General features: G+C 38.8%; 42 protein-coding genes, 1 pseudogene and 1 riboswitch. Of the genes and pseudogenes, 22 read left to right on the top strand and 21 right to left on the bottom strand.

Features of this window, described 5'->3' with window-relative positions:
• The 5 genes and pseudogenes from HJC33_RS15000 to HJC33_RS14980 form a co-directional block, all read right to left on the bottom strand.
• A pseudogene (locus HJC33_RS15000) lies at positions 1–428 on the bottom strand (hypothetical protein); the annotation flags it as partial.
• A gap of 24 nt (positions 429–452) precedes the next feature.
• Complete coding sequence (locus tag HJC33_RS14995; protein WP_171659627.1) at positions 453–1,058, bottom strand: DUF7151 family protein; 606 nt, start codon at positions 1,056–1,058, stop codon at positions 453–455.
• Between the two features lie 153 nt (positions 1,059–1,211).
• Complete coding sequence (locus HJC33_RS14990; RefSeq protein WP_171659626.1) at positions 1,212–1,808, bottom strand: hypothetical protein; 597 nt, start codon at positions 1,806–1,808, stop codon at positions 1,212–1,214.
• Between the two features lie 132 nt (positions 1,809–1,940).
• Positions 1,941–2,405, bottom strand: coding sequence for an SRPBCC family protein (locus HJC33_RS14985; protein ID WP_171659625.1), 465 nt, complete (start codon positions 2,403–2,405; stop codon positions 1,941–1,943).
• Entirely contained in the window at positions 2,402–2,764 is a 363-nt protein-coding gene (locus HJC33_RS14980; RefSeq protein WP_246245568.1) for an ArsR/SmtB family transcription factor, read from the bottom strand. Before HJC33_RS14980 ends, HJC33_RS14985 begins: the two co-directional genes overlap by 4 nt.
• A gap of 378 nt (positions 2,765–3,142) precedes the next feature.
• Between HJC33_RS14980 and HJC33_RS14975 the strand changes: the two genes are divergently transcribed.
• The 4 genes from HJC33_RS14975 to HJC33_RS14960 all read left to right on the top strand — a co-directional run bounded on the left by HJC33_RS14975 (position 3,143) and on the right by HJC33_RS14960 (position 9,482).
• The gene (locus HJC33_RS14975) at positions 3,143–3,547 is read left to right on the top strand and encodes a hypothetical protein (RefSeq protein WP_171659624.1); all 405 of its coding nucleotides are present in this window, start codon (positions 3,143–3,145) and stop codon (positions 3,545–3,547) included.
• A 141-nt stretch (positions 3,548–3,688) separates the two neighbouring features.
• Positions 3,689–4,771 (top strand): efflux RND transporter periplasmic adaptor subunit, encoded by a 1,083-nt coding sequence (locus HJC33_RS14970; RefSeq protein WP_171659623.1) that lies wholly within the window; start codon positions 3,689–3,691, stop codon positions 4,769–4,771.
• A 24-nt stretch (positions 4,772–4,795) separates the two neighbouring features.
• Complete coding sequence (locus tag HJC33_RS14965; RefSeq protein ID WP_171659622.1) at positions 4,796–8,065, top strand: efflux RND transporter permease subunit; 3,270 nt, start codon at positions 4,796–4,798, stop codon at positions 8,063–8,065.
• Entirely contained in the window at positions 8,055–9,482 is a 1,428-nt protein-coding gene (locus HJC33_RS14960; RefSeq protein WP_246245567.1) for a TolC family protein, read from the top strand. Before HJC33_RS14965 ends, HJC33_RS14960 begins: the two co-directional genes overlap by 11 nt.
• Positions 9,483–9,591: 109 nt before the next feature.
• Here HJC33_RS14960 and gndA read toward each other — a convergent pair whose 3' ends face one another.
• The gene (gene gndA / locus HJC33_RS14955) at positions 9,592–11,001 is read right to left on the bottom strand and encodes an NADP-dependent phosphogluconate dehydrogenase (protein ID WP_171659620.1); all 1,410 of its coding nucleotides are present in this window, start codon (positions 10,999–11,001) and stop codon (positions 9,592–9,594) included.
• A gap of 161 nt (positions 11,002–11,162) precedes the next feature.
• On the opposite strand from gndA, the gene zwf reads away from it, so the two are divergent.
• The 4 genes from zwf (at position 11,163) to HJC33_RS14935 (ending at position 16,435) form a co-directional block, all read left to right on the top strand.
• Positions 11,163–12,695, top strand: a complete 1,533-nt coding sequence (gene zwf / locus HJC33_RS14950; RefSeq protein WP_171659619.1) for a glucose-6-phosphate dehydrogenase — start codon at positions 11,163–11,165, stop codon at positions 12,693–12,695.
• Positions 12,696–12,751: 56 nt separating this feature from the next.
• Complete coding sequence (pgl, locus tag HJC33_RS14945) at positions 12,752–13,468, top strand: 6-phosphogluconolactonase (RefSeq protein WP_171659618.1); 717 nt, start codon at positions 12,752–12,754, stop codon at positions 13,466–13,468.
• Between the two features lie 100 nt (positions 13,469–13,568).
• Positions 13,569–15,134, top strand: a complete 1,566-nt coding sequence (locus HJC33_RS14940) for a hypothetical protein (protein WP_171659617.1) — start codon at positions 13,569–13,571, stop codon at positions 15,132–15,134.
• 2 nt (positions 15,135–15,136) lie between these two features.
• Positions 15,137–16,435: a M48 family metallopeptidase gene (locus tag HJC33_RS14935; protein ID WP_171659616.1), complete on the top strand. Its 1,299-nt coding sequence runs from the start codon at positions 15,137–15,139 to the stop codon at positions 16,433–16,435.
• Here HJC33_RS14935 and HJC33_RS14930 read toward each other — a convergent pair.
• Genes HJC33_RS14930 through HJC33_RS14905 form a run of 6 tightly spaced genes read right to left on the bottom strand, consistent with a single transcriptional unit; the run spans position 16,432 to position 21,720 of the window.
• On the bottom strand, positions 16,432–16,977 hold the full coding sequence (locus tag HJC33_RS14930) for an acyl-CoA thioesterase (protein ID WP_171659615.1): 546 nt from the start codon (positions 16,975–16,977) through the stop codon (positions 16,432–16,434). The two genes, HJC33_RS14935 and HJC33_RS14930, sit on opposite strands and share 4 nt — an antisense overlap.
• 1 nt (position 16,978) lies before the next feature.
• A complete protein-coding gene (locus HJC33_RS14925) occupies positions 16,979–17,344 on the bottom strand; it encodes a 6-phosphogluconate dehydrogenase (protein WP_171659614.1) in 366 nt (121 codons plus the stop codon).
• 3 nt (positions 17,345–17,347) lie between these two features.
• Complete coding sequence (locus HJC33_RS14920; RefSeq protein WP_171659613.1) at positions 17,348–18,691, bottom strand: DNA recombination protein RmuC; 1,344 nt, start codon at positions 18,689–18,691, stop codon at positions 17,348–17,350.
• Positions 18,692–18,751: 60 nt separating this feature from the next.
• Positions 18,752–19,531, bottom strand: coding sequence for an ABC transporter ATP-binding protein (locus HJC33_RS14915; protein WP_171659612.1), 780 nt, complete (start codon positions 19,529–19,531; stop codon positions 18,752–18,754).
• Positions 19,531–20,562, bottom strand: coding sequence for a FecCD family ABC transporter permease (locus HJC33_RS14910; RefSeq protein ID WP_171659611.1), 1,032 nt, complete (start codon positions 20,560–20,562; stop codon positions 19,531–19,533). Before HJC33_RS14910 ends, HJC33_RS14915 begins: the two co-directional genes overlap by 1 nt.
• Positions 20,563–21,720 carry an ABC transporter substrate-binding protein gene (locus HJC33_RS14905; RefSeq protein ID WP_171659610.1) on the bottom strand — a complete coding sequence of 386 codons (1,158 nt, stop codon included), beginning with the start codon at positions 21,718–21,720 and terminating at the stop codon, positions 20,563–20,565.
• 55 nt (positions 21,721–21,775) lie between these two features.
• A riboswitch (cobalamin riboswitch) is annotated at positions 21,776–21,995 on the top strand.
• Positions 21,996–22,065: 70 nt separating this feature from the next.
• Here HJC33_RS14905 and HJC33_RS14900 point away from each other — a divergent pair.
• Entirely contained in the window at positions 22,066–23,922 is a 1,857-nt protein-coding gene (locus tag HJC33_RS14900; RefSeq protein WP_171659609.1) for a TonB-dependent receptor plug domain-containing protein, read from the top strand.
• A 16-nt stretch (positions 23,923–23,938) separates the two neighbouring features.
• Complete coding sequence (locus tag HJC33_RS14895) at positions 23,939–24,877, top strand: ABC transporter substrate-binding protein (RefSeq protein ID WP_171659608.1); 939 nt, start codon at positions 23,939–23,941, stop codon at positions 24,875–24,877.
• Between the two features lie 46 nt (positions 24,878–24,923).
• Here HJC33_RS14895 and HJC33_RS14890 read toward each other — a convergent pair whose 3' ends face one another.
• Positions 24,924–26,396, bottom strand: a complete 1,473-nt coding sequence (locus HJC33_RS14890) for a S41 family peptidase (RefSeq protein WP_171659607.1) — start codon at positions 26,394–26,396, stop codon at positions 24,924–24,926.
• A gap of 205 nt (positions 26,397–26,601) precedes the next feature.
• Here HJC33_RS14890 and HJC33_RS14885 point away from each other — a divergent pair, with 205 nt between their 5' ends.
• From HJC33_RS14885 to HJC33_RS14855, 7 genes are all read left to right on the top strand, one after another.
• Entirely contained in the window at positions 26,602–27,111 is a 510-nt protein-coding gene (locus HJC33_RS14885) for an RNA polymerase sigma factor (RefSeq protein ID WP_171659606.1), read from the top strand.
• Entirely contained in the window at positions 27,098–27,517 is a 420-nt protein-coding gene (locus HJC33_RS14880) for a hypothetical protein (RefSeq protein ID WP_171659605.1), read from the top strand. Before HJC33_RS14885 ends, HJC33_RS14880 begins: the two co-directional genes overlap by 14 nt.
• Positions 27,518–27,527: 10 nt before the next feature.
• The gene (locus HJC33_RS14875) at positions 27,528–28,070 is read left to right on the top strand and encodes a DUF4252 domain-containing protein (protein WP_171659604.1); all 543 of its coding nucleotides are present in this window, start codon (positions 27,528–27,530) and stop codon (positions 28,068–28,070) included.
• 5 nt (positions 28,071–28,075) lie between these two features.
• Positions 28,076–28,618 (top strand): DUF4252 domain-containing protein, encoded by a 543-nt coding sequence (locus tag HJC33_RS14870; RefSeq protein WP_171659603.1) that lies wholly within the window; start codon positions 28,076–28,078, stop codon positions 28,616–28,618.
• Positions 28,619–28,699: 81 nt separating this feature from the next.
• On the top strand, positions 28,700–29,239 hold the full coding sequence (locus HJC33_RS14865) for a DUF4252 domain-containing protein (protein WP_171659602.1): 540 nt from the start codon (positions 28,700–28,702) through the stop codon (positions 29,237–29,239).
• A 142-nt stretch (positions 29,240–29,381) separates the two neighbouring features.
• Complete coding sequence (locus tag HJC33_RS14860; protein ID WP_171659601.1) at positions 29,382–30,197, top strand: mechanosensitive ion channel family protein; 816 nt, start codon at positions 29,382–29,384, stop codon at positions 30,195–30,197.
• 454 nt (positions 30,198–30,651) lie between these two features.
• Positions 30,652–31,920, top strand: coding sequence for a hypothetical protein (locus tag HJC33_RS14855; RefSeq protein ID WP_171659600.1), 1,269 nt, complete (start codon positions 30,652–30,654; stop codon positions 31,918–31,920).
• A gap of 445 nt (positions 31,921–32,365) precedes the next feature.
• Here the strand turns inward: HJC33_RS14855 and purB are convergent, their stop codons facing one another.
• A complete protein-coding gene (gene purB, locus HJC33_RS14850) occupies positions 32,366–33,709 on the bottom strand; it encodes an adenylosuccinate lyase (RefSeq protein WP_171659599.1) in 1,344 nt (447 codons plus the stop codon).
• Positions 33,710–33,757: 48 nt separating this feature from the next.
• Positions 33,758–34,330: a hypothetical protein gene (locus HJC33_RS14845; protein ID WP_171659598.1), complete on the bottom strand. Its 573-nt coding sequence runs from the start codon at positions 34,328–34,330 to the stop codon at positions 33,758–33,760.
• A 32-nt stretch (positions 34,331–34,362) separates the two neighbouring features.
• Between HJC33_RS14845 and HJC33_RS14840 the strand changes: the two genes are divergently transcribed.
• On the top strand, positions 34,363–34,836 hold the full coding sequence (locus HJC33_RS14840; RefSeq protein WP_171659597.1) for a heme-binding domain-containing protein: 474 nt from the start codon (positions 34,363–34,365) through the stop codon (positions 34,834–34,836).
• Here the strand turns inward: HJC33_RS14840 and HJC33_RS14835 are convergent.
• Complete coding sequence (locus tag HJC33_RS14835; protein ID WP_171659596.1) at positions 34,805–35,497, bottom strand: SIR2 family NAD-dependent protein deacylase; 693 nt, start codon at positions 35,495–35,497, stop codon at positions 34,805–34,807. The two genes, HJC33_RS14840 and HJC33_RS14835, sit on opposite strands and share 32 nt — an antisense overlap.
• A gap of 45 nt (positions 35,498–35,542) precedes the next feature.
• On the opposite strand from HJC33_RS14835, the gene HJC33_RS14830 reads away from it, so the two are divergent.
• Both HJC33_RS14830 and HJC33_RS14825 read left to right on the top strand, forming a co-directional pair.
• Positions 35,543–36,196: a TrmH family RNA methyltransferase gene (locus HJC33_RS14830; protein WP_171659661.1), complete on the top strand. Its 654-nt coding sequence runs from the start codon at positions 35,543–35,545 to the stop codon at positions 36,194–36,196.
• 43 nt (positions 36,197–36,239) lie between these two features.
• Entirely contained in the window at positions 36,240–36,764 is a 525-nt protein-coding gene (locus tag HJC33_RS14825; RefSeq protein ID WP_171659660.1) for an SRPBCC family protein, read from the top strand.
• Positions 36,765–36,889: 125 nt separating this feature from the next.
• On the opposite strand, the gene HJC33_RS14820 is transcribed toward HJC33_RS14825, so the two are convergent.
• The 4 genes from HJC33_RS14820 to HJC33_RS14805 form a co-directional block, all read right to left on the bottom strand.
• A complete protein-coding gene (locus tag HJC33_RS14820; protein WP_171659595.1) occupies positions 36,890–38,575 on the bottom strand; it encodes an alpha-amylase family glycosyl hydrolase in 1,686 nt (561 codons plus the stop codon).
• Positions 38,576–38,669: 94 nt separating this feature from the next.
• The gene (locus tag HJC33_RS14815) at positions 38,670–39,446 is read right to left on the bottom strand and encodes a carboxypeptidase-like regulatory domain-containing protein (RefSeq protein ID WP_171659594.1); all 777 of its coding nucleotides are present in this window, start codon (positions 39,444–39,446) and stop codon (positions 38,670–38,672) included.
• A gap of 75 nt (positions 39,447–39,521) precedes the next feature.
• Positions 39,522–41,261, bottom strand: a complete 1,740-nt coding sequence (locus HJC33_RS14810; protein WP_171659593.1) for a DEAD/DEAH box helicase — start codon at positions 41,259–41,261, stop codon at positions 39,522–39,524.
• A gap of 139 nt (positions 41,262–41,400) precedes the next feature.
• Positions 41,401–41,982, bottom strand: coding sequence for a non-canonical purine NTP diphosphatase (locus HJC33_RS14805; RefSeq protein ID WP_171659592.1), 582 nt, complete (start codon positions 41,980–41,982; stop codon positions 41,401–41,403).
• 59 nt (positions 41,983–42,041) lie between these two features.
• On the opposite strand from HJC33_RS14805, the gene HJC33_RS14800 reads away from it, so the two are divergent.
• Entirely contained in the window at positions 42,042–42,494 is a 453-nt protein-coding gene (locus HJC33_RS14800; RefSeq protein ID WP_171659591.1) for a methyltransferase family protein, read from the top strand.
• Positions 42,495–42,648: 154 nt separating this feature from the next.
• Positions 42,649–44,541 carry a phosphoglycerate dehydrogenase gene (gene serA, locus HJC33_RS14795; RefSeq protein WP_171659590.1) on the top strand — a complete coding sequence of 631 codons (1,893 nt, stop codon included), beginning with the start codon at positions 42,649–42,651 and terminating at the stop codon, positions 44,539–44,541.
• Here the strand turns inward: serA and rlmH are convergent, their stop codons facing one another.
• Complete coding sequence (gene rlmH / locus HJC33_RS14790) at positions 44,542–45,015, bottom strand: 23S rRNA (pseudouridine(1915)-N(3))-methyltransferase RlmH (protein WP_171659589.1); 474 nt, start codon at positions 45,013–45,015, stop codon at positions 44,542–44,544. It lies immediately after the preceding gene.
• Between the last annotated feature and the right edge of the window lie 20 nt (positions 45,016–45,035).

Below are 45,035 nucleotides of genomic sequence, written 5' to 3'. Positions count from 1 at the left end.
GTTCCAGCAACATCAAGGGTATAGTCGGGATTATTAGTTCCAATACCAACGTTGCCGGTATTGAAGAAGGCTTCTCCAGCATTTAGACTCCAGACAGGCCCTTCAATGGCAGAACCATTTAAAAATATACTAGTTGCATTGATAGAACCTGCAACGTCTAGATTAAAGGAAGGAGAGTTAGTTCCAATACCTACATTTCCACTGCTAAAGAATGTATTGTTCCCAGATACATTCCATGGTGAACTTTGAATGGCAGTTCCATTAACAAAAAGTTGTGTTGCATTTATTGTCCCAATGACATCTAAACTATATCCTGGTGTAAGTGTACCTATACCTACATTACCTGAAGCAGGAAAGGAATTTTGAGCCTTTGCTACTATAGATAGGAGTAGTGCAAAAACTATAAAGAGTGGGGTAACTTTTTTCATTCTAAATTTTCAATAGTTGATACATTATTCGTACTCTCGAAGTTCAAAAGAGAGGTTGCTAAAATCGTCTGCAAATGCGTTTATTCCATTTTGGAGTTCAAGACGTACCTCATTATCTCCGACGATTTCCCCTCGAACTCCAGTATGAGTAGTGGGTGTGGTGTAAAAAATAACTGTTTTTCCAATATCAATTGAACGATTCATTGCTCCAACATAGATTCCTTGCGATTCCCTTGTCCATACTATCGAAAGTTCCAAGGTGTTTTCTAAAACGGTGGTGGTTGGGTCTTCTGCTCTTGTTTGGTTTATGAGCGAAACATACGATAAATATGGTAATCCAGCTGGGTCACCATTACAAAGGTATTCAGAGGCATCAACTTCACCGGCGTCTAATTGACCATTATTATTAGTGTCTAAACCAACTTCAATTTTAAAACCACCATTGGAACAGTTTTCTCCAGGTTGTTCCACTAAAGTTGTAATTAAACTGTTTGCGCCATTGGTTCCATTAGCACCATCAGCACCATTGATCCCGTTAGTGCCATCTGCTCCATCTTCAGGGCTACAGGCTAAAAAAGAAATGAAAATGAAAACTAGGGTTCCAAAACTTATAGGAAAGTTCTTTGTCATAAAGTATAAGACTGGATTAGGTTCTTAAATGGTAAAGGTAGGAAAGTACACCTAAAAGAATTGAATCTCTGGTTAGAACGTATAAAAAAATGGATGAAATGCATACAAAACTAAAAGCTTCACTATTTAAATTAAACAAGGTTAGCAAATAAATTATTTCACCAAATCAAAAGATTTTGCAATACTTTCAAAAGTAGGGCCATGTGTATCTTTTTTGTTGGTCAATGTCCAAGACATGATCATGTATACCTTTTCGGTTCCTTCAATAAATGTCAAAAAGTAGGAGATATCCTCGTCTATACCATCTACAGTACCATCAATATCAACCATTTCAGCATCCATACCATTAATTTTTAGTGCAACGGGAGTACTTTCTTTTTCGATGTTCATACTCTCACTAAATAACTGTAGTTGCACATCTCTGTAGTTTTTAGCTACAGAAATATCCTCGTTATATTCTCCAAGATCTGTGAATGCCTCAATAAATTCTTCTTTTGATTCGTCTATAACAATGGTGTAGGTTTCCTTAAAAATGTTCTGATATTGCAAAGAAGCTTCTTCATTAAGACTAGTAGCCTTTTTCATGAACTTGGGAAGGCTAAGAAGGTATTCGTTGTTGATTTCAACTTGGTTAAAATCCTCCCCAACAACAACATTGGAAGTGGCTTCCTTCTTTTTTGTTTTAAAATCAATACAGGAAGTCGTAAATAATGATAGGGCAACGAGGATTACGGAAAAATAACTTTTCATAATTGATAAATTGGTGGTTTTTGATAAGTTAAACGGGCTAAAGTATCATATGTTGTCATCTAATTAATAAGAAATTATCCAAAATCTGGAATAATACAGGAAATATTTTTTTTAGTTAAAAAACGAGCAGATTCAACTTTTAGTTTTTTGAAGAAAATGTTGTAATCTGTCAAAAACAGAACCCCAACCATTATAGAATCCCATTTGTTCTTGTTGTCTGCAATATTCTTCGGTTTCGTGCACACAATGGAAGGTGAATTTTGTGGTGTTTCCATCAGCCTTGAATAAGGCATGGATCTCCACATTTTCTGTCATTGGCTTAAAGTTGGCAGTAGACACAATCTTTTGATGCTTCACAATTTCCAAATATTCCCCATCAGCGATAAATTCATTGCCATCGGGCATTTCCATAACATATTTCCATTTTCCTCCAGCAGAAAAGTTATGCTCCAAGACAGTTGTTTTCATGCCTTTGGGTCCCCACCATTTTATAATGTGTTCTGGTTGGGTCCATGCTTCCCAAACTAAATCCAAGGGAGCGTTGAATGTTCTTTCCAAGGTCAAGGTTCTATTTTTCAAATCATCGTCTCTGTTCATTGGTTTCTATTTTTTTGTAATTGGATTAGGTAATTTTCAAAGGAATCTAGCTTTTCTTCCCATAGATTTCGGTATTGATCTATCCATAGAAAGGCTGGAATCAAAGTTTTGGGTTGAATTTGGCAATATCTTTCTCGCCCTTTTTGATCAATGGAAACAATCCCACATTCTTCCAAAATCTTCAAGTGTTTTGAAATCGCTGGTCGACTTACATCAAATTTTTCTGCAACAGCATTGATGGTCAAAGTTTCCGAGGCCAATAGTTGTATAATATCACGACGAACAGGATCCGCTATGGCCTGAAAGACATCTCTACGCATTTTTAGTAACCGTTTGGTTACAAATATAAATGTAATCATTCGGTTACACAATTATTTGTACAAAAAAAAGGGAAGGAGGAAAGAAGTCCCTTCCTTGTCTACAAAAATTTTAATCTAAAGGCTTATTGGTGCTTATGGTAATTCTGTTCCAAGCATTTATGATTACAACTGCCCTATGATTGCTTAATCAAGCAGATTTTTTTTGTGTCACATTGGAAATTATTGAAAAATACAATCGTCTTATGCCCATTTCCCTCATATTTTGACAGATTTAGACAAAGAATTTTGTAATTAAATGATTTTTACGACTCATATGGAGTGATTTTAACAAAAATGTATCGGTTCAAAGCAATTTTAACCATTCTTAACAAAGACTATTTGTTGGAACTGATTCACTGGTCTAATTTTGCTCACTAGATGAAAAAACATTTGGTAAGATATTTCTTTTTCTTGTCCACCCTCATATTGGGAGGATTCATTAATCATCTAAATGCAGATACAGCTTATGGTATTGGCAATGCAAATGATTGTGAAGAAGTAACCCATTATATACTTGACCATGCCAATATAAGTTCCCCATTACATAGGTCTGAAAAGAATTTCTTCACTGAGATCACTGATGTTGAGGAGCAAGAGGAAAAAGATGAAAATGAATCATCTCGTACTACTTATACAAAGTGTCCCCACAATTTAATTTCCCATTTCAGCAACCCATTTTCAGGTGCTGAGTTTAGTGAATTTACAGGAGGTTCTGGTTATTTCAAGCAGTATCCAACAGCTTCTTTAAAGCTGCATATTCAATTTCAAGTATTTAGGATATAAAATTCACTAAAAGGTCCAAAAATCTTTTTTGACCTCTTTTCAACCTGTTGAACATAGTTTTCAACACTCTTTAGGTTGTCCAAATATAAACTGGACTTCCGCAAATTCATTTCAAAAACCAATTTTTAAACCCATAAAATTATGAGGAGTATTCCCATGCTCATAGGATTGTTTCTGTTGTTAAGTTATACCAGTTGCCAATCCAAAAAGCACGAAGAAAAACACGAAACCAAATATTTGGTAAGTAGCCCGATTAAAAAGGACACATCTATAACAAAGGATTATGTATGTCAAATTCATTCCATAAGACATATAGAACTTAGAGCCTTGGAAAAGGGGTATTTGCAACATATTTATGTTGATGAAGGTCAGCACGTACAAAAAGGACAGCGCATGTTCCATATCATGCCAAACGTGTATCAAGCAGAACTGCAAAAAGCTAAGGCTGAAGCAGAAGTAGCTGGCATAGAGTATAAAAACACAAAACTATTACAGGACAGCAATGTAGTTTCCCCGAATGAACTTGCAATGGCCAAGGCCGAGTATGAAAAGGCTAAAGCTGAAGTTGCATTGGCAGAGACCCATTTGGGTTTCACTACTATTAAAGCCCCTTTTGATGGCATAATGGACCATTTTCATGTTAGGGAAGGTAGCCTTTTGGATGAAGGAGAGTTACTTACCACACTTTCGGACAATAGCAAAATGTGGGTTTATTTCAACGTTCCTGAGGCAGAATATCTGGATTACATCACTAGTGCGGATAAGCATAGTAAACAAGAAGTCCAACTTTTAATGGCCAACAATAAGTTGTTCAAGCAGCAAGGTATTGTGGAAACCATTGAGGGTGAATTCAACAATGAAACCGGAAACATTGCCTTTAGGGCCACATTTTCTAACCCAGATGGTATTTTACGCCATGGAGAAACCGGTAGTATTTTGATGAGGGTACCGTTGGAAAAAGCTATGCTAATTCCTCAGAAAGCCACTTTTGAAGTATTGGACAAGAAATATGTTTTTGTAATCGATAAGGATGACAAAGTACAGCAACGCGAAATCATCGTAGGTGCCGAATTGCCCCATCTTTTTGTGGTTGAAAAAGGACTTTCGGAAAACGATAAAGTATTATTGGAAGGCATTCGGATGGTAAGAAGTGGTGAAAAAATCCATTACGAGTTCAAAAAACCTGATGCAGTCTTATCCAATCTTGAGCTATACTCAGAGTAGTGCAAACCCATAATCTTTACTAAGATGTTCAAAAAATTTATTCATAGGCCAGTATTGGCTATTGTCATCTCTGTGATTATCCTGTTTATAGGAGGGCTTGCCATAAAACAATTGCCCATATCACAGTTCCCCCAGATTGCACCAACAACTGTCAATATTTTTATTGCTTACCCAGGTTCCAGTGCGGATGTATTGGTAAAATCAACCTTGATTCCTTTAGAGACATCTATTAATGGGGTTCAAGGCATGCGTTATATCGCTTCTGATGCAACCAGTGCCGGTGAAGGTACACTACGTGTAATTTTCGAACCAGGGACAGACCCCAACCAAGCCGTGGTAAGAGTGAAGACCAGGGTGGACCAAGTTATGCCCTTATTGCCCGAATTGGTGCAACGTGAAGGTGTGATCATTACCCCGGTCCAGCCCAGTATGCTCATGTATGTCAATTTGTACAGTGATGCCAAGAACAATGATGAAAAGTTCCTGTACAATTATGCATATACCAAGATGATTCCAGAAATACAGCGAATCAATGGTATTGCAAGTGCCAAAATATTGGGGAGTAGAAAGTTTGCCATGCGGGTCTGGTTAAAACCTGACCGTATGCGGGCATATAATATTTCTGCTGAAGAGATTTTAGAGGCCATGGAAGACCAAAGTATTCTGGCTAGGCCAGGTCGTTTAGGTCGAAGCTCTGGTAAAAAGGCGCAATCCCTAGAGTACGTTTTGGTGTACCAAGACCGATACAATGAACCCGAGCAATATAAAGACATCATTATTAAGGCCAATGAAGAAGGGGAGATTCTAAAACTAGGGGATTTGGCCGATGTAGAACTGGGTAGTGAGTTCTTCGATATTTATTCCAATCTAGATGGAAAACCTTCCGCGTCCATTGTGTTGAAACAAACCTTTGGAAGTAATGGTAGCGATGTGATCAAGGCAGTTAAGGAAAAATTGACAGAGCTGGAAGCGGAAATGCCACCAGGGATTGACTATAAAATTAGTTATGATGTCTCCAATTTCCTGGATGCCTCTATTGAGCAGGTGATCCATACGCTCAGGGATGCCTTTATTCTTGTAGCCATAGTGGTATTTCTGTTTTTGGGAGACTGGCGTTCTACCTTAATACCAATAATTGCGGTGCCAGTATCACTTATTGGAGCCTTTTTCGTAATGCAAATGTTCGGGTTGTCCATCAACCTGATTACATTGTTTGCATTGGTGCTTGCCATAGGGGTTGTGGTCGATGATGCCATTGTGGTGGTTGAAGCGGTCCATGTGAAAATGGAAGAAGAAAATCTTACGCCCTACAAAGCTTCGTATCAAGTATTGGGAGAAATAGGAGGAGCTATTATTGCCATCACTTTGGTAATGACATCGGTGTTTATTCCTATTTCTTTTATGACAGGACCGGTTGGGGTTTTTTATCGGCAGTTTTCCATAACCATGGCCGGATCTATTGTGATTTCTGCTTTGGTAGCACTTACATTGACACCGGTGCTGTGTGCCATGATTTTAAAGAACACGCATGGAAAACCCAAAAGAAAATCTCCTATCAATCGATTTATGGATTGGTTCAACTCCAAGTTTGATAAACTAACGGGTCGATATGTAGGTGTCTTAACCAAAATAGTGGATCGTAGAATAGTCACTTTTGGAATATTGGGAATTTTCTGCGCCGGAATCTTCTTTACGAATAAAGTGCTTCCAGCTGGATTTATCCCAAATGAAGACCAAGGAATGATTTACGCGATTATTCAAACACCTCCTGGGGCAACTTTGGAGAGAACTAATGAAGTAGCTAGAAAACTTCAAGAAATATGTGAGGAAATGGAAGGAGTGGAATCTGTTTCCTCTTTGGCCGGATACGAGATTATGACGGAAGGTAGGGGTTCCAATGCAGGTACTTGTTTGATTAACCTAAAACCTTGGTCAGAACGGCACCATTCCGTTCATGAAATCATGGAAGAACTGGAAGAAGAATCCAAAGACCTAGGAGCTGTCATAGAATATTTTGAACCCCCTGCCGTACCTGGATTTGGTTCATCTGGTGGTTTTGCAATGCGATTGTTGGACAAGACCAATGGTACCGATTACCACGAGTTCGAACGCATCAACAATGAGTTTATGGATGCTTTGCGGAAGCGGGAAGAATTAACAGGCTTATTTACCTTCTTTGCAGCTAATTATCCGCAGTATGAGCTTAAAATCAATAATAAAGTTGCCATGCAGAAAGGTGTTTCTATAGGAAAGGCCATGGAAAACCTGAATATTTTGATTGGTAGCACCTATGAACAAGGTTTTATTCGTTTTGGACGTTTCTTCAAGGTGTACACCCAAGCAGCCCCAGAATATCGGGGAATGCCTTCAGATTTGGAGAAATTGTTTGTGAAGAATGAAGAAGGTGAAATGGTACCTTACTCAGCCTTCATGACAATGGAGAAAAAACTGGGCCCCAACGAGATTACCCGATATAATTTGTACAATTCCGCAGCCATCAGAGGTCTCCCTGCCAAAGGCTATACCAGTGGAGATGCCATTAAAGCAATTCAAGAGGTGGCTGAACAAACGTTGCCCAGAGGTTATGATATTGCTTGGGAAGGATTGTCATTTGATGAAGCCAGACGTGGTAACGAATCACTCTACATTTTTGTTGTGGTATTGATTTTTGTCTATCTGGTTCTTGCCGCCCAATATGAAAGTTTCTTATTGCCACTAACCGTGATTCTGTCCCTACCGGTGGGTATATTCGGTTCTTTTTTCCTATTGAAATTGATGGGATTGGCCAATGATGTGTATGCGCAAATTGGGATGATCATGTTGGTGGGACTATTAGGAAAGAATGCGGTACTTATCGTAGAGTTTGCAGTACAAAAGCACCGACAGGGCGCAACCATATTTGACGCTGCAATTGAAGGTGCAAAAATGCGTTTCAGGCCTATTTTGATGACCTCTTTTGCTTTTATTGCTGGATTGATTCCTTTGGTGATAGCTACCGGAGCAGGAGCAATTGGAAACAAAACGATTGGAGGTTCTGCCATGGGTGGGATGCTCATCGGAACAACTTTCGGGGTGCTTATCATACCTGGATTGTACTACATCTTTGCTAGGATGGCAGAAGGGAAAACCCTCATCAAAGATGAGCATGACGAGCCTATTTCAGAAGAATTTATGCGAACCAGTGAAAACGAAAGTAGAATACGAACTAGACTTCGTGAAATAAATCAACTTTTGAAAAAAATGACCGCAAGAAATGGAAATAACAAGAAAAATGGGAATCAAGATGAAGCATAGTAAATTATATCTGGTAATTGCCCTTTTGGCAATGGCAGTACAGTCTTGTGTTCCCACTCGAGAGATAAGGGATGAAGACAAGACCCTTCCAGAACAATATCAGAACCAAGCATCAGATACCATAAATACAGGTATCGTGCAATGGAAGGAGTTTTTTAAAGACCCTAATCTTATTGTTTTGATCGATACTGCTTTGGAGCACAACCAAGAGTTGAACATTATGCTGCAACAAGTGGATATTGCCAAAAATGGCATTCAGGCCAAAAAAGGAGAGTATCTGCCCTTTATAAATCTTCAGGCTGGGGCCGAAGTTGAAAAAGTAGGCGAGTACACCCGTAATGGTAGTGTAGAAAAGAACCTCGACATCAAAGAAGGAGAAGAGTTTCCAGAACCTTTGACCGATTATAGTATTGGTGCTTTTGCCACTTGGGAATTAGATGTTTGGAAAAAGCTTCGGAATGAGAAAAAAGCAGCTGTTTTTGAATATTTATCAAGCATTGAGGGCAAAAACTTCATGGTGACCCAACTTGTTTCAGAAATTTCCGATTCGTATTATGAATTATTGGCGTTGGACAACCAACTTTCCATCATAGATCAGAATTTGGAAATCCAACAAAATGCCTTACAAATGGTAAAGCTTCAGAAGCAAGCCGCTAGGGCAACGGAATTGGCTGTGCAACGTTTTCAAGCTGAGGTATTGAAAAACCAAAGTCATAAGTATGAAATTCAACAAGAAATTGTAGAAACTGAAAACAAGATCAATTTTTTGTTGGGTAGGACACCGCAACATATCCAAAGACAATCTGATAGTTTTATAGCAACGCCTATTGACACCATTTATGCGGGGATACCTTCACAATTGTTGCAAAATAGACCAGACATACGGCAAGCCGAATATGAATTGGCTGCTGCCAAATTGGATACCAAAGCGGCCAAAGCCAATTTCTATCCGCAGTTCACCATAAAAGCTGGTGCTGGACTTCAAGCGTTTAAGTCAAAATATTTGACTACCACACCTGAATCCGTATTGTATTCGGCAGTAGGGGATATGGTAGCTCCGTTGATCAATAGGAATGCGATTAAGGCTGAATATAAAAATGCCACGGATAGACAGTTGCAAGCTGTTTTTGAATATGAAAAGGCAATTTTGAACGCTTATGTTGAGGTGGCCAATCAATTGTCCAATATAGACAACCTGAAAATGAGCTATGCGTTGAAGGAGGGGCAGGTTGAGGCTTTGACAGAATCCATAGAACTTTCCACTAAGCTTTTTCGCTCTGCAAGGGTTGAATACATTGAAGTGTTGTTGGCACAGCGTGAGGCCTTGGAATCAAAAATGGAACTGGTGGAGACCAAAAAGGATCAATTACTAGCGCAAGTTACCATGTATAGAGCACTTGGTGGTGGCTGGAATTAAAATCCCCCAATTGATGCCGAAACCTACTTTTTAGGGCTATCGGTTTTCTCAAAAGTGAAGGCCCATTTAACTGTGCAAATGGGCCTTCTAATTTGTAATTGGGGTTAATTTATTCTTCCCACTCTGTATGAAAAATTCCTTCTTGATCTAAACGCTCATACGTGTGTGAGCCAAAATAATCCCGCTGCGCTTGGATAAGGTTTAGAGGCAGTCTACTGCTGGTGTAAGCATCAAAATAGGTCAAGGCATTGGAAAGTCCTGGTAGCGGAATGCCGTTGGTGGCTGCAAAAGCAACTAATTCACGGGCAGCACTTACCGTTTCTTGTACTTTTTCCACAAAAGAAGCGGAAAGTAAGAGATTCTGTAGCCCTTCATCAGCACGATAGGCTTCAGTAATATCTGCCAATAAAGCTGCGCGAATGATACAGCCTGCACGCCAGATTTTTGCAATTTCACCCAATTCCAGTTCGTAGCCGTATTCTTTTGAGGCATCTGCCAATTGATGCATGCCCTGTGCATAGGTGATAATAAAGGCAAAATACAATGCCTGTTCGGCTTTTGTGGCCAAATCATCTTTTTCAATTCCAGCAACATCAGGTCGGTCATAAAGCTCATCAGCCTTAATACGCTCAGCTTTTAAGGCGGAAATTTCTCGCATACTTACGGCAATATCAATGGTAGGCACGGGAATTCCCAAGTCCATGGCATTCTGCGAAGTCCATTTTCCAGTTCCCTTTTGTTTGGCCTTGTCCAAAATCTTATCTACTAAATGACCATCACCCAAATCATCTTTTTGCTCAAAGATTTCTGAGGTAATTTCTACTAAAAAAGACTGTAATCGTCCTTTATTCCATGAAGCAAAGGTCTCATGGAGTTCTTTGTTGGTAAAACCACCAGCTTTTTTGAGTAGGTCATATATCTCCGAAGTAAGCTGCATCAATCCGTATTCTATGCCATTGTGAACCATTTTCACATAGTTTCCAGCTGATTTTGGCCCCAAATACGTTACGCAAGGCTCACCTTTGTACTTTGCGGATACAGCTTCAAAAATGGGTTTTACGTGTTGATAGGCATCTCTAGAACCTCCGGGCATAATGCTAGGTCCTTTTCGGGCACCTTTGGCTCCTCCGGAAACTCCTGCTCCAAAAAAGTTGATGCCTTTTTCTTTTAGATAGGCCTCACGCCTGTCTGTATCCGTAAAAAAGGAATTTCCACCATCAATAATGATATCTCCTTTATCCAAATGGGGTAGTAAGCCATCAATAACAATATCGACCACTTTACCAGCCGGAACCAGCAACATAATTTTGCGTGGAGTACTCAGTGCTTGCACAAAAGTGGCCACATCTTGAGTGGCATTCACTTTTGACGGGTCACCGCCTTCTTCAATTAGGGCATTTACTTTTTCTTCATCCAAATCATTGCCAAAAGCGGTAAATCCGTTATCGGCTACGTTCAAAATAAAATTACGTCCCATTACCCCAAGGCCCACTAGGCCAAAATCATATGTATCTGCCATGTTTTTTTCTTATCTGCTCTTTATGTTAAGACAACACTAAGTAAGCTATTTCTTCGATTTTGAACCTAAAATAAACGTTATATTCGTTATGCTCAAAATTAAATGGAATCATAACTTTATTAGGGCCATTTTTAAATCATACAGCGAACACCAGGAACACTATGAAGAAGACCGACAATCAGATACTTGTCATTTTTGGAGCATCAGGAGATTTAACAGCAAGAAAACTGATACCTGCTCTTTTCAATTTGTATTTAGCAAAACATCTTCCCGAAAATTTTGTGGTTTTGGGGGCAAGTCGAAGTGATCTTACAGATGAGGAATTTCGAAATAGGGTAGTGCACAACAGCCCTTATTTAAAGGAAAAAATTGCAAAACTTGATAAAAAGGAGTTAAAAGCCTTTTCTGATAGGTTGTATTATGAGGATTTGGGTGGAAGCTACGATACTGAATACAAGAATTTGCGCAAACGGGTGGAAGCACTCAAAGATGCCCATGATACTTCGGGAAATATTATATATTACCTCTCAACACCGCCAACGCTTTATGAGACAGTAGCGCAAAGGTTGGCCGAAGCAGAAATGAATACGCAAAACCATGGTTGGAAACGATTGATAGTGGAAAAGCCCTTTGGTTATAGCCTAGAAACTGCAAAGAAACTGAACAAAGGACTACAACAGTACTTTGATGAATCCCAGATTTATAGAATAGACCATTATTTAGGCAAGGAAACCGTTCAAAATTTACTGGTGACCCGTTTTGCCAATAGTATATTTGAGCCGCTATGGAACCGAAACTACATTCAGCATGTGGAAATCACCAATGCGGAAAGTGTAGGTGTGGAAAAGCGAGGTGGTTATTACGATAAATCTGGAGCGCTTCGGGATATGTTCCAAAACCATTTGCTCCAAATAATCTCGCTTGTAGTGATGGAACCTCCCATTGGTAATCAACCCGAAGAGATTCGAAATGAAAAAGTGAAAGCATTGAAATCTCTTCGAATAATGCGGGATGAGCAGACTTTGTTTGATCATACCATAAGAGCCCAATATGTTGGTTCAGAAGTTGGCGGAGAGAAAGTAAAGGGATATCGCGAAGAAGATGGGGTGGATGCTAATTCCACGACCGAAACTTATGCAGCCATCAAGTTTTATGTGGATAACTGGCGTTGGGAAGGTGTTCCTTTCTATGTTAGGACTGCGAAACGGATGCCTACAAAGGTCACAGAAATTGTTATTCACTTTAAAACGCCCCATCATCAGATTTTTAGGGATTCTGGAGTGCACAGCAAAGACAATAAACTAATTGTTCGTATTCAGCCAGATGAAGGAATGTTGATCAAATTTGGAGTAAAGGTACCCGGACAGGGATTCAAAGTAGAGCGTGCCAATCTGGATTTTTATTATTCCAGCCTTTCCGAAACTTATGTAATGGATGCATACGAGCGTTTATTGTTGGATGCTATGCAAGGAGATGCCACACTTTACGCGAGAGCCGATGAGGTAGAGGCAGCTTGGGATTTTGTGGATCCCATTCTAGACTACTGGAAAAATGGAAAGGATGTTAGAATGTATGGTTACGCAGCTGGAGTCTGGGGTCCGGAAAATGCAGATGATTTAATTGAAGGAACAGGTTTTTGGCGTAATCCAGGAGAGAATTTGTCCGATGACCCTGGCTATTGTGTGATTTGTTAGGTTTGGTTAGTTTGAGCGGCAGTGGATAACAGTTTAGGAAAAGCATATAGAATTTTATGGATTTAAAAATATACGAGGATAAGCAAGAAGTAGCTGAACAATTTTCGACTTATTTTGCACAAAAGGTTGGTAAAAGTGAGACTTTTCATGTTGCTCTTTCAGGGGGAAGTACGCCCAAAATAGTTTTTGATGTTTTAGCTCAAAACTTTTCAGATAGAATAGATTGGGAGAACATCCATTTTTATTGGGGAGATGAGCGTTGTGTGCCACCAACGGATGAGCAGAGCAATTACAAGATGACTGTTGAGCATTTGTTCTCCAAAATTGAGTTGCCAGAAGCGAATATCCATAGGATTTTAGGAGAAAATGACCCCACTAGTGAAGCTATGCGATATGCCAATTTGTTGGAAATCAATTTGGATAGGGTAGCAGAAGTGCCCCAATTTGATTTAGTGATTTTAGGTATGGGCGATGATGGACATACTGCTTCCATTTTTCCTCATGAAATTGAATTATGGAATTCGCCAGACCATTGTGTGGTAGCCACTCATCCAGATTCTGGGCAAAAAAGGGTTTCCATAAATGGAAAGGTCATAAACACAGCCAAAGAAGTGGCATTTTTGGTCACAGGAGCTTCCAAAGCTGAAAAAGTGAAGTCTGTAGTGGAAAAAATGGGAGGCTCTGAGGCTTATCCCGCAAGTTTGGTTAATCCAGAATCTGGAAATTTGGTTTGGTTTTTAGATAAGGATGCTTCATTGCTTCTGAGTCAGTAGTCATATAACGTACAAAATATGGTAAATAATTGTAATAAATTTTCGTTAATATAGTTCCTGATAATTCAGTCGTTGTACGAACTTTAAACTGGACAAATTAATGAAAACTCCCCTTAGCTTATTCGTGACGCTTATCGTAAGCTATTTTGCCATTTCTCAATCCCAAGATTTGATATCTCTTTCTATAGGAGATTATGTAGGTTTTGATGTTATAATAGACAATGATAGGGACGTTTATGGCTATGTCTCCATTTATTCCAAAGGAGATGTTGATGATGGCGACAAATCTTTTGAGATTATTTTGTTGGATAAAAACTTAAATAAAGTATCCAATATAGATTTTGAGGCTTCAAATTCTATATATTCTTTTAAAGTATACATGAATTTTGAACAAGAAATCATCTTGTTGCCATATAGTTATGGAATATATTCTTTTAACTATAATTTCTCTGAAATGCTCGAAGCCGATTTTAAATCGAAAACGGTGATTCCTTATAAATTTGAATGTTATAAAGAGGATGGAGCGTTCGAAGATTGTAAAACGTATCAAACCTTTAGAGAGAAGAGAAAAGATGATAAAAAGAATTTCAAAGAAAAAGGCTATGTGTATGATAGTGATGTTCATAGAGTAAGAAATTCATATTCATTGGTTTTGGACCGGAAACGGCATAAAAAGTTCTATGATGATGTTTCTGTTAGAGTATTTGACGAGCAAAAGGAGCTTAAATGGGAAGTTAATATTGATTCTTTGGGTTCTGAAAAAAGGTTTGCCAATGTTGATTTATTTTGGAAAAACCTTAAAAAAAGCGAAAATCTGTACATCACTGTTTCCAGTTTCGACAAAACCTATGCCTCTGCAAAATATCTATCCTCCAGTGAAAATGTACATAATACTAGGCACTGGAATAAGATTCTAGGATTTAACATTGAAACAGGAGAGGAGGTATTCAATAAAAATATCACAGGATGGTACAATAATGCTCCAGATGCTCTTGTCAGAAAAGAGACAGATGATTATTTAGTTGATGTAAGGGTGCTGAACAACGAGGTTGGGACTCAAATAGGCTTTAGACGCACAAAAATTGGATTAAAGGATAACACTATTTCATTTGATGATTTATTGTTTGAAAGTATGATGGATAAAATAGACCGTTTGAATAAGTATGGTTCGATCGGTGGAAATTACAAATTAAATCCAATCGCATCTTTTGTCAACAAAGATGGGTCTGTTTATATACTCACAGAGGAATACAAGAGTGCATATAATGTGTTGTGGGGGTATAATGTAAATAAGAACAAAGATTTCTTTTTGATAAGAACAACATCAGATTTTAAAATTGAAAGTATTGACCGTATAGAAAAGGATAAATCAAAATATGCGTATACTGACTTTTTATTTTGGCAGTCATTAAACAATGATAACAACGATATTGCATTTTTTTATACCGATAAACGTCAAGATCAAGAGGAAAAACAAAAGTTTCGGGTTCTTGGGGTTTGTACTATTATTGATGGGAAATTTAGTAGTGAGGAATTGAAAATTGAATCAAAATCAGAAGAATTTATGATAGTTCCATCAATAGCTAAGCGAGGCTATATCATGTTGCATGAATACAATAAAAAGGAAGCTTACAATGCTGTTCGCTTGGAAAGATTAAACTATTGATAATGAGGTTGGCCTTATTTTTTTGCTTATGGGCTACATATTTATTTTCCCAAGAATATGTTCCTCTTGATACTTTGGATCAAGACTTTCGCAATAAAAACAAACAAATATTTGCACAAAAATTAATGGTGCTTGAACAAAAAATAAAAGGAAGGGTACCTTTAAGCGCAAGCCACGAACTTCATGAAAACTTGGAAAGTTTCAAGGATTTTTTTTCAAAAGGAATTGAAAGGGGAGAATATGTTTATGATAGCCCTTTTAATGAAAAAATCGAGGAGATATATGAGGAAATCCATACCGCAAACCCCAAGGTGCCAAAAGATTTTCAGCTTTTGCTATCAAGGAACATATCATTGAACGCGTATTGTTTTGCAAATGGAACAATGGTTGTAAATCTTGGTACTCTTCATTATTTGGAGACTGAGGATCAATTGGCGGCAATTATTTGTCACGAAATTGCGCATAATTTACTGAAGCATTCTGAGAATCATATTTTGGAAGGCATACAAGGTAGAAATGCCAAGGGTTCCAGAAAGGAATATCGCAATTTGAAAAGGGAAAGATATAACCGACAGAAGAAAGCTTTTGAAGTCTTAAAAGAGAAATTGTATAATAATAGTAGGAAAAATAGAGGCCAAGAACTTGAAGCAGATTCGCTAGGGTTTGTATTGCTTAAAAACACGAGGTATAAATCATCGGAAATGCTTAAAGCTCTTGAGCTTTCTTTACAATTTGATACGGTTAAACCCGCTGATTTGGATATAAGTGTTTACAAAAAGATATTTGATATTCCAGAACAACCATTTGATGAAAAGTGGCTTGATAAAGAAGATTTTTCAAAGTACGATTATGTTTTTGAAGAGAAATTGTCCAGTGATTCAATAAGTTCGCATCCAGAAATCACGGAAAGAATTGAAAGGCTGAAACAGACTTTTTTAGATTTGAGAACTTTTCATGTAGATAGCGTTGCGGTCTCTGGAAATACTGATTATGATGAACTAAATCTCAGAGCAAGAAAAGAATTGGTTCCAAACTTATTTTATCTTAAAAAGTATGGTTTTTGCGTTTATCTAGCTCTTTATAGGATTCAACAAAATTTTATGGTGGATTACCACAAAAAATGGTTGGGCAATGCGTTTGGTGAAATCTATAAGGCTCGTAAAAAATATATGGCCAATAAATATATTGATAGAATAGATCCTGAAAATCAATCAGAAAGTTATCAGCAGTTTATTAATTTCATGTGGAATTTACGTCTCGAAGAAATTCATAAAATAGCCGAATTTTACTCAAAGACTTAATCCAAGTCCATCTTAACATTCTCACCATCCAAAAAGTCCAAATACTCGTTCACTTTAAAGTTGGTGGAGTCATATTTGCTGTCTCGTTGATTGGCTGAGAGTTTCCGTTCCTTGCTTCGTGCAAACCGGCGGATATCTTGTTTGCTTTTTAAAATGAGACCAGGAATTTTTTTGTTCTCACCATTCTCACCCTTGGCCACCATGGTAAAATAGGATGAATTACAGTGCTTGACTTCCCCAGTGGTGATGTTTTCGGATTCTACTCGAACCCCGACTACCATGGAGGTTTTTCCCGTAAAATTGATGGATGCCTTCAAGGTTACCAATTCTCCTACTTCAATGGGGTTTAGGAAATCCACACGGTTCACGGAAGCCGTTACACAATAGCTCTGCGAGTGTTTGGAAGCACAGGCAAAAGCAATTTGATCCATTAAGTTTAAAACATGTCCACCATGCACTTTACCCCCAAAATTGGAATGGGAGGGAAGCATCAATTCAGTGATGGAAACTTGGGATGACTTTATGGTCTTGTACTTGCTCATATTAGTTTTGAAAATGAGGGGATTCTTCAGGTTCAATGTCAATGATAAAATATTTGGTGTCGCCCAACCAAAAAAAGGTGGAATAGCGTTCCTTGTAGGCCACTTTTACATAGCGACCTTGAAAATCTTTCATTTTTTCAATGATTTCCTCTTCACTGTCCTCAACAGAAAAGGAAAAAATATTGGTACCTGAAATTCCTTGGCTTATTTGGCCTTCCCAAGTCTTGACCAATACACCTTTTCTACTGAACTTGATCAACTCACCGGAACGATATCCTTCACTGAAAGGAACGTAATAGATAAAGGCAAAATATGCTGCAATACCAAGGATAATGACAGAAATGGCAATAAATAGAAACTTTCTCATGGGTTATAGTTCAAGTTTGGGTTCTTCAAAATCATCTTCTTGAGCTCGTTTCAAAATGGGTTCTGGAATGGATTTCTTGGCTTTGGCCCCCATCTTTTTTAATTTTTCAATACTTGTGATGATATTACCACGACCTTCTACCAATTTGTTCATGGCGCCACGATACTCACTTTTGGCCTCGTCCATTTTCTTGCCCACTTTGGTCAAATCTGTTACAAAACCTTCAAACTTGTCATACAGCGCACCAGCTTGCCGTGCAATTTCAATGGCATTTTTTTGTTGTTTCTCGTTGTTCCACATAGTGTCTATGGTACGTAATGTGGCCAAGAGGGTAGAAGGGGTTACAATAACTATATTTTGCTCAAAAGCTTTGTTGTAAATCAGGTTGTCCTCATTAATGGCGATGGCAAAAGCAGGTTCAATGGGAACGAACATCAATACAAAATCTGGGCTCTCTATTTCATAGAGGTCCTCATATTTTTTTGCGGAAAGTTGCTCCACATGTTTCCGTAGGGAATTGATGTGATCTTTTAAAAATTTAGGTTTATCATCCTCATCGGCATTGGTGTATCGCTCATAATCCGTGAGCGAAACCTTGGAATCCACAATCATTTTTTTGCCATTGGGCAGATGGATGATGACATCGGGCATTACTCGACTCCCATCTTCACGAGTAAAGCTTTGCTGTACGCTGTATTCCCTATCTTTCTCTAAACCAGATTTTTCCAATACCCGTTCCAATACCAATTCTCCCCAGTTACCTTGCGTTTTGCTATCTCCCTTTAGGGCTTTGGTTAAATTTTCTGCCTCTTGGGTTATTTTTAAATTTTGGTTTTGAAGGTTGAGCAATTGCTCCTTAAGTGCTGAATGGATACTGATATTCTCCTTTTGGGATTTTTCCACCTTTTCCTCAAACTCTTTTATTTTTTTGTTGAGTGGAGTTAGAATATTCTCAATATTTTCCTTGTTTCTTTTGGTAAATTTTTCGCTTTTGTCCTCTAGGATTTTATTGGCTAGATTTTCAAAATCCTTGGCGAACTTTTCCTGTAATTTTTCAACTTCTTGTTTTTGCTCGGTATTGATACGTTGCAAATTCTCTAAATCAGCTTGGTATCTGACCAATTGATTGCTTTGGTGTTCTTTTTCAGACTGGAGGTCTTTCTTTTCTTGGTCAGCTTCTAGAAGTTTGTCATTAAGGGATTTGATACTGGCATTCAACTGGTGTTCACGCTCTCCCCAAACACTTTCATTGGATTTGGTCTTTAATTTTTGGATATAGATGCCTATCAGTAATCCTAATACCAAGGTTACAAGTCCTGTAATAACATAAATAAGTTCAGTACTCATGTAATGATTTCTTCGGATAAAGATAAACGATTCCTGTTGATGGCAGAATGGAAAATCAACTTACTTATTCACCTTAAAAGAGCCGGTTTTAGGGTCAAACTTTACCATTTCTGAAGGAAATAGGCGTTCAAAATGTTTTTGCTCGATCAATTCACAAGGTTCTCCAAAAGGATTGTCGGTGCCATTCAATAGTAACATTTTGTCGCAAAGCTGTATGGCCAAATCAATTTCGTGGGTGGTGAATAGTATGGTTTTTTGTTGTTGATGCGCCAGTTCTTGCAATAACCTTAAAATTTGAACTTTATGATACAGATCCAGATGGGTCGTAGGCTCATCCAATAGAATTATGGATGTATCTTGAGCCATGGCCCTTGCAATAAAAACGCGTTGCAATTGACCATCGCTAAGTTCGTAACATTTACGTTCTCGTAAGTCTTGCAACATAAATGTTGAGAGACTTTCTTGGATAAACTTTTTATCTTGATGGGTCAAAGAACCCAGCCAATTGGTATGCGGTTGACGACCGAGGGTTATCAATTCTTGTACGGTCAAATTTTTGGAAGCCGGTTGTTCCGTCAACACTACACTCAGTTGTTTGGCGAGCAGGTTTTGCACAAGTTCTTCCAGTTTTTTATGCTGAATTTCAATAGATCCCTCCAATTTGGGCTGAAATCCTGCCAATGTTCGCAATAAAGTGGATTTTCCAATACCATTTACGCCCACAATGCCACAAAGTACTCCAGGTTCCAAGGAAAAATTGATATGTTGGGCAACGGCTTTTGATTTGTAACCAATGGCCAAATTTTCCACTTTTAGAATATGTTTCATTGGATGCTGCATCAAAACATTATTTTGCGTTTTCTCACCAACAGCCAAATTACTACGGGTGCTCCAACCAAGGAGGTAATCACATTAATGGGCAAGATGTTTGCCGAATTGGGTAATTGAGCCAAGGTGTCGCACAACAACATCAAAATGGCACCATATAAAAAAACCGCTGGAATAAGGATACGGTGCTCCATGGTGTCAAACAGTTGTCGGGTTAAATGTGGAACTGCCAACCCTACAAAAGCAATGGGGCCTGCAAAGGCGGTAATTCCTCCTGCCAACAAACCTGTGGCAATAATTATAGTGTACCTCGACTTTTTCAGGGATACGCCAAGACTTTGCGCATAATTTTCTCCCAAGAGATAGGCATTTAGGGATTTGATGGATAGCACACTCAGTAAGACACCGATCAAAACAATTCCACCTAAAAGTGATACTTGGTGCATAGAGAGGTTGCCCACACTTCCGAAGGACCAAAAAATAAACCGTTGTAAGTTCTCCGCACTTGAAAAATAGGCGAGTACACTGACCAAGGCAGATGTGATGCTGCCAAACATCAATCCGATGATCAAAAGGGCCATGGTATCCTTAATTCTTTGGGCTACCACGATTACAACCAGCAAAACAAGAAAACTTCCAATACTTGCCGCAATGGCCAAACTTACACTGCCCAGAAAGGAAAAGGAAGTCAATCCTGTAAATAAAGTAGCTCCCATCAGCAACAAAGCTGCACCCAAGCTTGCTCCAGAACTAATTCCCAGCACAAAAGGGCCTGCCAAGGGGTTTTTGAACAAAGTTTGCATTAAAAGTCCGCTCAAGGCAAGTCCCCCGCCCACTAAAATGGAAGTAAACGCTTTTGGAATACGATAGTCCCAGATGATATACCGCCATGAGTCCGACGCAGCTTCATTTCCGAACAAAATGCTGAACATGTCCGTGAAGGGGATGGAAACAGAGCCTGAGCCAATATTCAATAACCATGCAAGGCACAGTGCGATGAAAATCAACACAAATGAGATGCGATATGACGCTGATGGATACATTTATTGCAGGGGCATCATAAAATGAGGTTCATAATCAGGCAAAAGTTCAGGATGTAAAACTGAGATTAGGTCTTTGAGCACCAAATCAGGTCTCTGCGGTGCCAATTCATAAAAAAGAAGCCCACCAGTTGCTCCGGCTTTGATATTGTTGGAATAGATTTTTCTGTTTTTGAATGCTTCAAACTGTTTGTGGTGAGCATTCACATTGCCCAATTCTTCATAAGATCTGTGCATGGATGGATTCAGCCAAAAATCTGCGTGTTGTGCCTTTCCCAAAACAGCTTCCAAACTTAAACCAATGCTTCCAGTTTCACTGGTTTCTGACCAAATATATTTGGCATTGGCATCCTTTAAAAACTGCGCCATCCAACTTTTTCCACCAGAAATGTACCATACATCTTTATATAGTCCGCCTGTTAGCACTGTGGGTTGTTCTTTTGCATTTTGGGCTAATTTTTTTGCAGCTGTATATGATGTTTCGATTGTTGAAAAAATGCTGTCTGCCTCTACTTCTTTGTTGAAGAAAGGAGCAAAAAACTTAATCCATTCTGCCTTGCCCAATGGGGTCTGTTCCACCCAATCCCCATTATAGACCACTGAAATACCAGATTGTTTGATGGTTGCATAGGCTTTATTGGTGTCGTTTATTCCAAATCCCATAATGAGCTCAGGATTTAGCTCTAGCACAATTTCTGTATTCATGCTCTCGTTGGAACCCAATTCTTTGATTTCTCCATCATTTACCAACTGTCTTGCTTTAGTTGAGGAAATAAGGTCCGTATTGGGAAAACCCACCATGGAATTTAATACGCCCAAGGCCTCCAAAGATGGAATATGTGTAGTGGAAGTGACAACTATGCGTTCCAAAGGAGTGGCAATGATGGCATCATAAGCGTCTCTTGGAAGCGTAATGGAAGCCAATTTCTCCCTAGGCACCAGAGCGTATTTAAAGGTGGTTGCCGCTCCTGGCCAAGCTGAATTGACCTCAATGATTGTGATATCACCATTTTTTTCAATAGTAAAACCCTTGGCATGCTCAATTGGAGATTTGGTTGTGGTATGTTCAACGGGTAAAGGCTTCTTTTTTTCTCCACACGCTACAAGAGAAACGAACAAAAATATTGCAAAAACAAGTGTTTTAAGTTGATTTGTTGTCATAGGACCAAAAGTAAGATTATTTAATTTTTACAAAAAAAGATTAAACAGAATCATTACTTTCGCGCTGAATTTAGGTTCATGCGTTGGCTCGTGTGATTAAAAGGGAATCCGGTGTAAATCCGGAACTGTTCCCGCAACTGTAAGTTACTGCCAAACTATGTTTGGCATCCCTAGAATGGGAATGTTGCTTCTTCGTAAACCACTGTCCAAAATTGGATGGGAAGGTTAAGCAACATTGAACAAGTCAGGATACCTGCCAAATTCAAAACAAATAGTGTAAAACTTTCGGGATAAAAGTTTACGTATGGGTATCATACTATTCTCCCGTTTATTCTCGTAAACGAAATGAACAAAAATTATTTATGGACATGTGCCGCTGTTTTGGCGGTAAAGGGACTTGTTGCGCAAGAAATACAACAAGATTCAACTCAAATCCAACAACTTGATGAAGTTGTGGTGAGTGACTCAAGGTTTGCTCTGAAACGTGAAAATTCGGGTAAAACCGTCATTAAAATTTCGGCTGAAGAGCTGGAAAAAAATCAAGGGAAGACCATTCCAGAAATCATCAATACGAAAAGTGGCCTTGAAATTACTGGAAGCCGAGGCAGGGATGGTGCTGTGTTTGGTGTTTTTGCCCGTGGCGGTAGAGGAAGACAAGTGTTGATTCTGATTGATGGTGTGCGAGTGGCGGACCCCTCTTCATTTTCTGCCGAGTACGACCTTAGACTTTTGTCAACAACACAAGTTGAATCCATAGAAATCATAAAAGGTGCAGCAAGTACCTTGTATGGAACCAATGCAGCTACTGCTGTAATCAACATCACCACGAAAAAAAGCGCTACAAAGGAGATCGCTGGAAATTTCCAATCCACTTTCGGAACCAATCAAACGGCTGATGACCAAAACTATAATCTAGCCAGTTTTACCAACAGTGCCAATGTGAGTGGCACACTGAACAGGTTTAAGTACAGTGTTGCTTTTTCAAATAGGTATTCCAATGGAATGTCGGCAGCGGTTACGCCTGAAAATGAAGAGGACGATTTCTCTCAATTCAGTACTATGGTTAAATTAGGGTATCAGTTTTCGGAAAATTTTGATTTTACCATTTATGGTAATCAAACCAAATATGATACAGAATTTGATGCATCCTTGGCAGAAGCCCCCAATCGCACTTTAGTGGACCAGCAACGAGTGGGATTATCTTCAACATATAAATACGGTAAAGGGGAAACCCATATCAATGCCGCTTATTCAGATTATGAAACTGATTCTAGGTCCACCTTTGGCGAAAGTATTTCTGATGGAAAGAATTTGACTATCAACGCTTACAATAAATACACTTTTGCGGATAAGTTGTACACCGTTTTAGGAGTTGATTATCTAACGGACAAAGCGGTTTTTACCAATGAAGAGGAATTTACAATCTTAGACCCTTATGCCAATGTGGTCTATGTTTCGGGGTTTGGCTTGAATCTTAATGCCGGAGCTCGTTTGAATACACATTCCGAATATGGCAACCATTTGGTCTATAATTTGAATCCATCCTATACTTTTCCATTGTCCGAAGGCTATGTAAAATTTTTAGGATCTTATGCCACCTCCTACATTACACCCAATCTAACCCAATTGTTCGGCAGTTTTGGCAATGAAAATCTGGATCCTGAGGAGAATACTACAATTGAAGGGGGTGTTGAATATGCAGTAAATGATAAGCTGCGAATCAGTGCCTTATATTTTACCAGAAACGAAAAAAATAGGATTGGTTTTGATCAAAATTTTATCAGTATTAACATTTCTGATGAAATTGATGCAAGTGGCGTGGAAACGGAAATTGAATGGAACCCTCTTGATGCGCTGAATTTTGGATTGAATTACACCTATACGGAGCGAAAAGGGGATAACGCCATCCGCATCCCAAAACACAAGGTAAATGCTTCCTTGGCCTATGCATTTTCGGAGAAAACCAATGCTTCGCTGACCTACCAATATACCGGAGACCGATTTGATACGGATTTTAGCACATTTATGGATGTTGCTTTGGAGCCTTTTTCGTTGGTCAATTTGTATGCAGAACATCAACTTTGCCACAATTTTAAGTTCTTTATCAATGCCAACAATGTATTGAATGAAGAATTTGTGGAGGTTATTGGTTTCACCACTAGGGGAAGAAATATTAGTGCGGGGTTCAATCTTACCCTTTAATCCTATAATTTGATTTATGTTAAAGGTCTGTTCTTTTTTGCCTGCTGTCACCCAAATGCTTTACGACATGGGATTGGATGGGCATTTGCATGGCGTCACTTTTGAATGCCCAGAACAGGCTTTGAAAGAGAAAAAACCTGTGGTGCGTTGTATTCTGGAGGGTAAAAACCTTTCCAGTATAGAGATTGATGCCCTTTTCTCTGCTAGTAAACATCAAGGAAAGGATTTGTATTATGTGGATGAACCACTTTTGGAGGAGATAGCACCAGATATCATTTTTACCCAAGATATGTGCGATATCTGCCAGATAGATACCGCATGTACGGCGGCTGCTGTGGCCAACTTGGATAAACAACCCCAATTGATATCCATAAGTCCTGAGTCTTTGGATGATGTTTTTGAATCTGCGGTAACTATTGCCAAGGCATTGGGTAAAGAGGAAGCCGCTTACCTATATTTGGATGGATTACGTAAAAGGATAGACCTCATCATTGATAAATTAAGAGTTTCCAAGGCATTGCCCAAAAGGGTCATGCTTTTGGAATGGATGGACCCTATTTTCAATTGTGGACACTGGATACCTCACCAAATAGCCTATGCGGGTGGTGTGGATATGCTTTCCAATCCATCTGGGGATAGTATTGTGACCCGTTGGGATAAAATCATAAAATATGACCCCGAAGTTTTGGTGATTGCTCCATGTGGATTCACAGTGGAGCGCACCTTGGAAGAGTTACACATATTGCGCGAAAAAGAGGGATGGAAAAATCTTAAAGCTGTACAGAATGACGCAGTGTTCATTGCAGATTTTGACATGTTCACCCAATCATCCGCAAATACTTTGGTAAATGGCATTGAATTATTGGCAGGCCTTTTTCACCCTGAAATCATTAAAATTCCCGAATATCTCTCGGGAAAATATTTGCACCTGAAAATGAAGAGGAAAGTACGTTAGTACATGAGTCATTCTAACGAAAAAGCGGCCGATAGGCCGCTTTTTTTTATTTGATTTTTATATTTAGGGGTTTATCCAGATACATATTGTCTCGCAAAGGTGTTTGAACTCTTGAGCTTGTGAATGCCTTTGCTGCCATTTGTACTTCTTGGAGTCCTTTTTTGCTAGAAACCCCTGTAATTTCTTCAATGGCTTTTGCCAAAAGTGGTTCGCTAGGGTCACCAAGCACTCCTAAATTGGTTAAATCTTCTTCTAAGACAATATCTGGGGATAAACCATTTGTATAATCATAAAAACCGTCGGCGTTTTCATTTCTCCCTACCAAGGGCTGTAGTCCCCAACTGTTATCCGAATTAATGTTATCCTCTCGGTCACTATTATAAATGAAGGATGCTTCTGGGTCGTCAACTAAAGTAATCGAGAATTCATTTTTGCCACGAGTGGTTTCTCCGATATGAACAACATCCACATAGGGTGCCAAACCGTTCATGACCAATTCGCTTGCAGAAGCTGAGCTTCCTGTGGCAAGAACGTACACTTTGCTCAGATTCATGGAGTTAATGGCACTTAATCCTGTTGAATTGGCAAAATAGTCTTCTAACTGCTCATCGCTCAATTGTTCTTGGATTTTGCTGTTCCAACGTTGTCTTATGTAAAGGTCATTGGTATTGGTTCCATAGACCATACTTGCCAAAAGTCTGGAAGTATTTACAGAACCGCCAGGATTGTATCGCATATCCAATACAAGTTCTGTTGCGCCATCAGCAACAAATTGCCCGAAGGCGGCATTCAAGTCTTCATTAAAACTGCTTAAAAACCGGTTGTACATCAAATACGCAATTTTAGTTCCGTTGATTTCTAAAGTTTCAGCAACCAAAATAGGATCCTCTACTTGGTTTTCTATTTTGGTGAGGCTTATTTCAGTATCATTGTCGGTTATTGTGGTTCCACTGATGTCTGCCAACCCCAAAGTATACGTGTCATTATCTCCAAAAAGAAGGCCTCTATAATTATTAATGGTCAACGTTTGTCCATCAACCCTTGTAAAAATATCCCCTCTTTTAATATCAGCAGTTGAGGCATTGGAATTGGGTACTATATATTGTACATAACCGAAAATATTATCTCCTTCGGAAAAACGTACCAGGCCAAATTCCAAACCATTGCTTTTGGATACTCCAGAAAGGTTGCTTACCAACTCTGTATAGTCTTCGTTAAGGAAACTAAAACGGTCCTCCTCAAATAAAAGCACATCAAAGAAGAATTCTTCAGGGTCTGTGGTAGCTTCAAGGAATTCAGTGTATTCTTCATCATTGGCAAAACGTGTGTCGGATAAATCATCAACATCGCCCTGCCAAAAGTACCAAAGGTTCATAGCCTGCCACATAAAATTTTGGACAGTGACATCTGCATCTGGAGTTGGATCTGGAGTGTCTCCATTTTGAATACCGTTGTCATCACTACTACAAGAAATAAACAATAGGGATAGCCCTAGAAGTAGGGGGAAGATTTTTTTCATAGCTGAATTTTAATAAAGTTCCTCAATTACCATTCCAATAATAATACGATTGAAAAGTGAGGCTATAATTTTCTGAAATCTTACAATTTTGAAGTACAAAATAGGTACATTCAAGGACAATACAAATTTTTTGTAACAAATTTCGATATGCGTCGTCGTGATAATGAAGGTCCTTAAAAATGACCTACAACAACTAAAACAACTAATGAAACAGGCTGAATTTTTAAATGTAGTGATGCCCTTCAAGGATAAACTATACCGACTTGCGAAACGTTTGTTGGTATCCAAGGAGGAAGCAGAAGACGCCACACAGGAAATTTTGCTGAAACTATGGAGTAAGAATGAGTCCATGGAGGAGTACAAAAATGTTGAGGCATTTGCCATGACAATGACGAAGAACTTTTGTTTGGACAGATTGAAATCCAAACAGGCCAGTAACCTAAAGTTGGTGCACAGCAATTATACGGATGAAAACACATCCTTACAAAAGCAACTTGAGGCCGAAGATAGTGTTCAGTGGATGGAACGCATTATGGAAGAGCTGCCAGAACAGCAAAAGATGGTTTTACAGCTCCGTGATGTGGAACAATACGAATTTGAAGAGATATGTGAATTATTGGACATGAAACCCACAGCGGTTAGGGTGACTTTGTCCAGAGCACGAAAAGCAGTGAGACAAGAATTGATAAAAAAACATAGCTATGGAATTGGATAACATAGAAAAATTATTGGAAAAGTATTTTGAAGCCACCACAACAGTGGATGAAGAAAGAACGTTACAGGAGTATTTTTCTAAAGAAGATGTGGCCGCACATTTAGAACAATACAAACCAATGTTCACTTACTTTTCCGTTGCCAAGGAAGAACGGTACACCAAGCAGGTTCCATTAAAACCTAGAAAAAACTATTACAAGTGGATTTCCGTTGCAGCAGTCGCAGTTTTGTCCTTTGGTATCTATTTTGGGAACGAATACCAAGAAAGAAAACAGGCAGAATATGCCTATCAAGAAACCAAAAAAGCCTTTGAGCTCTTAGCGGAGAATTTTGGAAAGGGCACAGAAAAAGTGGCCTATTTACAAGAGTTTGAAGTCGCAAAACAAAAAATTTACAACAACAATTAAAATCGTAAAAATGAAAAGGAATATTTTAATCGTATTAGTTGCCGTATTGCCACTTACAGGGTTTTCGCAATCATTGTTCGATAAGTACGAAGATTTGGATGAGGTAACCTCGGTAGTGGTGAACAAAAGTATGTTCAACCTACTGGCCAAAATTGACGTGGAGGTAGACGATCCCGAGGCAAGGGATTTCATGGACATAGCCAGTAGTCTTAAAAGTTTAAAAGTGTTTACTACTGATGACTCCAAGATTGGGGCTGATATGAAAAATTCAGTCAACAGTTACCTGAAATCAGCAAGATTGGAGGAGCTTATGCGCGTTAAGGATAAGGATGCCAATGTTAAGTTTTACATTAAGCAGGGAAAGGATGATGACCATGTTAGTGAACTGTTGATGTTTGTTACTGGATTGAAGGAAATAGAAGCAGACGGCAGAAAGTTTGAAACGGTCTTATTGTCTTTGACTGGTGATATTGATTTGAACAAAATCAATTCATTGACCAAAAAGATGAACTTGCCCGAAGAATTGAACAACGCTGGTAAAAAAGGAAACTAAGCACAATGAAAAAGTTAATTGTATTAATCGTATTGGCCTGTGCGCCATTTATGGGAAACTCGCAATCTATCTTTGATAAGTTTGAAGATTCAGAAAGAATAGGTTCCGTGACCATCAATAAAGGAATGTTGGACATCATGACAAAGATCATGGAAAACGATGCCGATCCTGAAACACAGGAATTTGTAGAAGTTGCCAAGAGAATCAATGACATTAAGATTTTCTTGTCCGAAGACAAAGGTGCTGCTGCGGATATGGCCGTAGCCATGAAACAATATGTGAGGTCGGCCAATCTTGTGGAGTTGATGAAAGTGCGTGATGGGGATACCAACTTAAAGTTTTACATCAAACAAGGGAAAGACGATGACCACGTGGAGGAATTATTGATGTTCGTTACCGGAATTGATGAAAAGAAAAACCATCATTCAGATTTTGAGTTCGAAACCGTTCTTTTGACCATGAGAGGGGATATCGATTTGACCCAAGTGGGCACCCTCACCAAGAAAATGAAGTTGCACAAAGGATTGAACAAATTGGATAAAGAATAATACCTGCCGGATTGTAACAAATCCGGCAATACCTCTACCTATCATAGAGATCATCACAACAATCAATCAAAAAAAGTACAGATGAAATATATAGTAAGAAGTTTAGTAATTGTAGCAGCAGTGCTTTTAGCTTCATGTTCTTCGCAACAAAGCTTGCAGGAATATTATGTGGACAGTTCAGAAAACCCCAATTTTATAGCTCTTGATGTTCCTGCCAGCATCCTTAAAATGGAAGCGGTGGATTTAACGCCTGCCCAAAAAGAAGCGGTGGAATCATTGCGTAAATTCAACTTGCTGGCTTTTAGAAAAACGGCGGACAACGTGGCCGAGTACAAATTGGAAAAAAGCAAAGTCAAGGAAATCTTAAAAGATGACGAGTTTGTAGAGTTGATGAAAATCAATTCGCAATATGGCAAAGGAGTGATCAAATATTTGGGAGATGAAGATGCCATTGACGAAGTGATCATCTATGGGGACAGTAAAGATAAAGGATTTGCTTTGGTACGCGTTTTGGGCAAGGATATGAACCCCGCCCACATTGCACAACTCATGCAGGCCATTCAAAAATCCGACTACAAAGGAGAAGGGTTGGGAGAAATAGGGGAATTTTTGAAAGGATAACCAAAATAAACCATCCAATAAAAAAAACCTGGGCCTTTGTCCAGGTTTTTTTTGTCAAATAATATTGGTTTAATATGATGTTGTGACCTTCTTGTTATCTTAGTGTCTCATCATTGGAACACTAACAAATCAAGAAAACAGTATGGAAAAAGCACAAGAATGGATGAATTACGGGTTGGACTTAGCAAAAGAATTCGGACCCAAACTGGTCACGGCCATCCTCATTTACATTGTAGGTTCATGGTTGATCAAAAAAATTATTGGCACCACCAAAAAGGTAATGGCCAAAAGCAAGTACGAGGAATCCCTGCAGAAATTTTTGCTCAATCTTTTAACATGGTCCCTCAAAGTATTTCTGATCATCATCGTTATTTCCCGACTAGGGGTTGATGTGACCACCTTTGCGGCTGTTATTGCTGCGGCTGGACTTGCCATAGGGCTTGCCCTTCAAGGGTCGTTGTCCAACTTTGCCGGTGGCGTATTATTGATGATTTTTAAACCATATCGTATTGGGGATCTTATTGAGGCCCAAGGTGTATTGGGTGTGGTAAAGGAAATTGAGATTTTCACCACCAAGTTGACCACTCCAGAGAATAAACTGGCCATTGTGCCCAACGGAGCCATGGCCAACGGCAACATTGTCAACTACACGGCAGAAGGTAAGATTCGTGTGGACACTGTTGTGGGTGTGGGCTATGGAGAAGACATTAAAAAGACCAAAGAAGTATTGTTGAACGTGCTTACCTCCAACCCACAGGTGTTGCAAGACCCTGCACCTTCGGTGAATGTGATGGAATTGGCCGATAGCTCCGTAAACTTTGCCGTACGTCCTTTCTGCAAACCAGAAGATTATTGGGATGTGTATTTTTCTACCTACGAAAACTGCAAATTGGCACTGGATGAAGCTGGAATTGAAATTCCTTACCCTCATCAAGTGGAAATACATAAAGAAGGATAGATTCGTACATGTATTTGATTTTTACTGCAAAGGCACCCATTGGGTGCCTTTGCAGCTTTATAGGGTCAATTTTTGCGTATAGTACGTCAACCCATAAGGTTAAACTGTCCAATAACGCCAAATTTTTAATGCAAAAAACCCTAACTTCACTTATCGTAGGATATAAATCATTGCAACGGATTCATATCCTTTTAGTTAGCATTAATTATAAAAACATAAATAGAAAAAAAATTGATTATTTAGATGATTAATAGAACAAATTATAATCCCCAATTAAGTTAAATTGGAAATTTGGTGGAAAGAGTTATATATAATCCTAAGTATTCTTTTAATAAAATCATTTAAATTATTTGTTTAATCGGCTAATCACTAAAACATGAGAAAATTTTACTTTTTGTTTATTACTTGCATAATTCTACTATTTAGTTGTACCCCAGAATCTGTTGAAAACATCGTGAAAGATTCAGAAGAAGTAATTGATAATCCTATTAAGGAAGAAGTTGAGGACGAAAATGTAGTTTATTTTACTTTTAATTCTAGGCAACACCATCAAGATTCAGAGAATTGGATTTTAATACACGATCAGGATGGAAATCTAATAGATTTTCAACAATTTGAGTTTAGAGACAGAATCGTTTTTGAAAAACCAAAATCATTATTGGATAGTATTGAGTATTTGAATATGACCTTAAGCAATCATCGAGTTTCCCAAGATGCTATTCGTGGACATTCTATTATCACTTATACAGGTTTGAACAAAGGTGATGAATGGGATAATATTCCAAATCCCGAATTTTATAACGAAGACAAGCAATCATCGCAATATAGTTTAAGTCTAAATAATATTCCTGGTATTGATAGATATCTGCTTAGTTCACTAAATTATGATGAATTTGCAGAATATCCGAATCAGAATGTTGACAAATATGATAAAACCGATATTACACTTAATAATTACGATAAATACTTACTCAGTTTTACTGATTTTGATAAAATACAAAAATATCTATTTATTGAAACAAATCCTGCAGATCCTGAAATCTTAATTGATTACGGTGACTTTAAAAATTATAATGTAATAATAGAAACTAATTTACCTCAAAATAGCTACTTTTTTTATAATACTAGATGCTTTGAAGATAGCGAATTCAAAAGAGGGTTTTCCATGTCTAATTATAATTCTTATGATAGTCCTACAATATCTAGAATTGGATATATCGACGGTTATGAAAGTTACTCTACTCTTTTTGGTATTAGTATGGCTGACTATAGATATTATTATACAAAATATGGAACAAAACCAACATCTATAAATATACCTAATAAACCTGTATTCAATGTTTCTAATACTTCATTAAAAAACTTTAGTTACAATACGGTATTTGATTATCAATGGCGTCGAACAAATTGGAATTTCAACAACTACAATGACCAAGATAGTAATCAACTAATAAATATATTTTGGAGTGTTTATGCAGAGGCCAATAATACAGAGCTAATTATTGGCGAAATTCCGGCAGAAATTTTGGAGAAATACCCGTCATTAAGTATCGAAAAAATAGATTATTATTCTACAGATTTGTACTATTCATCAGCTGAGCACATAAATTCAGGAAATTATAAATATTATATAGAAGATAATCCTAGATACTCAAATAATGTTTTACCATTTCAGTGGGAATATATTACAATATTAAATGAAGACCGTTTGGATGAAAATTAAATATTCCCAAAAGTTTGTGGTTTTTAAATTAGTTGCTCCTAAATTAATTATAAAAAAAGATTTTCTATGAATGACTACAAGTTATCTATCCATATATACATAAGGTTGATTGTCCGAAAATTGTATCGAAAAATTTGAAACTCATCAAAAACAATTCAATGAATATAAATTACACTTAAGGAAACGACTAATGCTAACAATACCTATAGCAAATAGGGCATTAAGTGATATATTGAAAGGCTTGGACGTGTTTACTAAGTCCGCCAAATCTTTTGATTTGGCTTTTAGAGAAATAAAGATAAAAACAAAATACAAAAGCTTCGGCTACGTGCGGAAACGGAAACGAAAAGTTTCTTTGCCTGCCCTACTTGCCATAGCCGAACCGATAAGTGCAATTTCCCAAAAGCTCAAAAAAAAAATCAAAACTCTTTGAGAATTTAAGCCATCAAACCCCGGTATAATTCGCTGGGGTTATTTTTTTAAGTTCAGCTTTTATGGTAGCAGATACTTCCAACGTCTCAATAAAGTCCGCTATGGATTGTTGGGTAATCTTTTCATTGGTTCGGGTTAAGCCCTTTAGGGCTTCGTATGGGTTGGGATACCCTTCCCTGCGTAAGATGGTCTGTATGGCCTCGGCCACTACGGCCCAATTGTCCTCCAAATCCTGCTCAAATTTTTCAGCATTCAAGACCAGCTTGCCCAAACCTTTTAAAGTGGATAGAAAACCTACCAAGGTGTGCGCAAAGGGCACTCCCACATTGCGTAGCACTGTGCTGTCTGTAAGGTCGCGCTGCAATCTGGAAATAGGCAATTTTGCGGACAAATGCTCAAATAGGGCATTGGCCAGACCCAAATTTCCTTCGGAATTTTCAAAATCAATAGGGTTCACCTTGTGTGGCATGGCCGAAGACCCCACTTCTCCCTTTTTGATTTTTTGTTTGAAATAATCCATCGAGATATACGTCCAGATATCCCGGTTGAAATCTATGTAAATAGTGTTGATGCGCTTGAGGCCATCAAACAAAGCGGCCATATGGTCGTAATGCTCAATTTGGGTGGTAGGGAAAGAGTGGTGCAAGCCCAACTTCTCTTGTACAAATTGTTGTCCAAATGTCTTCCAATCGTTTTCTGGATAAGCCACTTTATGGGCATTATAATTTCCGGTGGCTCCACCAAACTTGGCGGCACTGGGGATATCGTTCAATAAATTGAACTGTTCTCTCAATCGTTCCACGAACACCTCAATTTCTTTGCCCAAACGGGTGGGGGAGGCGGGTTGCCCGTGTGTTCTGGCCAACATGGGGATGTTTTCCCATTCCTGGGCCAGGTCCTTTAATTTTTCGAATACTTCAAAATACAGCGGCACATATACCTCATTCATGGCCTCTTTTATGGATAAAGGAATGGCGGTGTTGTTAATGTCCTGAGAGGTGAGTCCAAAATGGATGAACTCCTTGTATTTTTCCAATCCCAATGTATCAAATTGTTGTTTGATGAAATATTCCACAGCTTTTACATCATGATTGGTGGTCTTTTCAATATCCTTGATGGCTTTGGCGTCCTCTGCCGAAAAATCCGAATAAATCTTTTGAAGCTCAGGGAACTTTGCAGTATCAAAATCTGCTAGCTGTGGTAGTGGAATTTCACACAGCGCAATGAAATATTCAATTTCAACAAGCACACGATATTTGATGAGTGCTTCTTCAGAGAAATAATCCTTTAAAGATTCGGTTTTGCTTCTGTATCGGCCATCAATGGGAGAAATGGCATTGAGTTCGGTTAGGGACATTGTTGTCAAGAATTTTGAAAGCCTCAAAGATACTTAAACTCAAAGAGTTTAATGCCCTAATTTTGTCAACTTGTCCAATGTTTTTTTAGCCCTGTTTTGGTAACCGACAGTTCCCGTGGCAAAGGTATCTTCCAATACCAGCCTGAGTTCTGGATGTACCCAATCAAATTTGAGGCCCAAATAGTAGAGCGTGGTCATGGAGAACACCTTGGGGGCTATGTTCATTGGACTTATAAGCCAATCAAAACACGAGGTCAGTATTTTGTCCAATTGTTCATCTGTTATGTTTTTTATAAAAGCAGGATCTTTCTTTTTAAAATAAGCTTCCGCTATCATTTCACAGGTGTGGGCCATGGGGCGAATGCAAGATTCTGACTTCAATTGAGGCAAACCGTCCACAAATTCATCAAAAATGGGCAATAGGTAGACCAACTTTTTTCGCATGAGGTGGTCAAACGTCCAACTGGCATTGAAAGTTCCTTCAGAATCCTCTTTGAGCACCTCTTGAAACAACGGTCCTGCCAATTCTGGATGTGAAAGCAATTGATCGACCAACTGCTCAACCTGAGCTTTGGAAATTCGGCCAGAATTTAGTGCCGTATGCAGTTGTTCTTCAGTCACAAAACCTTATTTTTAAACATAAAATCAACGGAATGAAAATAGCAAAAAAAATAGGAATTGCATTGCTGGTGATATTAATTGGGATGCAATTTTATCGGCCTGAAAAAAACCTATCCGAAGGGGCTTATGTGATGGCCTTTGAGGAGGAGACCAAGCCCAATGAAGAGGTGAAAATGATTTTGAAAACGGCTTGCTACGATTGCCATAGTGCCCATACAGAATATCCATGGTACAACAATATTGCTCCAATTTCGTATTGGTTAGACCATCACATTGAAGAAGGTAAAGAGCATTTGGACTTTTCAGATTGGGAAAATTACTCCATAAAAAAGAAAGACCATAAACTGGATGAACTCATTGAAGAGGTTGAAGAGGGGGAGATGCCGTTGAATGAATATACATGGACCCACAGTGCAGCCAAATTGACCGAAAATCAGAAAGAAGTTTTGATAGATTGGACCAAAAAAGTTAGATCTAACTACGTGATAGCTGACGGACAAGAGTAGGCACCCCCTCAACGGCAGTTTTCGGTATTACGGTAAGGTTGTTATAATCCGAAGCATTGATTGTTGGTCTGGGATCTACAAAGTAGATGGGTGTTTGTTGAGCTACATAATCAATCAATCCAGCGGCAGGATACACTTGCATGGAAGTGCCGATAATAATTAAAATATCGGCCTGTTGCGTTATGCGAACAGCCATTTCCATCATGGGCACCATTTCCCCAAACCAAACTATATGTGGGCGCAATTGATGTCCTTTTTCATCTAAATCTCCTAAGATTAGGTCTTTTTTCCACTCCAGAACATGATTTTCATCCGCAGTGCTCCGCACCTTAAACAGTTCTCCATGCAGGTGTACCACATGGCTGCTTCCGGCTTGTTCGTGCAAATTATCTACGTTTTGGGTTACAATGCTCACATCAAAATGTGGTTCTAAATCCACAAGAGCTTTGTGCCCTTCATTGGGAGCAACTTCCAATAGCTGCCTCCTTCTTTGGTTGTAAAATTCAAGTACCAGTTCAGGATTTTGGGCAAAACCTTGCGGTGAGGCCACCTGCATCACATCGCGGCCTTCCCAAAGTCCATTGGCATCCCTAAAGGTTTTTAAGCCGCTTTCGGCGCTCATGCCAGCACCGGTAAGTACAACTACTTTATTTTTGTCCATTGCATGCCAAAAATAGGAAATTCAATTTTCGTTATCTTGTCCTTTATGTTTGATGATGATTTGTTGACATATTTGGAAGGTTACTTAACGGAGGAACGGAAACAAAGGTTTCTTGAGACCTTAAAAAACCGAACCAAGTTTTTGACCGTTGCCATTGAAGATGTTTTTCAATTGCACAACACCAGTGCTATTTTACGAAGTTGCGATGCTTTTGGTGTACAGGAATTGCATGTGGTAGAAGATCGCTTTGGGCAACGATTGGATAAAAATATAGCTATGGGTGCTGAGCAGTGGGTGGATGTCTATAGATATGGAACCACCTCAGAATGTATTACCGCTTTGAAGGATGCTGGTTATGCAATTATAGCGACGACACCACATGATGATTCCCAATTATTGTCAGATTTTTATCCAGAAACCAAAACTGCCATTTTCTTTGGTACTGAAAAAGAAGGATTAAGTGAAGAAGTCATGCAAAAGGCAGATGGATTTCTAAAAATACCCATGGTCGGTTTTTCAGAAAGCCTGAATGTTTCAGTTTCTGCTGCCATCATCATTCAAGAGCTTGCCCAAAAAATCAGAAAATCAAAAGTTGAATGGCAATTATCTGATATTGATATACTTGAAAAAAGGTTGGATTGGACCAAAAAATCCATTAAAGATGTGGAAGGGATTATCAGTAGATACCTTTTGAACTAAAGTTTTTTGTATTTTTAGTTGTTAACCAATTCAAAAACAGATGATGACGCTCATTTACATTCTAGGAGGTCTAGTAGCCCTTATATTGATTTTAGCATTAATTGCACCTAAGACGTATGACGTCTCAAGATTTATTGAGATTGAAAAACCAAAAAAGGATGTGTTTGAAAACCTACGGTTTTTAAAGAACCAAGATGCTTGGTCTCCGTGGAACAAGAAAGACCCAGATATGGATAAGAAATTCACAGGAACTGATGGTGAAGTGGGAGCCACCAGTTATTGGAACGGCAACAAAGATGTAGGTGAAGGAGAACAGGAAATCACAAAAATTGTGGATGGGGAACGTATTGAATCAGAACTTCGATTTTTAAAACCTTGGAAGTCCACTTCGGATGCGTATTTGGTTACGGAGGAAATAGCTAAAGATAAAACCAAAGTTACTTGGGGATTTTCAGGCAAGAACAAGTTTCCTTTTAGTATTATGATGTTGTTTATGAACATGGACAAGGCAGTGGGAAAGGATTTTGAAGAAGGGCTTTCCAATTTGAAGGAACTTTTGGAAGAATAACCACGGTGCTTCAAGGAAATAATAGAGACGAAACCCTATCGGAGCTTGAAAAACTTCTGTTAACCCTTATCTTAAAAGAATGTCATTGGATGATTAAATGGTTGGCAATTGAACATCGCAACCCTTTACTCTACCAACTCTAACAAAGCGGTATCAAAATCATTTTCCAGAATGACTTTTCCGTTGGATACTGTGACTTCAGTTTCAGAATAGGTATCGAATAATTTGGTGCCATCGCCAAAGAACCCTTTTACCCAAAGTGATTTTTTACCTTTAGGTAAGTCCAATCCTACGACCACTTTATCCTTGTATTCACCATTGACATAGGTTCTGGAGAAAACATAAGGTGATTTGCCCAATCTTTTATGTTTTCCGGCTCCAATGGCAGGGTGGTTTCGTCTGAACTGTCCTAATTTTTGCCAGTGTTTATGCACTTTTTGTATTGCTGGTAAGCTGTCCAGTTCCTCCCAATTCATAAATGAACGAAGTGTGGCATCTCCCTCTGTTCCTTCAATGACAAGACTTCTTGAGGTTTCGTCACCATAGTAAACCTGAGAGGTTCCAGGGGTCAATAATAATACATTTGCCGCGTGGAAAGGATATTTTCGCTCTCTGTCGTAAGGCGCACTATCATCATGGGAACTTAAGTAGTTGAGTACGCTTTGTCCTTTCAATTTGGTGTTAAGGAGTTTATTGTATTTTTTGAAAATGACCTCGTAGCTTTTTGTTGCATCTGTTTTCAATTCAAAGTTGATAAGACTATTCAGGCCATAGTCAAAGTAATCCACTTTTTTGTCGCCAAAATCATAGTCCCTACCAGAAGAGATGCCATAGTTATAGACTTCACCAACCATGTAGAAGGCATTATGATCCAAAATATGATTAGGATGTTTTTTCTTCCAAATTTCAAAGGCATAATCAGCTTCTTTTCGTAATTCGGCCCAAGCGTTTTCGTTCACATGCTTGGCTGTGTCAACTCTAAAACCATCAATACCATATTCGTTGATGTAATCGGTCAACCATTTGATAATATAGAATCTAGGAGCTCTTGGATACCCTGTACGCTCGAAAAAAAGGTTCAATTCGTCCAATTCCTGACTTAGCCTGCCTTCTTTTTTCCACTTAGCCAATAGGGCATCAGGAAGCTCTACAGCTTCATTGGATTCCGTTAAAATATCTGGAAGGTTTTCCACCAAGGTGCAAGCAGTAGTGTTTTCATAGGAATCGAACTCACATTTGGGACTGGTCCTCACCCAATCTTCGGGCCATACGGGGTCCATTTCTGTTACTGGCCCTGTATGGTTCAGTACTACGTCCATTATAATGCGTATGCCTTTGGCATGTGCAGTTTTTACTAATTTGGCCAATTCTTTTCGAGTGCCAAAATTTGGGTCTAAAGCAGTCCAATCTTTGGCCCAGTATCCATGATAACCGTAGGTGTTTCCGGTTCCTTCATCTGTTGCTCCATGAATTTGTTCCACAATGGGAGAGAACCAGATGGCGTTGATTCCCAAATCTGTAAAATAACCTTCCTTTATTTTTTGGGTTATCCCTTCAAGATCACCGCCTTCAAAACCTCTTAAAACTCCTGTTTCTTCAGTTCTATCGAAGTTGAGATCGTTCTCTTGATTTCCATTATTGAATCTATCCGTGAGAAGAAAATAGATATTGGCACCTTCCCAGACAAAGGGGACTACCTTTTTGGGAGCTTCTTGTTCAACTGCCTGAACTTCTTTTTGCTGTTTCTTCGGGGTTTTGGCGCAACTACTTATAAGCATAGCCACACTAAGGATAGCAAGCAGCTTTTTCATGAAATGGGATTTTGCCTAAAGCTATAAAATGAATATGGAAATATAAAATTTATTTGCTTCCTTAGGCAATCCTAAATAAGTGTATTGAAAGGCCTTACTTTCTGTTCAGTACCTTGTATTCCTCGTAGCAGCTGGAAATTGCGTCTAAAATTTGAAGGTCGTTTGCAGTATTGATGAATGAACGGGAATAGTTACAGTTGTTTAAAATGTCTTCTATGTCCACTTTTTCCAATTGAAGCAATTCTGTTAAGGTTTCCCGATCAAATTTGGAGGCGAGAAGATTTCGAATATCCTCATCTTCCTTCATTTGCCTTAATTTACGCATTTGTCTAGGCTTTTTGCCAAATAAATTCCGTAAGAGATCCGCGGGATTCAGTATGGCCCCCAATACTTTTGTCACAGCACTTGGACTTTTACTTCCGCCTTCATAACTAGTGGGTAGACCAGAGATGCTGTATTGGTAAGCATTGTTGATGGGAAGGTTTTTTACATCAATTTCCAAGTACCCTGTAAGTTGGTAAGGCCTAACAATAACCTCTTCCAAAGCATAGGCAAGTTCGGTCAAGGCTATTTTAGTGTCTTTGAACTTGAACATATCGTTGGTGACTCGAAATTTTTGCGATTTGAATCCCAAAAACGAAAGATAGAGTGTGTCATTCACGGCAGCTTCAATAGTGAATTTACCCTCTTGATCGGTAATGGTTCCGACCACTCTGTTCAAGTTGATAACATGTACGCTGACCAAAGGAAATTCAGTTTGCGCATTGACCACAGTTGCTGTTAGTTCACCAACAACAATATTTTCCTCCTCGTTTTGTGCTATGGATAGGAGTGAAGTAAAACAAAAAAGTACAAATAGGATTCTTCTCATGCAATCTTTGTAGACATAAAAATACTAAACAAAGGAAAATAAATAGGAGTGTTCCATTATTTAATATAGAATTAACTAATGGAAACCTGGTCTTTTTTTACCCCCCTTTTTACCTTGGCCTCCTTTTTTATGACCTCGGAAAGACCTATCTCCCCCACCTTTTCTATGGCCTCTTTTTCTATCTCGTTTTCGGCCTCCCTTACCACCACCGGGTTTTTTGGAAACTTCTACATTGATGAAACGCCCGTCAACTTTAAAGTCGGTAAAGGTTTGCAATACAAACTCTGTGAGTTGTGCATCGGTATTAAAAAATGAAAAACTGTCTTTAGTGTCAACATTGAACACATCATCTTTTTCAAGATTCAAAGTGTCCCTTAAAAAGTCCTTGAGCGACATCCAATCATAACCATCACGTTCACCTACATTGATAAAGTAGCGAACAGAGCCACTAGTTGGAGCTTCACCTCTTGTACCTTTTTCGCTTCCTCGTTCAGTAGTATTAAGGTCTTTGGTTCTATTGTAATAATTGTAGAATTGGGTAAACTCTACCGATACTATTTTTTTGATGAGTTCCTCTCGGTCAATTCCTTCCAGTACATCGTTTATGGCAGGAAGGTAACTGTCAATTTCATGATTGACCTCAGTTTGTTTGATTTTATTGGCCAGATGGTAGAGCTGAATTTCACAAATCTCTATTCCGGTTGGGATTTTCTTTGAAACAAACTCTTGTTTGATTTTCTTTTCGATGGCGTTAATCTTTCGCAGTTCAGAACGCGTGACAATCACCATGGAAACTCCAGACTTACCTGCTCTTCCTGTACGCCCACTTCTATGTGTATAGGTTTCAATTTCATCAGGTAATTGGTAGTTGATAACGTGTGTAACATCATCCACATCTATTCCACGTGCCGCAACATCCGTAGCAACCAACATTTGCACTTGTTTTTTTCTGAAGGAATTCATGACCAAATCCCGTTGGTTTTGGCTGAGGTCACCGTGCAGTGCGCCAGCATTGTAGCCATCTTCAATAAGCTTTTCAGCTACTTTTTGAGTATCTCTTTTGGTTCTGCAAAAAATAACCGAGAAAATACCGGGATTAGCATCAGCCAAACGTTTTAAGGCAGGATAACGGTCTCTACCTCCAACGACATAATACTCATGTTGTACTGTAGAAGCTCCTGCATTTTTTGTCCCAACGGTAATTTCCATTGGTTTGTACATGAACTTTTTGGCAATAGTGGCCACTTCTTTTGGCATTGTGGCAGAAAATAACCAAGTAAATTTTTCCTTAGGAGTATTGGAAAGAATGTCCTTGATATCCTCATAAAAGCCCATGTTGAGCATTTCATCCGCTTCATCAAGTACACAATAGTCAATTTTGGAGATATCAACCATCTTGCGACCGATCATATCCTTCATTCGTCCTGGAGTGGCAACAACAATCTGAGCCCCTCTTTTAATTTGCCTGGCTTGTTCTGTAATACTTGCTCCACCATAAATAGCTACGGTGTTCAAGCCTTTTACATATTTCGAGTAGAGTTTAAGTTCGTTGGTAATCTGAAGACAGAGTTCACGAGTAGGGGAAAGGATAAGTCCTTGGGTTGTCCTGCTCTGCACATCAATCTTTTGAATCATAGGAAAACCAAAAGCTGCGGTTTTTCCAGTACCTGTTTGTGCCAGTGCCACCAAATCGGTGTCTTCTTGCAATAAAATGGGAATAGATTTTTCTTGTACTTCAGAAGGGGATTCAAATCCAAGGTCGGAAATAGCATCCAATAGGGGTTTTTCCAACCCCAAGGCTTCAAATTTTGTCATAGTGGTGTATAGCTTAAATCGCAAATATGTTATGTTGCATAGAGCGATTTCTGTATAACCCTTTAAGCTCCTCGCAACACGGTGCCCATACCGGCGGCGTTAATAAAGCGGCAAAGGTACGTTAAATTTATTCAGTAGACTAGGAAGCCTCATTTTTTAAAAATGAAACCAGCTTTTCAACAGCTCTTGCCCTATGGCTTATACTGTTTTTAATTTCAGCTGGAAGCTCTCCAAAAGTTTTGCCATATCCTTCGGGTTGAAAAATTGGGTCGTACCCAAACCCACCATCACCTTGTGGTTGATCTGTGATGCTGCCTTCAACAGTTCCATCAAAAACAAAACTATTTCCCTGTAAGTTTAAATGGATTGCTGTTTTAAAATGTGCATTTCTATGGCGAATTCCCATCATTTCTTGCAAAACCTTGGCCATATTATCTTTTGCATTCTTTTGCTCCCCTGCATATCGAGCAGAATAAACTCCGGGTCTTCCATCTAGAGCATCGATAAGTAATCCGGTATCATCGGAAAAGCAATCAAAGCCATAGGTTTTGGTCACAAAATCTGCTTTAATTCGGGCATTTTCTTCGAGGGTCTGTCCAGTTTCAGGAATTTCATCCATACAACCAATAGCTGTCAAGGACAAAAGCTCTATTGAGGGAGGTAACAATTGTTGTACTTCTTTCAATTTGTGTAGGTTGTGGGTGGCAAAGACAAGTTTCAAAATGAAAAGAATTCGATTAAGGGGCAAAAGTAGTAATTTCGGGGTTTAAGCTTTCATTCATGCGAATCAAGATTTTACCACCTTTGGTCATGCTCATTTTTGGAGCGTTGATGTATGTTTTGGCCAAATTTTTACCTGTTGGTGCGTTTGACTTTTTCGGCAGGAAAGAATTAGTATATGTTTTGATTAGTTTGGGTTTCTTAACTATGTTTTTGGGTCTTTTTCAGTTTGGTAGGGCCAAGACGACCACAAATCCCATCAATCTAAAGAAAACAAGCAGTTTGGTAAAAAAGGGAATTTATAAATATACCCGCAACCCCATGTATTTGGGCATGCTACTTTTATTGTTGGCATTTGGGTTGAAATTGGGAAATGCCTTTAATACGCTATTGGCTGCTGGATTTGTGTATTATATGAACCATTTTCAAATCAAACATGAAGAAAATGCCTTGGGGGAATTGTTTGGTAAAGAATACCGTTTGTATTGTAAAGAGACCAGACGTTGGTTTTGATTGTATGCCCAATGAATTTCAATACTTTGGTTTGTTTTTGAAACATTTTAAGGCAGATTTTTGAAATATCCACATTTGTGAATTGATTTTGCTGCACTGAAATTTTATGGACGGAATTAATGCTTAATTTTACGGCTTAAATTTTGAAAAATCCATGGTGGAAACGGGACGCAAATATGTTTTTGATTTTGACAGCACCTTGACCCGGGTAGAGGCGTTGGATGTGTTGGCAGAGATTACCCTAAAGGGTAAATCAAACAAAGACGAGGTGATTCAAGAAATTCAGGAGATAACCAATTTGGGTATTGATGGGGATATTTCGTTCACAGAATCTTTGGAGCGAAGAATCAAACTGCTTAAGGCTCACAAAAACGACTTGGAAGGGCTGGTTGATGACCTTCGTCAGAAAATATCAAAGTCCATTGAGTCCAACAAAGACTTCTTTCATGAATTTTCAGATGATATTTATGTCATTTCCTGTGGATTTAAGGAATTTATTGATCCCATTGTAAAGGAGTATAATATTCCAAGTGACAGGGTTTATGCCAATACCTTCAAGTTTGATGAAGAAGGTAATATCATTGGATTTGATGAGGCCAATGTGTTGGCATCCCACAATGGTAAAATTGAATGTTTGAAGAATTTGGATTTGGATGGCGAAGTTCAAGTCATTGGTGATGGTTACAGCGATTATGTGATGCGTGAAGCTGGAATTGCCGATAAATTCTTCGCATACACTGAAAATGTGCACCGTGAAAAAGCAACCAATAATGCGGATCACGTGGCACCTAACTTAGATGAATTTTTATTTGTGAACGACTTACCTAGAAAAATATCGTACCCCAAGAATAGAATCAAGATCCTATTGTTGGAAAATGTGCACCCAGCAGCTTTTGAAAATCTCTCCAATGATGGTTTTTCCGTGGAGCTGGTCAAGCACAGTTTAACAGAGGAGGAACTCATAGAGCGCATCAAAGGTGTGCACGTGGTTGGAATTCGTTCCAAGACCCAGGTTACACAAAAAGTATTGGATGCGGCCAACAAACTGTTGGTTATAGGTGCCTTTTGTATCGGAACCACCCAAATAGACCTTGACTATAGCAAGAAAAAGGGCGTGGTGGTCTTCAATGCTCCTTACAGCAACACTAGATCTGTAGTGGAATTGGCTATTGGACAAATCATTATGTTGATGCGTAGCATTTTTACCAGAAGCACGGAAATTCATGATGGAAAATGGAATAAAACCGCTATCAACTCCAGAGAAGTACGTGGAAAAAACTTAGGTATCGTCGGATATGGAAACATTGGGAAACAGCTATCCGTATTGGCTGAAGCCATTGGTATGCGCGTGTATTACTACGATGTCATGGATCAATTGGCATTGGGTAATGCCGTAAAATGCAACACTTTGGAAGATTTGCTTTCTGTTTCTGATGTGGTGAGCTTGCATGTGGATGATAACAAAGCGAACAAAAACTTCATTGGAGAGCGCGAAATCACTCAAATGCGTGATGGGGCCATTCTTGTGAACCTTTCCAGAGGATTTGTAGTAGATATTGATGCACTGGCCGAAGCACTGAAAAGTGGAAAGCTTGGAGGTGCTGCTGTTGATGTTTATCCTGCAGAACCAAGAAGTAATGGAGATTTTGAAACAGCGCTGCAAGGTATTTCCAATGTGATTTTGACTCCCCATATTGGAGGTAGTACAGAAGAGGCACAGCGAGATATCGCAGATTTTGTGCCTAACAAAATCATGGATTATATCAATTCTGGAAACACAGTGGATGCGGTCAATTTCCCAAATATTAGATTGCCCAAGCAAAACAAAGCGCACCGTTTTTTACATATCCATAAAAATGTTCCTGGAATCATGGCCAAAATCAATGAAGTACTGGCCAATTATGAAATGAACATTACAGGCCAGTACCTTTCCACAGATAATGAAGTGGGCTATGTAATTACAGATTTGGACAAAGATTACAACAAAGAAGTGGTAAAGGCGCTCAAGGATGTAGAAAACACCATCAAATTTAGGGTGCTCTATTAATCACCTATGGTGATAGGGTTCGTTGCGGAGAATGGTAAAGCCACGGTATAACTGTTCTACCATAAACAAACGGACCATTTGGTGGGAGAAGGTCATCTTGGAAAGGCTGAGTTTCTCATTGCTTCTTTTGTAGACTGTTTCACTAAACCCATAGGGTCCACCAATCACCATTACTAGATTTTTGATGCCACTGTTCATTTTTTTCTGCAAGAATTGGGAAAAATCGACAGAAGTAAACTGTTTGCCATTTTCATCCAATAAAATCAAAATATCAGAAGCTTGCAGTTGTCCCAGAATAAGTTCGCCTTCCTTTTCTTTTTGTTGAGTTTCAGAAAGATTTTTACTGTTTTTAATGTCGGGAATAATATGGAACTTGAATTTGATATAATGCTTCAATCGTTGCTCGTATGTGGAAATAAGTCGTTCAAGGTCAGCGCTATCGGTTTTCCCTATGGCTATCAAAGTAATCTGCATGCCCAAAAATAAACGTTTCC

The sequence above is a fragment of the Flagellimonas amphidinii genome, assembly GCF_013090115.1.
Lineage (GTDB): Bacteria > Bacteroidota > Bacteroidia > Flavobacteriales > Flavobacteriaceae > Flagellimonas > Flagellimonas amphidinii.
Note: the sequence above shows the minus strand (reverse complement) of the source record. Positions and strands in the feature narration are given on the sequence as shown.

Excerpts from the sequence above, each read along its gene's own strand:
- HJC33_RS14995 (WP_171659627.1), bottom strand. The coding sequence starts at position 1,058 with ATGACAAAGAACTTTCCTATAAGTTTTGGAACCCTAGTTTTCATTTTC.
- HJC33_RS14990 (WP_171659626.1), bottom strand. The coding sequence starts at position 1,808 with ATGAAAAGTTATTTTTCCGTAATCCTCGTTGCCCTATCATTATTTACG.
- HJC33_RS14985 (WP_171659625.1), bottom strand. The coding sequence starts at position 2,405 with ATGAACAGAGACGATGATTTGAAAAATAGAACCTTGACCTTGGAAAGA.
- HJC33_RS14980 (WP_246245568.1), bottom strand. The coding sequence starts at position 2,764 with ATGATTACATTTATATTTGTAACCAAACGGTTACTAAAAATGCGTAGA.
- HJC33_RS14975 (WP_171659624.1), top strand. The coding sequence starts at position 3,143 with ATGAAAAAACATTTGGTAAGATATTTCTTTTTCTTGTCCACCCTCATA.
- HJC33_RS14970 (WP_171659623.1), top strand. The coding sequence starts at position 3,689 with ATGAGGAGTATTCCCATGCTCATAGGATTGTTTCTGTTGTTAAGTTAT.
- HJC33_RS14965 (WP_171659622.1), top strand. The coding sequence starts at position 4,796 with ATGTTCAAAAAATTTATTCATAGGCCAGTATTGGCTATTGTCATCTCT.
- HJC33_RS14960 (WP_246245567.1), top strand. The coding sequence starts at position 8,055 with ATGAAGCATAGTAAATTATATCTGGTAATTGCCCTTTTGGCAATGGCA.
- gndA (WP_171659620.1), bottom strand. The coding sequence starts at position 11,001 with ATGGCAGATACATATGATTTTGGCCTAGTGGGCCTTGGGGTAATGGGA.
- zwf (WP_171659619.1), top strand. The coding sequence starts at position 11,163 with ATGAAGAAGACCGACAATCAGATACTTGTCATTTTTGGAGCATCAGGA.
- pgl (WP_171659618.1), top strand. The coding sequence starts at position 12,752 with ATGGATTTAAAAATATACGAGGATAAGCAAGAAGTAGCTGAACAATTT.
- HJC33_RS14940 (WP_171659617.1), top strand. The coding sequence starts at position 13,569 with ATGAAAACTCCCCTTAGCTTATTCGTGACGCTTATCGTAAGCTATTTT.
- HJC33_RS14935 (WP_171659616.1), top strand. The coding sequence starts at position 15,137 with ATGAGGTTGGCCTTATTTTTTTGCTTATGGGCTACATATTTATTTTCC.
- HJC33_RS14930 (WP_171659615.1), bottom strand. The coding sequence starts at position 16,977 with ATGAGCAAGTACAAGACCATAAAGTCATCCCAAGTTTCCATCACTGAA.
- HJC33_RS14925 (WP_171659614.1), bottom strand. The coding sequence starts at position 17,344 with ATGAGAAAGTTTCTATTTATTGCCATTTCTGTCATTATCCTTGGTATT.
- HJC33_RS14920 (WP_171659613.1), bottom strand. The coding sequence starts at position 18,691 with ATGAGTACTGAACTTATTTATGTTATTACAGGACTTGTAACCTTGGTA.
- HJC33_RS14915 (WP_171659612.1), bottom strand. The coding sequence starts at position 19,531 with ATGCAGCATCCAATGAAACATATTCTAAAAGTGGAAAATTTGGCCATT.
- HJC33_RS14910 (WP_171659611.1), bottom strand. The coding sequence starts at position 20,562 with ATGTATCCATCAGCGTCATATCGCATCTCATTTGTGTTGATTTTCATC.
- HJC33_RS14905 (WP_171659610.1), bottom strand. The coding sequence starts at position 21,720 with ATGACAACAAATCAACTTAAAACACTTGTTTTTGCAATATTTTTGTTC.
- HJC33_RS14900 (WP_171659609.1), top strand. The coding sequence starts at position 22,066 with ATGAACAAAAATTATTTATGGACATGTGCCGCTGTTTTGGCGGTAAAG.
- HJC33_RS14895 (WP_171659608.1), top strand. The coding sequence starts at position 23,939 with ATGTTAAAGGTCTGTTCTTTTTTGCCTGCTGTCACCCAAATGCTTTAC.
- HJC33_RS14890 (WP_171659607.1), bottom strand. The coding sequence starts at position 26,396 with ATGAAAAAAATCTTCCCCCTACTTCTAGGGCTATCCCTATTGTTTATT.
- HJC33_RS14885 (WP_171659606.1), top strand. The coding sequence starts at position 26,602 with ATGAAACAGGCTGAATTTTTAAATGTAGTGATGCCCTTCAAGGATAAA.
- HJC33_RS14880 (WP_171659605.1), top strand. The coding sequence starts at position 27,098 with ATGGAATTGGATAACATAGAAAAATTATTGGAAAAGTATTTTGAAGCC.
- HJC33_RS14875 (WP_171659604.1), top strand. The coding sequence starts at position 27,528 with ATGAAAAGGAATATTTTAATCGTATTAGTTGCCGTATTGCCACTTACA.
- HJC33_RS14870 (WP_171659603.1), top strand. The coding sequence starts at position 28,076 with ATGAAAAAGTTAATTGTATTAATCGTATTGGCCTGTGCGCCATTTATG.
- HJC33_RS14865 (WP_171659602.1), top strand. The coding sequence starts at position 28,700 with ATGAAATATATAGTAAGAAGTTTAGTAATTGTAGCAGCAGTGCTTTTA.
- HJC33_RS14860 (WP_171659601.1), top strand. The coding sequence starts at position 29,382 with ATGGAAAAAGCACAAGAATGGATGAATTACGGGTTGGACTTAGCAAAA.
- purB (WP_171659599.1), bottom strand. The coding sequence starts at position 33,709 with ATGTCCCTAACCGAACTCAATGCCATTTCTCCCATTGATGGCCGATAC.
- HJC33_RS14840 (WP_171659597.1), top strand. The coding sequence starts at position 34,363 with ATGAAAATAGCAAAAAAAATAGGAATTGCATTGCTGGTGATATTAATT.
- HJC33_RS14835 (WP_171659596.1), bottom strand. The coding sequence starts at position 35,497 with ATGGACAAAAATAAAGTAGTTGTACTTACCGGTGCTGGCATGAGCGCC.
- HJC33_RS14830 (WP_171659661.1), top strand. The coding sequence starts at position 35,543 with ATGTTTGATGATGATTTGTTGACATATTTGGAAGGTTACTTAACGGAG.
- HJC33_RS14825 (WP_171659660.1), top strand. The coding sequence starts at position 36,240 with ATGACGCTCATTTACATTCTAGGAGGTCTAGTAGCCCTTATATTGATT.
- HJC33_RS14820 (WP_171659595.1), bottom strand. The coding sequence starts at position 38,575 with ATGAAAAAGCTGCTTGCTATCCTTAGTGTGGCTATGCTTATAAGTAGT.
- HJC33_RS14815 (WP_171659594.1), bottom strand. The coding sequence starts at position 39,446 with ATGAGAAGAATCCTATTTGTACTTTTTTGTTTTACTTCACTCCTATCC.
- HJC33_RS14810 (WP_171659593.1), bottom strand. The coding sequence starts at position 41,261 with ATGACAAAATTTGAAGCCTTGGGGTTGGAAAAACCCCTATTGGATGCT.
- HJC33_RS14800 (WP_171659591.1), top strand. The coding sequence starts at position 42,042 with ATGCGAATCAAGATTTTACCACCTTTGGTCATGCTCATTTTTGGAGCG.
- serA (WP_171659590.1), top strand. The coding sequence starts at position 42,649 with ATGGTGGAAACGGGACGCAAATATGTTTTTGATTTTGACAGCACCTTG.
- rlmH (WP_171659589.1), bottom strand. The coding sequence starts at position 45,015 with ATGCAGATTACTTTGATAGCCATAGGGAAAACCGATAGCGCTGACCTT.